At 65.6% G+C, this 56,265-nt stretch carries 56 protein-coding genes, 1 tRNA gene, 1 other RNA gene and 1 pseudogene (1 of these 59 only partly in view); 24 read left to right on the top strand and 35 right to left on the bottom strand.

Annotated elements, in window-relative coordinates:
• Together map and ppgK are read left to right on the top strand one after the other, a co-directional pair.
• Positions 1–268, top strand: the end of a protein-coding gene (gene map, locus E3T28_RS06885) for a type I methionyl aminopeptidase (protein WP_134429192.1). The gene continues 599 nt to the left of window position 1, outside the view; only the last 268 of its 867 coding nucleotides appear in the window; its start codon lies off the left edge, out of view; the stop codon is at positions 266–268.
• A 19-nt stretch (positions 269–287) separates the two neighbouring features.
• A complete protein-coding gene (gene ppgK, locus E3T28_RS06880) occupies positions 288–1,052 on the top strand; it encodes a polyphosphate--glucose phosphotransferase (RefSeq protein WP_134429190.1) in 765 nt (254 codons plus the stop codon).
• A 50-nt stretch (positions 1,053–1,102) separates the two neighbouring features.
• On the opposite strand, the gene rnpB is transcribed toward ppgK, so the two are convergent.
• The 7 genes from rnpB to E3T28_RS06845 all read right to left on the bottom strand — a co-directional run bounded on the left by rnpB (position 1,103) and on the right by E3T28_RS06845 (position 6,532).
• An RNA gene (gene rnpB / locus E3T28_RS06875) (RNase P RNA component class A) lies at positions 1,103–1,480 on the bottom strand.
• 44 nt (positions 1,481–1,524) lie between these two features.
• The gene (locus E3T28_RS06870; protein WP_134429188.1) at positions 1,525–2,262 is read right to left on the bottom strand and encodes a zinc ribbon domain-containing protein; all 738 of its coding nucleotides are present in this window, start codon (positions 2,260–2,262) and stop codon (positions 1,525–1,527) included.
• A gap of 68 nt (positions 2,263–2,330) precedes the next feature.
• Entirely contained in the window at positions 2,331–3,152 is an 822-nt protein-coding gene (locus E3T28_RS06865; RefSeq protein ID WP_134429186.1) for a Nif3-like dinuclear metal center hexameric protein, read from the bottom strand.
• 44 nt (positions 3,153–3,196) lie between these two features.
• Positions 3,197–4,111 (bottom strand): DMT family transporter, encoded by a 915-nt coding sequence (locus E3T28_RS06860; protein WP_241979211.1) that lies wholly within the window; start codon positions 4,109–4,111, stop codon positions 3,197–3,199.
• On the bottom strand, positions 4,108–4,611 hold the full coding sequence (locus E3T28_RS06855; RefSeq protein WP_134429184.1) for a DUF427 domain-containing protein: 504 nt from the start codon (positions 4,609–4,611) through the stop codon (positions 4,108–4,110). The genes E3T28_RS06860 and E3T28_RS06855 overlap by 4 nt, the downstream gene beginning before the upstream one ends.
• A complete protein-coding gene (locus E3T28_RS06850) occupies positions 4,608–5,291 on the bottom strand; it encodes a response regulator (protein WP_134429182.1) in 684 nt (227 codons plus the stop codon). Before E3T28_RS06850 ends, E3T28_RS06855 begins: the two co-directional genes overlap by 4 nt.
• Positions 5,288–6,532, bottom strand: a complete 1,245-nt coding sequence (locus tag E3T28_RS06845) for a sensor histidine kinase (protein WP_134429180.1) — start codon at positions 6,530–6,532, stop codon at positions 5,288–5,290. Before E3T28_RS06845 ends, E3T28_RS06850 begins: the two co-directional genes overlap by 4 nt.
• Before the next feature lie 141 nt (positions 6,533–6,673).
• Here E3T28_RS06845 and E3T28_RS06840 point away from each other — a divergent pair, with 141 nt between their 5' ends.
• Entirely contained in the window at positions 6,674–7,588 is a 915-nt protein-coding gene (locus E3T28_RS06840; protein ID WP_134429178.1) for a universal stress protein, read from the top strand.
• Here E3T28_RS06840 and E3T28_RS06835 read toward each other — a convergent pair.
• The 8 genes from E3T28_RS06835 to E3T28_RS06800 all read right to left on the bottom strand — a co-directional run bounded on the left by E3T28_RS06835 (position 7,566) and on the right by E3T28_RS06800 (position 12,116).
• Complete coding sequence (locus E3T28_RS06835) at positions 7,566–8,084, bottom strand: adenine nucleotide alpha hydrolase family protein (RefSeq protein WP_134429176.1); 519 nt, start codon at positions 8,082–8,084, stop codon at positions 7,566–7,568. The two genes, E3T28_RS06840 and E3T28_RS06835, sit on opposite strands and share 23 nt — an antisense overlap.
• A 41-nt stretch (positions 8,085–8,125) precedes the next feature.
• Complete coding sequence (locus E3T28_RS06830) at positions 8,126–8,518, bottom strand: hypothetical protein (RefSeq protein ID WP_134429174.1); 393 nt, start codon at positions 8,516–8,518, stop codon at positions 8,126–8,128.
• 25 nt (positions 8,519–8,543) lie between these two features.
• Positions 8,544–9,260 carry a GAF and ANTAR domain-containing protein gene (locus E3T28_RS06825; protein ID WP_134429172.1) on the bottom strand — a complete coding sequence of 239 codons (717 nt, stop codon included), beginning with the start codon at positions 9,258–9,260 and terminating at the stop codon, positions 8,544–8,546.
• A gap of 9 nt (positions 9,261–9,269) precedes the next feature.
• On the bottom strand, positions 9,270–9,980 hold the full coding sequence (locus E3T28_RS06820) for a GAF and ANTAR domain-containing protein (protein ID WP_134429170.1): 711 nt from the start codon (positions 9,978–9,980) through the stop codon (positions 9,270–9,272).
• A 249-nt stretch (positions 9,981–10,229) separates the two neighbouring features.
• Complete coding sequence (gene mtnN, locus E3T28_RS06815) at positions 10,230–10,964, bottom strand: 5'-methylthioadenosine/S-adenosylhomocysteine nucleosidase (protein WP_134429168.1); 735 nt, start codon at positions 10,962–10,964, stop codon at positions 10,230–10,232.
• Positions 10,961–11,413 carry an S-ribosylhomocysteine lyase gene (locus E3T28_RS06810; RefSeq protein ID WP_134429273.1) on the bottom strand — a complete coding sequence of 151 codons (453 nt, stop codon included), beginning with the start codon at positions 11,411–11,413 and terminating at the stop codon, positions 10,961–10,963. The genes mtnN and E3T28_RS06810 overlap by 4 nt, the downstream gene beginning before the upstream one ends.
• Positions 11,414–11,504: 91 nt before the next feature.
• A tRNA-Val gene (locus tag E3T28_RS06805) sits at positions 11,505–11,577 on the bottom strand.
• Positions 11,578–11,648: 71 nt separating this feature from the next.
• A complete protein-coding gene (locus tag E3T28_RS06800) occupies positions 11,649–12,116 on the bottom strand; it encodes a peroxiredoxin (RefSeq protein ID WP_134429166.1) in 468 nt (155 codons plus the stop codon).
• 255 nt (positions 12,117–12,371) lie between these two features.
• Between E3T28_RS06800 and aceE the strand changes: the two genes are divergently transcribed.
• The 6 genes from aceE to E3T28_RS06770 all read left to right on the top strand — a co-directional run bounded on the left by aceE (position 12,372) and on the right by E3T28_RS06770 (position 19,999).
• Positions 12,372–15,098, top strand: coding sequence for a pyruvate dehydrogenase (acetyl-transferring), homodimeric type (gene aceE, locus E3T28_RS06795; protein WP_134429164.1), 2,727 nt, complete (start codon positions 12,372–12,374; stop codon positions 15,096–15,098).
• 8 nt (positions 15,099–15,106) lie between these two features.
• Positions 15,107–16,312: a PucR family transcriptional regulator gene (locus tag E3T28_RS06790; RefSeq protein ID WP_134429162.1), complete on the top strand. Its 1,206-nt coding sequence runs from the start codon at positions 15,107–15,109 to the stop codon at positions 16,310–16,312.
• A gap of 105 nt (positions 16,313–16,417) precedes the next feature.
• Positions 16,418–17,344, top strand: coding sequence for an ACP S-malonyltransferase (locus E3T28_RS06785; RefSeq protein ID WP_134429160.1), 927 nt, complete (start codon positions 16,418–16,420; stop codon positions 17,342–17,344).
• Between the two features lie 12 nt (positions 17,345–17,356).
• Positions 17,357–18,361 carry a beta-ketoacyl-ACP synthase III gene (locus E3T28_RS06780; protein ID WP_134429158.1) on the top strand — a complete coding sequence of 335 codons (1,005 nt, stop codon included), beginning with the start codon at positions 17,357–17,359 and terminating at the stop codon, positions 18,359–18,361.
• A gap of 63 nt (positions 18,362–18,424) precedes the next feature.
• The gene (locus E3T28_RS06775; RefSeq protein WP_134429156.1) at positions 18,425–18,673 is read left to right on the top strand and encodes an acyl carrier protein; all 249 of its coding nucleotides are present in this window, start codon (positions 18,425–18,427) and stop codon (positions 18,671–18,673) included.
• Positions 18,674–18,763: 90 nt separating this feature from the next.
• A complete protein-coding gene (locus tag E3T28_RS06770) occupies positions 18,764–19,999 on the top strand; it encodes a beta-ketoacyl-[acyl-carrier-protein] synthase family protein (protein WP_134429154.1) in 1,236 nt (411 codons plus the stop codon).
• 86 nt (positions 20,000–20,085) lie between these two features.
• Here E3T28_RS06770 and E3T28_RS06765 read toward each other — a convergent pair whose 3' ends face one another.
• The gene (locus tag E3T28_RS06765; RefSeq protein ID WP_134429152.1) at positions 20,086–20,607 is read right to left on the bottom strand and encodes a DUF3145 domain-containing protein; all 522 of its coding nucleotides are present in this window, start codon (positions 20,605–20,607) and stop codon (positions 20,086–20,088) included.
• Positions 20,608–20,836: 229 nt separating this feature from the next.
• On the opposite strand from E3T28_RS06765, the gene E3T28_RS06760 reads away from it, so the two are divergent.
• Positions 20,837–21,451, top strand: coding sequence for a PadR family transcriptional regulator (locus E3T28_RS06760; protein WP_134429150.1), 615 nt, complete (start codon positions 20,837–20,839; stop codon positions 21,449–21,451).
• A gap of 42 nt (positions 21,452–21,493) precedes the next feature.
• Here the strand turns inward: E3T28_RS06760 and E3T28_RS06755 are convergent, their stop codons facing one another.
• The 3 genes from E3T28_RS06755 to E3T28_RS06745 all read right to left on the bottom strand — a co-directional run bounded on the left by E3T28_RS06755 (position 21,494) and on the right by E3T28_RS06745 (position 25,585).
• A complete protein-coding gene (locus E3T28_RS06755) occupies positions 21,494–23,233 on the bottom strand; it encodes a bifunctional 3'-5' exonuclease/DNA polymerase (RefSeq protein ID WP_134429148.1) in 1,740 nt (579 codons plus the stop codon).
• Positions 23,234–23,291: 58 nt separating this feature from the next.
• A complete protein-coding gene (locus tag E3T28_RS06750; protein WP_134429146.1) occupies positions 23,292–23,981 on the bottom strand; it encodes a phosphoribosyltransferase in 690 nt (229 codons plus the stop codon).
• Between the two features lie 668 nt (positions 23,982–24,649).
• The gene (locus tag E3T28_RS06745; protein WP_134429144.1) at positions 24,650–25,585 is read right to left on the bottom strand and encodes an aggregation-promoting factor C-terminal-like domain-containing protein; all 936 of its coding nucleotides are present in this window, start codon (positions 25,583–25,585) and stop codon (positions 24,650–24,652) included.
• 292 nt (positions 25,586–25,877) lie between these two features.
• On the opposite strand from E3T28_RS06745, the gene E3T28_RS06740 reads away from it, so the two are divergent.
• Positions 25,878–26,813 carry a 5'-3' exonuclease gene (locus tag E3T28_RS06740; protein WP_134429271.1) on the top strand — a complete coding sequence of 312 codons (936 nt, stop codon included), beginning with the start codon at positions 25,878–25,880 and terminating at the stop codon, positions 26,811–26,813.
• Positions 26,814–26,869: 56 nt separating this feature from the next.
• Here the strand turns inward: E3T28_RS06740 and E3T28_RS06735 are convergent.
• Positions 26,870–27,321: pseudogene (locus E3T28_RS06735) on the bottom strand (DUF2252 family protein); the annotation flags it as partial.
• Between the two features lie 363 nt (positions 27,322–27,684).
• On the opposite strand from E3T28_RS06735, the gene E3T28_RS06730 reads away from it, so the two are divergent.
• Positions 27,685–28,443 carry a hypothetical protein gene (locus tag E3T28_RS06730; protein WP_134429142.1) on the top strand — a complete coding sequence of 253 codons (759 nt, stop codon included), beginning with the start codon at positions 27,685–27,687 and terminating at the stop codon, positions 28,441–28,443.
• Positions 28,444–28,647: 204 nt separating this feature from the next.
• Here E3T28_RS06730 and E3T28_RS06725 read toward each other — a convergent pair whose 3' ends face one another.
• The 4 genes from E3T28_RS06725 to E3T28_RS06710 form a co-directional block, all read right to left on the bottom strand.
• Complete coding sequence (locus tag E3T28_RS06725) at positions 28,648–28,794, bottom strand: sigma-70 domain-containing protein (protein ID WP_206750457.1); 147 nt, start codon at positions 28,792–28,794, stop codon at positions 28,648–28,650.
• An 11-nt stretch (positions 28,795–28,805) separates the two neighbouring features.
• Entirely contained in the window at positions 28,806–29,000 is a 195-nt protein-coding gene (locus E3T28_RS06720; RefSeq protein ID WP_241979209.1) for a three-helix bundle dimerization domain-containing protein, read from the bottom strand.
• 149 nt (positions 29,001–29,149) lie between these two features.
• Positions 29,150–30,574, bottom strand: coding sequence for a putative bifunctional diguanylate cyclase/phosphodiesterase (locus E3T28_RS06715; RefSeq protein WP_166786950.1), 1,425 nt, complete (start codon positions 30,572–30,574; stop codon positions 29,150–29,152).
• A gap of 536 nt (positions 30,575–31,110) precedes the next feature.
• A complete protein-coding gene (locus E3T28_RS06710; RefSeq protein ID WP_134429134.1) occupies positions 31,111–31,308 on the bottom strand; it encodes a hypothetical protein in 198 nt (65 codons plus the stop codon).
• Positions 31,309–31,868: 560 nt separating this feature from the next.
• Here E3T28_RS06710 and E3T28_RS06705 point away from each other — a divergent pair.
• Positions 31,869–32,420, top strand: coding sequence for a cysteine hydrolase family protein (locus E3T28_RS06705; protein ID WP_134429132.1), 552 nt, complete (start codon positions 31,869–31,871; stop codon positions 32,418–32,420).
• Positions 32,421–32,776: 356 nt separating this feature from the next.
• Here E3T28_RS06705 and E3T28_RS06700 read toward each other — a convergent pair whose 3' ends face one another.
• Positions 32,777–33,553 carry a trypsin-like serine peptidase gene (locus E3T28_RS06700; RefSeq protein WP_338145390.1) on the bottom strand — a complete coding sequence of 259 codons (777 nt, stop codon included), beginning with the start codon at positions 33,551–33,553 and terminating at the stop codon, positions 32,777–32,779.
• 505 nt (positions 33,554–34,058) lie between these two features.
• Positions 34,059–34,760 (bottom strand): GNAT family N-acetyltransferase, encoded by a 702-nt coding sequence (locus E3T28_RS06695; protein WP_134429129.1) that lies wholly within the window; start codon positions 34,758–34,760, stop codon positions 34,059–34,061.
• 707 nt (positions 34,761–35,467) lie between these two features.
• Here E3T28_RS06695 and E3T28_RS06690 point away from each other — a divergent pair.
• On the top strand, positions 35,468–35,812 hold the full coding sequence (locus tag E3T28_RS06690) for a hypothetical protein (protein WP_134429127.1): 345 nt from the start codon (positions 35,468–35,470) through the stop codon (positions 35,810–35,812).
• Between the two features lie 450 nt (positions 35,813–36,262).
• Entirely contained in the window at positions 36,263–36,730 is a 468-nt protein-coding gene (locus E3T28_RS06685; RefSeq protein WP_198417166.1) for a nitroreductase family deazaflavin-dependent oxidoreductase, read from the top strand.
• Here E3T28_RS06685 and E3T28_RS17730 read toward each other — a convergent pair.
• A complete protein-coding gene (locus E3T28_RS17730; RefSeq protein WP_134429125.1) occupies positions 36,708–36,938 on the bottom strand; it encodes a three-helix bundle dimerization domain-containing protein in 231 nt (76 codons plus the stop codon). The genes E3T28_RS06685 and E3T28_RS17730 overlap by 23 nt on opposite strands.
• 192 nt (positions 36,939–37,130) lie before the next feature.
• Between E3T28_RS17730 and E3T28_RS06675 the strand changes: the two genes are divergently transcribed.
• Both E3T28_RS06675 and E3T28_RS06670 read left to right on the top strand, forming a co-directional pair.
• Positions 37,131–37,988 carry a hypothetical protein gene (locus E3T28_RS06675; protein ID WP_134429123.1) on the top strand — a complete coding sequence of 286 codons (858 nt, stop codon included), beginning with the start codon at positions 37,131–37,133 and terminating at the stop codon, positions 37,986–37,988.
• Between the two features lie 85 nt (positions 37,989–38,073).
• Positions 38,074–39,288, top strand: a complete 1,215-nt coding sequence (locus tag E3T28_RS06670; RefSeq protein WP_134429121.1) for an Acg family FMN-binding oxidoreductase — start codon at positions 38,074–38,076, stop codon at positions 39,286–39,288.
• A gap of 51 nt (positions 39,289–39,339) precedes the next feature.
• Here E3T28_RS06670 and E3T28_RS06665 read toward each other — a convergent pair whose 3' ends face one another.
• Positions 39,340–41,160 (bottom strand): APC family permease, encoded by a 1,821-nt coding sequence (locus E3T28_RS06665; RefSeq protein WP_241979208.1) that lies wholly within the window; start codon positions 41,158–41,160, stop codon positions 39,340–39,342.
• Between the two features lie 669 nt (positions 41,161–41,829).
• Between E3T28_RS06665 and kdpF the strand changes: the two genes are divergently transcribed.
• Genes kdpF through E3T28_RS06635 form a run of 6 tightly spaced genes read left to right on the top strand, consistent with a single transcriptional unit; the run spans position 41,830 to position 49,622 of the window.
• Positions 41,830–41,919: a K(+)-transporting ATPase subunit F gene (gene kdpF / locus E3T28_RS06660; RefSeq protein WP_134429117.1), complete on the top strand. Its 90-nt coding sequence runs from the start codon at positions 41,830–41,832 to the stop codon at positions 41,917–41,919.
• Positions 41,919–43,592: a potassium-transporting ATPase subunit KdpA gene (gene kdpA / locus E3T28_RS06655; RefSeq protein WP_134429115.1), complete on the top strand. Its 1,674-nt coding sequence runs from the start codon at positions 41,919–41,921 to the stop codon at positions 43,590–43,592. Before kdpF ends, kdpA begins: the two co-directional genes overlap by 1 nt.
• Before the next feature lie 5 nt (positions 43,593–43,597).
• A complete protein-coding gene (gene kdpB, locus E3T28_RS06650) occupies positions 43,598–45,760 on the top strand; it encodes a potassium-transporting ATPase subunit KdpB (RefSeq protein ID WP_134429113.1) in 2,163 nt (720 codons plus the stop codon).
• A gap of 41 nt (positions 45,761–45,801) precedes the next feature.
• On the top strand, positions 45,802–46,425 hold the full coding sequence (kdpC, locus tag E3T28_RS06645) for a potassium-transporting ATPase subunit KdpC (protein WP_134429111.1): 624 nt from the start codon (positions 45,802–45,804) through the stop codon (positions 46,423–46,425).
• Between the two features lie 3 nt (positions 46,426–46,428).
• Positions 46,429–48,927, top strand: a complete 2,499-nt coding sequence (locus E3T28_RS06640; protein WP_134429109.1) for a DUF4118 domain-containing protein — start codon at positions 46,429–46,431, stop codon at positions 48,925–48,927.
• Complete coding sequence (locus E3T28_RS06635) at positions 48,924–49,622, top strand: response regulator (RefSeq protein ID WP_134429107.1); 699 nt, start codon at positions 48,924–48,926, stop codon at positions 49,620–49,622. The genes E3T28_RS06640 and E3T28_RS06635 overlap by 4 nt, the downstream gene beginning before the upstream one ends.
• Positions 49,623–49,694: 72 nt before the next feature.
• Here E3T28_RS06635 and E3T28_RS17315 read toward each other — a convergent pair whose 3' ends face one another.
• The 5 genes from E3T28_RS17315 to E3T28_RS17310 form a co-directional block, all read right to left on the bottom strand.
• Complete coding sequence (locus tag E3T28_RS17315) at positions 49,695–49,913, bottom strand: ATP-binding protein (protein ID WP_241979207.1); 219 nt, start codon at positions 49,911–49,913, stop codon at positions 49,695–49,697.
• 152 nt (positions 49,914–50,065) lie between these two features.
• Positions 50,066–51,301: an MFS transporter gene (locus E3T28_RS06625; protein ID WP_134429105.1), complete on the bottom strand. Its 1,236-nt coding sequence runs from the start codon at positions 51,299–51,301 to the stop codon at positions 50,066–50,068.
• A 178-nt stretch (positions 51,302–51,479) separates the two neighbouring features.
• Positions 51,480–51,917, bottom strand: a complete 438-nt coding sequence (locus E3T28_RS06620) for a MarR family winged helix-turn-helix transcriptional regulator (protein WP_166786949.1) — start codon at positions 51,915–51,917, stop codon at positions 51,480–51,482.
• A gap of 14 nt (positions 51,918–51,931) precedes the next feature.
• Complete coding sequence (locus E3T28_RS06615) at positions 51,932–52,564, bottom strand: NAD(P)-dependent oxidoreductase (RefSeq protein ID WP_134429101.1); 633 nt, start codon at positions 52,562–52,564, stop codon at positions 51,932–51,934.
• Positions 52,565–52,748: 184 nt separating this feature from the next.
• On the bottom strand, positions 52,749–53,516 hold the full coding sequence (locus E3T28_RS17310) for a MerR family transcriptional regulator (RefSeq protein ID WP_241979206.1): 768 nt from the start codon (positions 53,514–53,516) through the stop codon (positions 52,749–52,751).
• Positions 53,517–53,570: 54 nt separating this feature from the next.
• Between E3T28_RS17310 and E3T28_RS06605 the strand changes: the two genes are divergently transcribed.
• Entirely contained in the window at positions 53,571–53,870 is a 300-nt protein-coding gene (locus E3T28_RS06605) for a thioredoxin family protein (protein ID WP_134429099.1), read from the top strand.
• A 59-nt stretch (positions 53,871–53,929) separates the two neighbouring features.
• Here E3T28_RS06605 and E3T28_RS06600 read toward each other — a convergent pair whose 3' ends face one another.
• Positions 53,930–54,493, bottom strand: a complete 564-nt coding sequence (locus E3T28_RS06600) for a DUF6036 family nucleotidyltransferase (protein ID WP_134429097.1) — start codon at positions 54,491–54,493, stop codon at positions 53,930–53,932.
• Positions 54,490–55,104, bottom strand: coding sequence for a hypothetical protein (locus E3T28_RS06595; protein WP_166786948.1), 615 nt, complete (start codon positions 55,102–55,104; stop codon positions 54,490–54,492). Before E3T28_RS06595 ends, E3T28_RS06600 begins: the two co-directional genes overlap by 4 nt.
• Between the last annotated feature and the right edge of the window lie 1,161 nt (positions 55,105–56,265).

Here is a 56,265-nt window from a genome sequence, read left to right as displayed (position 1 = left end):
CGTGCGCGACTTCACCGGCCACGGCGTCGGTGACGCCTTCCACTCCGGCCTGATCATCCCGCACTACGACTCGGCGCCCGTCTACGACACCGTGATGGAGGTGGGCATGGTCTTCACGATCGAACCGATGCTCACCCTGGGCGGAACCGACTGGGATATGTGGGCGGATGACTGGACGGTGACGACCAGGGACAAAAGCATCACGGCCCAGTTCGAACACACCCTCGTGGTGACCGAGCGGGGCGCCGAGATCCTCACCCTCTCCTGACTACCGGTAGGTTTTGACTATGAGTTCAACCATGGCCATCGGCATTGACATTGGCGGCACCGGGATCAAGGGAGCGGTGGTCGACCTGTCGACCGGCAAGCTCCTGTCGGATCGCGTGAAGCTGCCCACGCCCAAGGGCGGCCGCCCGGCCGACATTATTGAAACGACCAGGACCCTTCTGGAGACGGTGTCCGCTGTGGACGGAGCCGGTGCGCTGCCGGTGGGCATCTGCTTCCCTGCCGTCGTGAAGAACGGCCACACCATGTCGGCCGCAAACGTCTCGGACAAGTGGATCGGCCTCGCTGCCGAGAAGCTCTTCGAGAAGGGCCTCGGCCAGCCCATTCACTTCGTGAACGACGCGGATGCCGCCGGCTACGCGGAGTCGCAGTTCGGCGCGGCGAAGGGGGTGAGCGGAGTGGTCATCATGACCACCCTCGGCACCGGCATCGGGACCGCGCTGCTCAATGACGGAGTGCTGGTCCCGAACACCGAACTGGGGCACCTGCAGATCGACGGCGTCGACTACGAGACCAAGGCCGCATACTCAGCCAAGGAGCGGGAGAACCTGAGCTGGGAGAAATGGGCCGGTCGTCTGCAGAGGTACTACTCGACCGTGGAGGCCCTGTTCTCGCCGGACCTTTTCATCGTCGGCGGCGGAGTGTCCAAGCACCACCAGGAATTCTTGCCCCTGCTGCGGCTGAAGACAGCCATCATCCCGGCCGTGCACCGCAACAATGCGGGAATCCTCGGGGCCGCCGCTCTCGCCGTCAAGCATCAGGTCTGACCTGCCCGGGGCGCCCGTGCGCCCCGGCGCCGGCCGCTGAGACGGAAGGTGGAATGGGCCGGCTATTACGCCGGGTTCTGTCCCGGTGCCGAAGCACCCTGGACGGCCATCTATCTCGGGACTACGTTGCCGCAGCCCTCTAGCGGTCTACCCGGAAACTCGGCGAGCCGCCTTGACGTTTCCTGTCTGACCTTGCTCCGGACGAGGTTTACCTAGCCGACCAGGTCGCCCTGGCCGCTGGTGGTCTCTTACACCACCGTTTCACCCTTACCGCCGGCCGAAACCGGAGGCGGTCTACTTTCTGTGGCACTGTCTCGCGGGTTACCCCGGGTGGGTGTTACCCACCATCCTGCTCTGCGGAGCCCGGACGTTCCTCGGCATCCGCCGACCCGAAGGACAACGAATGACGCGACCGTCTTGCCGACCCATTCCACTGACCAGAATACAGGCAGCGGGACGGGGCGGGCTCCACCTAGATCCCGGACTCCTCCGTGCGAACCAGGATCGCCCCGCAGTCAGGGCAGAACAGGACCTCGTCGGCTGGCGAGGAACGCACGGCGTCGAGATCGCTGCCAGTGAGCGTCATGGTGCAGCCGCTGCAGGTGCGCGCGCGCAACAGGGCTGCGGCGTTGCCCCGGCCCGTCACGAAACGCTTCTCATAGAGGGCGGAGAGTTCCTCGGTGACACTGCCGGCGACGGCGGCCCGGTCCCGGCGGAGTTCGCCGAGCTGCCGGTTCAGATCGGCCAAGCTCTCGTCGCGGGACTGCTCGGCCTCATGGATCCGGACCGCGATCCCATCCCGCTCCGCCTCCACCGCGGCGACGGCAGCGTCGCTCTCCTCGAGCCGCTCCATGACCGCAATCTCGATCTCTTCGAGTGCTAGGAGGCGCTTGCGCAGCGCCGCGAGCTCCGTCTCCAGGGCCTGCACGTCTTTCACCGAGGAGGTGTGCTGCACCCGGTCGGTGTCCCGCGCGATGCGCTTCTCGACCACGTCGACGTCGGATTCGATCCGTGCCAGCTCGGTACGCACGTCATCGCGTTCCCCGGAACGGGTGCTCAGGGCCATCCGGGTGCCGTCGAACATCGTGGTGAGTTCCCGGAGCTCGGTGTGCTGCGGAAGAGCCTTCGTCTGGTGCTCGACCTGCTGCAGCCTGATGTCGAGGGCCTGAAGCCGGAGAAGCTCCTTCTGTTCTACTGGAGATGCCTTCACGATGTCCTGACCTTTGCGAGTAGTGAAAATGAGCGAGCGTTGGAGGTGGGTCCGCGTCCTTCGGCAGGTTACTGCACGATCGCGAAGTCCCAGGGATCCGTGCGCAGGGAACTGCTGGTGATGCGCACACCGGGCAGGAGCGCGCGTAACTGGTCGGCGGCCGGCTCGATCCAGAGCCATTCGCTGGCCCAGTGCGACACGTCTATCAGGGCAGGTGCGCCGCCCGTCAGCCCGGCCTGCTCACGGGCCTCCGACGCCGGGTGGTGGCGCAGATCGGAGGTGATGTACACATCGGAGTCCAGGACGGCGGGGTGTCCGAGGAGAGAATCGCCGGCGCCGCCGCAGAGTGAGACAGTCTCGACGACAGCGCCGTACTCCCCCGACACCCGCACGCCGACGGCCGTTGCCGGCAAGAGTTCGGCGAGACGGTGGGCCAATTGCCCCAGGGTGCTCGGGTGAGCCAGCCGCCCGACCCGGCCGATCCCTGTTCCCGGCACGGAGCCCGCCGTGATGGGGGCCGCGTCGACGAGGCCGAGGCGGGTGGCGAGGATGTCTGAGATGCCGTCCACGACGACATCCGCGTTGGTGTGCGCCGCGATGAGAGCACAGTCAGCTCGGATCAGACGACCGAGCAGGGCACCCTTGTAACGGTCTTCGGCGACCGACGTGACGCCGCGCAGGAGCAACGGATGGTGGACTAGGAGCAGGTCTGCGCCGTGTCCGATCGCCTCGTCCACGGTCGCGGAAACCGCGTCCACGGCGAGGTGGATGGATTCGACCGGTCGGCCGGGGTTGCCGCAGACCAGTCCGGGGGCGTCCCAGGCTTCGGCACCGGACAACGGCCACAATCCATGGATGATCCGAGTTACATCGGCGAGCGAGACTGACACCTCGCCAGCCTACCGGTGACGAAGCGGCTCGGGCGCGGGCCGCTCTAGCGATGCAGCTTCGCCCGTGCCCCGGGAATGCTCACCAGCGCCGTCACCGCCACCAGAACCAGTCCGAGCCCGGCCCAGCCCGACGGGGGCAGCCGCTCGCCGACGATCAGGACCGCCAGCAGAGTCGCAACGAGCGGTTCGACCAGGGTGATGCTGGTCGCCGTGCTGCCGCGAACCGTGCGCAGGCCACGGCCGAAAAGCAGATAGGCGACGAACATGGGTCCGAGGGCGAGATAAGCGGTGATGCCCAGGCTGCCGCCGCTCTGGAGCAGCGGCGCCCCCGTGGCCCCGAGCACCGGGACCAGGCACAGCGCGCCGAGGCCGAAAAGTGCCCCCATCGTGGCCCGTGGAGCGTGCCCGGCCGCGATCACCCGGTGGGACGCGTGGGTGTAGAGCGCGTAGCTGAGTCCGGCCGACAGCCCGAGCAGAACGCCTAGTGGAGCGGGCCCGGCGGCCGGGTCGGACTGCTGGCCGGCGACCATCAGACCCGTACCGACCAGAGCGACCAGGGTGCACAGAGCCCAGAGCCGCGTGATCGCCCGACGCTCCGCCAGGAACTCGATCCCCGCGGCGAAGACCGGCGCGGACCCGAGCGACACGACCGTGCCGACGGCCACGCCGGCCAGGTTCATGGCGCTGTAGAACGCAAGCGGATAGACGACGATGCCGGCAACCCCGGCCAGCAACCAGCGGCGAACGGAGCGGTCCCGGAGGGTTGCCCGGGCGCTCCGGGCGGAGACGGTGAAAAGCAGCGCTCCGCCGACGGCCATCGTGGCGGCTCCGGTCGCCAGCGGGCTGACGTTGCCGGGCAGGAAGTGCGCCGCCGTGCCCGTCGTGCCCCAGAGCAGAGCGGCGAGAAGGATGGGGACCATCCCCGTCCGGTGCGCGGCGGCCCGCGGCAGCGCCGTCACCAGCCGAGACTGCCGGGAGCCCCCTTGAACGGTCCGACCACCCGGGAGGTGATCCAACCGCCGTAGAAGTCGCCCGGCTGCGGCAGAACCGTTTCCCCGTTCACGGTGACGAGGTCCATCCGTCCGGGGTACAGCGCGACGCGATCGCGGAGCTCCTCGAAGCCGCGGGCCGGCGACGGGTAGTACCACCCGGCCGACTGAGCCCGGCGCCCCGGGGCGACCACGCTCAGATACGACGCCTCACCCTTGTACTCGCAGGAGGAGCGTCCGGCGGCCGGTTCGAGGCTCCCCTCCCGGAACGCGGAGCGCGGCAGATAGTAGACCGGCGGATGGCTGGTCTCGAGCACCCGGATGGCGTCGTCGGTGTCGACGATGACCAGACCGCCGAGGGTGACGACGACCCGGTCGGCACTCTTTTCCACGCGCGGCGGGCGCGGGTAGTCCCAGACCGATTCCTGGCCGGATTCGGGCACGACCTTGTTGATGCGATGCGGATTCATCCGGCCAGCGTACCGGCTGAGCCCGGAGGACTTCGAATGGCGGACTCCCCCTCCCGGCGGTGCAGCTCCGCCCCGAAGACGGCAGCCTGGGTTCGGCGCTCCATGCCGAGCTTGCCGAGCACCCCCGACACGTAGTTCTTCACCGTCTTCTCCGCCAGGTCGAGGTGCTCGCCGATCTGCCGGTTGGTGAGCCCCCGGGAGATCAGATCGAGGACTTGGCGTTCCCTCGTCGTCAGAGCCCGGGCGGCAGGGTCGCCACGGTCCAGCCCGACTGCGGTTGTCAGCCGGCCGGCCCGCAGCGGGGTGAGCAGTGAATCTCCGCGTGCCACCCGCCGGATTCCATCGACCAAGCGGTCACCGCGCAGGTTCTTCAGCACATACCCGGACGCGCCGGCCAGGACGGCGGCGCGGACGGCGGCGTCGTCGTCGTACGCCGAGAGCATGAGGCACCGGATGTCGGGATCCCTCGAGCGGATGTCCCGGCAGGCGTCGATGCCGCTCCCATCGGGCAGCCGTACATCCAGGACCACGACGTCCGGCCGGGTGGCGGCGACCCTGTCCACGGCCTGACGCCTCGTCGCTGCCTCTCCCACCACCTCGAGGTCCACTTCGGCGTTGATCAGGCCGGCCAGTCCGAGGCGGACGACCTCGTGGTCGTCGACGACGAAAACGCGCGTCATCGGTGCGCCCCCTCGGGGGCGTCGGTCAGGCACGCCGTCCAGTGCAGCAGTGTGCCGCGGTGCTCCCGGTCGGTGAGCGACAGCATCCCCTGCCAGCGCTGTGACCGGGCCGAGAGGTTGGCGATTCCGCTGCGCCGCCCGGAACCGGACAGGCCGACGCCGTCGTCGCTGATCTCGATCGTGAGCGCGTCCGCAAGGACGGCCACCCTCACCTCCGTGTCCCGGGGGCGCGCGTGCCGGACGACGTTGGTCAGCCCCTCCCTTACGACGGCCACGACATCGTCGGCCAGTGCGGCGCTCACGAGCAGATCGATCGCACCGGAGAAGACCACCCGCGGCGGGTGCGGGAAGAGAGGGCCGAGCTCGTCGAGCAGGTCGAGTAGGCGGCGACAGACGCCGGGCCGGTCAGGGTGCGACTGCGTCAACGCGAAGATCGCGGTGCGCAGATCCGCGATGACCGCGTCGAGGGCTCCCACCTCGTCGACCAGGCGCCGCCCGAGCACGGGGTCTGTGGTCATCCCGCCGAGTGCCTGCATGGTGAGCCCGGCGGCGAAGATCCGCTGGATCACCCGGTCGTGCAGTTCACGCGCGATCCGGCCACGATCGGTGAGCACCGCCAGCCGCACCCGGTCCCGGCTGCTCCGCTCGAGGTCCAGGCCCGCGCGCGCCAGCCAGGCGAAATCCTGGGCCGCCTCGAGGTCCGCGGCCGTGAAGGGAGGTCCCTCGGCGGGCCGGGAGGCAGTGAGGACCAATACGGGCCGGCCGGATTGTCCGGTTCCCGCCACCGGGACGACCAGGGTTCGCCCAGGCATCAGGAGCGACTCGGGGCCCGCAGCCGGTCGGTCTCCCCCGCCGACGAGGGCAGGCCGGCCGGAGGCGACCGCCCGGCCGCACACGCTCCCCGTCGCACGGAAGGCCAGGCCGACCAGCCGCCGGGCGCATCCGTCGTGCGCCGCGTGGACGACGAACGACTCTTCGGCGCCCGCGTCGCCGCCCGCAACCTCACCGGGCGGCCCGACGACACAGCCCAGTTCTGCGTCCGCCGCCATCGCAACGGCCTCTGCCAGCAGTACCAGCGGGTCACCGGCCCGCACGCTCCGCAGAGCGTCGATGAAGTCGGCGGATGCGGCCGCCCACCGCGGTCGTCCGTGCCTGGGCAGGTCGGCCAGGGCACTGCGCACCGTCTCCGGGGAGGCCTCGGGGTGTTCGGTCGGGGTGAGCGGGATACGTTCGTGGGGCATGGCCGGGGACCGCCTCTCATCTGGTAGCGGGGATACTACCCGCACGGGACCTTCGGCCCTGTCCCGGCACTGCCGACGCTGCGACCCTGACGAGGATCGGACTGTCCGGTGCGATTCCACCCCAGAGCAGGAGTCACATCCATGGTTGAAAAAGTGATCGTCGCCATTGACGGCGGGGCGGCCAGCAAGGTGGCCCTCGAGTGGGCCCTCGACCGGGTCGTGATGCTCGAACGGATGCAGGGCACTCCGGTACAACTCGAACTCACCACGGTGGTGGAACTGGGCTGGTACCCCGCCGAGGGATCGGATTACTCCAGTCAGCCTGCCTACGAGCGCGCGCTCGCGGAAGCCATTCGACGGGTCGAAAAGGTAGCTCCGTCCTGTCGGAAAACGAGCTACATCCGTCACGGCGTCCCGGTGCAGGAGCTGACCCGGGCGTCGGCGACCGCAGACCTCCTCGTCGTCGGCACGCAGAAGACGGGTGTCCTCGCGGGAACGGTCTTCGGCACCCTCCCCCTCCGGCTCGCAGCCCACTCCCGGAGCCCTGTCGTCGTCGTCCCCGTCAACTGGCAGGGGGGTGGCAGCAGCATCGTCGTGGGCATGGAGGACGACGTCACGGCCCTGGTCGCCGTGGACTTCGCGGCCCGCGAAGCCGAGCGTATCAAACTCCCTCTCGAGATCGTCCACGCCTGGATGATCCCGGCGACGGTGGCCGTCGAGTACGGCGCCACCCTGCCCTACGAGGAGATGCGAGACGCTCACGCACGCATCCTGGCGGGGGCCACGAGGAGGGTCCGCGATGCGCATCCGTCGCTGCATATCACCGAGGTCCTGAAGCAGGGCACGGCGGCATCAGTCCTCGTTGCCGCATCCCGGGCGGCGTCCCTCGTCGTCGTCGGCACGCACGGCCGAGGTGCCGTCGGCAGCCTCTTCCTTGGTTCGGTCAGCCACGACGTGCTGCTGAATCTGCCCTGCCCGGTGGCCGTGGTCCCCCGCCCGGCCGGTGAACGTGCCGAGTCCCGACCGGACTCCACTACAGAAACGGAGAAGCGGTGAGCACCTGCCTCGGCGGATTCGACGGCCCCGACCCGAGCCGCAGGTCGAGCTCCAGGTCCGGGTAGCGTTCGGCCAGGCCGGCCACCGCCTCGGCGGGAACCAGACCGGCCGCCTCGTCGGGCTCCATCGGCCAGTCGATCATGGTGCGGTCCTCGGTCCAGGGCGCCGGTGCACTCCAGCAGTACCGGGACGTCAAGCGCTCACCCAGGCGATCCGACTGCTCTGCGGCGAGGTGCACGGCGGCGAGGGATGCCTCGGAACCGTCTACCCCGACGACGACACCGGTCCCGCACTGTTCCTCCCGCTCAATCACGACAGCGTCCGGTCCGGCGGCGTGAGCCGCGATCTGTGCGGCGTTGATGCTGACGACTAAGTCCTGAAACCAGGCCAGGGTATGCGAACCCACAACCAGGAGTTCCTCACCCACGGCCCCGTCGGTGAGCGCCTTGATGGGCGAGCCGTCGAAAACCGTCGTGCGAAGGGTCAGGCGCAACACCGCGCGCCTCCTCAGCCTCACGGGCGAGCAGCAGTTCGGAGTCAGTAGTCGAACTCGTCGAACTGAGGCGAGTCCAGGCCGTCGCCCGTCCACGAGGCCCGGCCCGAGGCCGTTCCGGCCAGAGCCTTGTGGCGGAGGGTGTCCACCGTCTCCGGCTCCAGTAACTCCGACTGTGCCGAAATGTCGGTGACGCAGACTAGTTGGCCGGATCCACCGATCAGGATCTGGATGCGTCCCAGCAGGCCGGTTTCTTCAACGATCGGAATGTCGACGACATCGACCTGAGGGCGGAGACTGAGCGCCTCCGCGTAGTGCATAACGGCATCCGCCAGGTCATCTCCGGTGATGACCGATCCGCCGGGGTGAAAAATGCGCTTCATGGTAGACCCCTGATTGTTCACGAGAAGGACAGGTGCAGCCAGGGTCTGGGGCATTCGATCATTATAGACCTTGTGGGGTCTAAAGGGCGAGGGTACGATTCACCACATTTTGGGCCACCTCGACCAGCGGCTGGCCGTTGTTGCGGGCATACTGACGCAGCAACGCGAAGGCCTCCTCCATGTCGAGGGTGTGGGTGAAAGCGACAACGCCCTTGGCCTGCTCGATCAGAACGCGGCCACTGAGCGCACGCTGCAACTGCGCCCGAGCCACGTCGCTCTCCCGGATGGCGCGCTCCTGCAGGATGCCGATCGTCGCGGTGTCGGCCAACGCCTGAACGGTGCGCAGGTCTTCCGCACTCAAACCGCCGAGGCGATCCCAGAAGAGGTTAAGCGACCCGATCGTCGTCGCGCGCAACCGCAGTGGAACGGAGTGCATCGACTTGAAGCCGAGTTCGAGTGCTCCCGCCCGAAACCTGGGCCACGCCGGGGCGAGGACGTCGAGATCGGGGATGGCCACCGGTTTGCCCGTCGTGTAGCACTCGACGCACGGCCCGTTGCCGGCCCGCAACTGCAGGATCTCGATCAGCCGGCTGCGTTCGTTCGTCGAGGCCACGACCTCGAGGTCATTGTCGTTGCCGGCAGAGAGGATGATCCCGACCGCGGACGCCCCAAAGAGGGTCGCGCACGTTTCAACGAGCGTGTGCAGCAGATCGACGACGTCGTACCCGACGACAAGCGTGTCTGCCAGCGTGACAAAGGTCTCAACCAACTGACCTTCACGTGTTCTGGTCACCATATTTCCATCCTAAGACCCGTCCAATTCTGAAGCGAAATCAAGTTCGCGCGCCACCACGTCTTCCGCCACCTCGCGGACGGTGCGCGCGTGAGAGAACGCATAGCCCTGCAGGATCAGCAGGGCATCCGAGGCTCCCACGTCCAGCTGGGCGAGCACCATGCCGGTCGCCTGGTGCACGACGCGTCGAGAATAGCCTTCGTCGGCGTCAGGGTCAGGCTTTATCGTGTGCGTGAGCAGGACGCGCCGAAGCACCTGCCGAGCGGCGATCCCGACCAGCATCGTGGCATCGGCGATCTGCAGCCCGGTCAGGGTGCGGGGGCGGCGGGAATACAGATCGACGGCACCGATGTCCAGCGACCCGACGACCATCGGGAACGCGAACAGCCCACCCACATCGGTGTCGTCGATCGTCTGCGAGAAAACGGGCCAGGCCGAGTTGCCGTGGTGACGGATGTCGCTGTTCAGCACCGGGCGACGCGTCGTCAGGGCATCCCAACACGGACCTTCACCGAGGTCGAACTGCAGTTCGTCGATCCGGGCAGCGGACGCGTCGCTCGCGCACACGGTTTCGGTGCCGAAGGGGGCGCCGAGAGTGGAGATCGACACACCCGTGACGGGCAGCACCCGCAGGAACGGAGAGCACAGGTCGGTACTGTTCAGGTGTGCGGTGGACAATTCCTCGACGGCGAGGCCGAAGGATCGACGGTCAGACCGGGACATGACGACGTTCTCCCCCCGTGGCATCCGCGACGCCGGTCGAAGTCGCTCGCGCATCCGTCTGCACCGTGACTTCACGACCTCTCGGCTCCGCGGAAGAGCCACACGTCTCCGCGGTGGGCAACGACTTCCGAAACCGCGCCACTTTTAGCGTATCGCGCGGAACGTCGATCCGTGCAGCGACCGGCGCTCCCACGCCGGTCGCGCCGCTTCTCCGAAAGCGTGATCACGGCCGGATCGGTGCCGGCCGAGTCAGCCGAGGCCGTCGGTGAGCCTGCCCAACATTGCCAGCACGACTGCGGCGGAGCGGTCGGCCGCGTCGTCGACATGGGCGAGGTGATCGTCGATCGGCCCGCACAGGTCAGAGATGCCGCGGATCGCCAGGAACGGCACATCGTGCGCGAAACAGGTCTGGGCTGCGCCGACGGATTCCATGTCGGTGGAGAGAACGCCGGGGAACAGAACGCGGAGGTTCTCGGCGCGTTCCACACTCACGAAGGTGTCGTTGGAGACCATCAGGCCGCGGTGCACGACCAGCGCCGAACCGTCAGCCATCCAGGCCGGGGACCCGGCGATCCGTAGCGCCGTGGGAGCACCCTCATAGCGGGCCGGCATGCCGGGCACCTGGCCGAGAGCGTACCCGAATGCACGTGCATCGGCGTCGCTGTTCAGGTACTCGCTGCCGATGACGACCTCGCCCACCTGCACCTGCGCACCGACCCCGCCGGCCGAACCCGCACTGATCACCAGCGGCGTCGCCTGGGGGTCATCGGCCCGCACTGACAGGAGAGCGGATGTCGTCGCACCGGCCGCGTTGACCAGCCCGATGCCGCTTTGCACGAGTAGCACTTCGTGGCCGGCCAGCGTGAGACGGTGGCGGCGGGCCTTGCCGACGGTGATCGGCGCGGCGGACGCGGTGGCCGCAGCCAAGAACGGAGCGGCTTCTTCCTCCATCGCGACGAGGATGATCGCGCCGAAGGGTGTCATTCGGTGACAGTGGCCCAGTCGGCGCGGGCGGTCAGGAAGACCTTCACCGCGTCCTGGGCGGCCGTCAGCGAGTGGTTGGCTCCCCAGCCGCACTGCACCTCGTTGGCAGCGGGCACCGCCGTGGCGCTGAGGATGTCGGTCATGGTGCCCTCGATCAGCTCGAGAACCTCGGCGTAATCCGGCTGCCCCTGCAGGATGAGGTAGAAGCCGGTCTGGCAGCCCATCGGCGAGAAGTCGATCACGCGGGTGGAGTGGTTGCGGGAATGCTCGGCGAAAAGGTGCTCGATCGAGTGCACCGCCGGCATCTCCAGGTGCGCCAGGTTGGGCTGGGTGAAGCGCACGTCGTACTTCACGATGGTGTCGCCCTGCGGCAACACCTTGGTGTCGGCCAGACGCACGTAGGGTGCGACGACCGTGCGGTGGTCGAGGTTGAACGATTCGACGTTCATGCGTGGCTGGTTCACGTGGTCTCCCTGAAAGCTGTCTTGGCGCTCGGCTTTGGGCTCATCGCACGGACGTGATCAGGGGGTGATGATTATGTGGGCCCTACCGGGCTCGAACCGATGACATCCACGGTGTAAACGTGGCGCTCTACCAACTGAGCTAAAGGCCCCTGACACAACGGCCGGTGAAGGCCGAGCACCATCATACAGATTCTGTGGCACCGGTGAAGCGCCGCAGGGTTCATACCGGCTGGAGCTCGCCGATCGCGGCCCGGTAGGCATCCAGTGACCGAGGCTCTCCCGGCGCGGTGATGAAACTGGCCCGGATGATCCCCTCGGGGTCGATCACAAACGTGGCGCGGTTGGCGAAGCCCTTCTGCTCAAGGAAGACCCCGTATTCCTTCGCGACCGCGCCGTGCGGCCAGAAATCGGCGAGGAGGTCGAAAGTGTACTTTTCCTGTTCTCCCCAGGCGCGCAGGGCGTGACGGGAATCGACGGAGATACCGAGCACTTCCACCTCGTTCGCGGTGAACAACGACAGGTTGTCCCGCAACTCGCACAGCTCGCCGCTGCAGATCCCGGAGAAGGCGAGGGGGAAGAAGACCAGGGCGACCGACTTCTCCCCACGGAACTCGCTGAGCTGCACCCGCTCGCCGAACTGGTTGAACAGCTCGAAATCCGGAGCCTGGGTGTCATTTTCCAACGCCATGGAGCGCTTCCTCTCGTGCGCCCACTGGAGCCGTGCAAGGCGACGCCACAGCCTAGCCCTGCCGCCTGCGGGACGCCAAGATGAGCGTCCCGAGGACCAGGAATACTGGCCCGACCGGCGCTCACCGGTCGTGCACATACCCAAGGCATAATCTGTAGGCTTGCGTGGTGCCACCGGTCGTGACCCGACCGTCAACCGGCACCGCTAACCCGGCAGATTCGTTCTTATGGTCTGCCCAAGAGAGAGAGGTCGAGTGTGACTGTCAACGACCAGGACCCGTATTCGGTTAACAGCACGGATGCCGACCCGGAGGAAACCGCCGAATGGTCGGAATCGCTGGACGCGCTCGTCTCGGCCCACGGCCACCAGCGTGGCCGGGAGATCATGCTGACCCTCCTGAAACGCTCCAAGGAGCTGCACCTCGGCGTGCCCATGGTGCCGACCACGGACTACATCAACACCATCGCCGCCGGCAATGAGCCCGACTTCCCCGGCGACGAAGACATCGAGCGCCGCTACCGCGCCTGGATCCGCTGGAACGCCGCCGTTCTCGTGCACCGGGCCCAGCGCCCCGGGATCTCCGTCGGTGGCCACATCTCGACCTACGCATCGTCCGCCGCTCTCTACGAGGTCGGCTTCAACCACTTCTTCCGCGGCCAGGACCACCCGGGCGGCGGAGACCAGATCTTCATCCAGGGTCACGCCTCCCCCGGCACCTACGCGCGCGCTTTCCTCGAGGGCCGGCTGACCGCCGACCAGCTCGACGGATTCCGCCAGGAGAAGTCCCACGGCCCCAACGGGCTGTCCTCCTACCCGCACCCGCGCCTGATGCCCGAATTCTGGCAGTTCCCGACCGTGTCAATGGGACTCGGCCCGATCAACGCCATCTACCAGGCGCAGACCAATCGGTACCTCACCAACCGCGGGATCAAGGACGCCAGCGACCAGCAGGTCTGGGCATTCCTCGGCGACGGCGAGATGGACGAGGTCGAGAGCCGCGGGCAGCTGCAGGTTGCCGCCAACGAGGGCCTCGACAACCTCAACTTCATCGTCAACTGCAACCTCCAGCGCCTAGACGGCCCGGTGCGCGGCAACGGCAAGATCATCCAGGAGCTGGAGAGCTTCTTCCGAGGCGCCGGCTGGAACGTCATCAAGGTCGTCTGGGGCCGCGAGTGGGACGAGCTGCTCGCCCGCGACACCGACGGCGCACTCCGTGACCTGATGAACGCCACCCCCGACGGCGATTATCAGACGTACAAGGCCGAAAGCGGAGCTTACGTGCGGGAGCACTTCTTCGGCCGGGACCCCCGCGCTCTCAAGCTCGTCGAGGGCTACACCGATGACGACATCTGGAACCTCAAGCGCGGCGGCCATGACTACCGCAAGGTGTACGCGGCGTTCAAGGCGGCATCCGAGCACAAGGGTCAGCCCACCGTCATCCTGGCGAAGACGGTCAAGGGCTACGCCCTCGGCCCGAGTTTCGAGGGCCGCAACGCGACCCACCAGATGAAGAAGTTCACCCTCGACAACCTCAAGACCTTCCGCGACAGCACGCACATGCCGATCACGGATGCCCAGCTCGAGGAGAACCCCTACCTTCCGCCGTACTTCAAGCCCGACGAGAACGATGAGGCGATCCAGTACCTGCACGAGCGTCGCCGCGCGCTGGGCGGATACGTGCCGGAGCGTCGCAGCAAGTACACCCAGATCAACCTGCCCGACGACGCGACCTACGCCCCCACCAAGAAGGGGTCCGGCACGCAGGAGATCGCGACCACGATGGCGTTCGTGCGACTGCTCAAGGAGCTGTTGCGCGCCAAGGACTTCGGAAACCGCATTGTGCCGATCATCCCGGACGAGGCCCGCACCTTCGGCATTGACGCGTTCTTCCCGAACGCCAAGATCTACAACCCCAGCGGCCAGCAGTACACCTCGGTCGACCACGCACAGCTCCTGGCGTACAAGGAGAGCCCGCAGGGCCAGATCCTGCACGTGGGGATCAACGAGGCCGGCGCGATGGCCGCCTTCACCAACGTGGGCACCTCCTACGCCACGCAGGGTGAGCCGCTCATCCCGATCTACGTGTTCTACTCCATGTTCGGCTTCCAGCGCACGGGCGACGCCATGTGGGCCGCGGGCGATCAGATGACTCGCGGGTTCATGATCGGCGCCACCGCCGGCCGAACCACCCTCACCGGTGAAGGCCTGCAGCACGCCGACGGCCACTCGCCGCTGCTGGCCTCGACGAACCCTGCCGTGGTGTCGTACGACCCGGCCTACGGCTACGAGATCGGGCACATCGTACGCTCGGGTCTCGAGCGGATGTACGGCGGAACGCACAGCGACCCCAACGTCATGTACTACATCACCGTTTACAACGAGCCGCAGGTGCAGCCGCGCGAACCCGATGACGTGGACGTGGACGGCATCGTGCGCGGCATCCACCGCGTGAGCGTGTCCGATGTGGCCGGTCCGAAGGCGCAGCTCCTGGCCTCCGGCGTTTCCGTACCGTGGGCGCTCGAGGCCCAGGCCCTGCTGGCCGAGGACTGGGGGGTGTCCGCCGACGTCTGGTCGGTCACCTCGTGGGCCGAGCTGCGTCGTGACGGCATCGCCGTCGAGGAACACAACTTCCTGTACCCGGACGACGCACCGCGCATCCCGTATGTGACGGAGAAGCTGGCCGGCACCGCCGGGCCGTTCATCGCCGTCACCGACTTCATGCACGCGGTGCCGGACCAGATCCGGCAGTTCGTGCCCGGCGACTTCGCGACCCTCGGTGCCGACGGGTTCGGTTTCTCCGACACCCGCCCGGCAGCCCGCCGCTTCTTCAAGATCGACGGACCGTCGATGGCGGTGCGCGCACTCGAATTGCTCGCCCGCCGCGGTGAGGTCGACCGCAGCGTCGTCGGCCAGGCCATCACCAAGTACCGGTTGCATGACGTGACGGCGGGAACCACCGGTTCCGCCGGGGGCGAGAGCTAGCCGCCCCCGTGGCACCCACACCGAAGACGAAAGAACAGACGCTCAGCTGGCTGCGAACGATTTCCGGCGAGCTGTCCACGGCGACGCTGAAACGTCTCGAGGACACGCTGCCCTGGTACGGCGACATGCCGCCCGGGCGGCGGTCCGCCGTGGGTCTGGTCGCCCAGGCCGGCATCACGTCGTTCATCTCATGGTTCGACGATCCCCGGTCCACGCCCTGGATCGCGGCCGACGTCTTCGGTGCAGCCCCGCGTGAACTCCTGCGCTCGATCAGCCTGCAACAGACCCTGCAGCTGATCCGCGTCACCGTCGAGGTGGTGGAGGAGCGGGTCAAGGACGGCGGGGAGATGCTGCGGGAGGCCATCCTGCTGTACTCGCGCGAAATCGCCTTCGGTGCGGCGGATGTCTATGCCCGGGCGGCCGAGGCGCGCGGCCTCTGGGACGTGCGCCTCGAGGCTCTCGTCGTCGACTCGATCCTGAGCGGCGAATACGACGATGAATTGCCCAGCCGGATCGCCGCCCTCGGCTGGCACGGGCACGGCGAGGTTTGCGTGCTCGTGGGCACGACGCCGAAGATGCTCGACGTCGATCAACTGCGTCGCTCGGCCCGCCACATGGCCGCCGACGTGCTGATCGGGGTACAGGGCAACCGGCTGGTCCTGGTCATCGGCCGGGCTCACCCCACCCCGACAGACCCGGATGACGCGATCGGCACGGCCTCCGCCCTCAGCTTCATGGAGATCGCCGTGCAGCTCGAGCCGAGCTTCGGCGCCGGCCACCTGGTGCTCGGCCACGAGGTGCCGAATCTGGTCGACGCGTCCAAGAGCGCCAAGGCCGCCCTGGCCGGCTTCGCCGTGGCCCGGTCCTGGCGCAATGCCCCCCGTCCGGTGCAGGCCGATGACCTGCTCCCCGAGCGGGCCCTGGCCGGCGATCCGCTCGCTCGCGCCACACTGATCCACCGGATCTACCGACCGCTGCAGGCGCATTCGACCGAACTGCTCACCACGCTCTGGTGCTACCTGGACAACGGCCGCTCCCTGGAAGCCACCGCGCGGGAACTCTTCGTACATCCGAACACCGTGCGCTACCGCCTGAAGCGGGTGTCGGAGGTCATCGGCTACGACGCCACCGGCGCCCGCGAGGCGCTCATCCTGCAGGCCGCCCTCATCATCGGGTCGATCAGCGACCACGACGGCTCCGCACGCCGGCGGTAGCGTCGCCAGCGAGGGCGCCGAACTAGCGTGATTCGACAAACACTCCCCGAATAGTTGGTGGATCATCGACACGCCCGCGGCAATCGAGCTTGGGAGACTAGACCAATGATTGTTGTCGTCTGCCCCGGTCAGGGCTCACAAACCCCCGGTTTCCTCGAGCCCTGGCTTCGGGATCCCACCTTCACCGCCGGCCTGGATGAGATCTCCGAGGCCTGTGGAATCGACCTTCTGCGCCACGGAACCGTGAGTGACGCCGACACCATCCGGGACACCCGGATCGCCCAGCCGCTGATCGTGGCCGCCGGGCTCCTCACCCTGGGTGTGCTCCTGGCCGACGGTCGACGTGAGCGCATCGCCGGCATTGCCGGCCACTCGGTGGGCGAGATCACGGCCGCCGCCGGCGCCGGCATCCTCAGCGCTGCGGACGCCGTTCGATTCGTGCGCGAGCGCGGCAACGCCATGGCGGAGGCGGCGGCGCTGGAGCCGTCCGGCATGAGCGCGGTGCTGGGCGGGGACGAAGCCGAACTCCTGGCTCGCCTCGACGAGCTCGACCTTGCACCGGCCAACTTCAACGGCGGCGGTCAGGTCGTCGTCGCCGGCTCCCTCGCGGCCCTGGCCGTTCTCGGGGAGAACCCCACCCCGCGCACGCGGGTGATCCCACTGCAAGTGGCCGGAGCATTCCACACGCGGTATATGCAGCCGGCCGTGCAGCACCTCGCCCAGGTTGCCGCACAGGTACTGCCAGCCGATCCCTCGATTCCGATCTGGACGAACCGTGACGGCAACCGGGTCACCAGCGGGACCCGCTTCATGGAGTTACTGGTTGATCAAGTGTCCTCGCCGGTACGGTGGGACCTGTGCATGCGTTCATTCGCGGAGGCCGGCGTGACCGGAATCATCGAGGTCGCACCGGCTGGGGCCCTTGTCGGCCTCGCCAAACGTGCCCTCAAGGGTGTGCCCAGTGTCGCGATCAAGACACCGGACGACCTGCCCGCTGCGTTCGACCTGATCGACCAGCAGAACCTAGTCTGACCGAAAGAGAATATGTCCAAGCCAACACTCCAGCAGTCGCACGGTCCCCAGTACACCCGGATCCTCTCGATCGGTGCCGCCCGCGGCGATCTCGTCGTACCCAACGACGACCTGGTCGGACCGATCGACTCGTCCGATGAATGGATCCAGCAGCGCACCGGCATCATCACCCGGACCCGGGCGAGCGCGGACATCCAGGCCGTCGACCTTGCAACGGATGCTGCACGGGAGGCCATCGAGCGGTCCGGCATCGAGCCGCACCTGATCGACGCCGTCATCGTGGCCACCATCAGCAACAGCCGTCAGACCCCGTCCATCGCCGCCGTGGTGGCCGACCGGGTCGGCGCCAACCCCGCGGCCGCCTATGACGTCAACGCCGCCTGCGCCGGCTACACCTACGCCGTCGCGCAGGCCGACTCACTGATCCGCACGGGCACAGCCCACTATGCGCTGGTGATCGGCGCGGAGAAGCTGTCCGACCTCGTCGACCCCACGGACCGCAGCATCTCGTTCCTGCTCGGCGACGGCGCGGGCGCCGTCGTCATCGGCCCAAGCGACTACCCGGGGATCGCACCCACCGTCTGGGGATCCGACGGGTCCAAGGCCGATGCCATCACCATGAACCACACCCTGCAGGAGTACCGCCGCGGCGAATCCGAATGGCCCACCCTCCGCCAGGAAGGCCAGACGGTCTTCCGCTGGGCGGTCTGGAACATGGCGAAGGTGGCCAAGGAAGCTCTCCAGGTCGCGGGAATCGAGAGCGACCAGCTTGCCGCCTTCATCCCGCACCAGGCCAATATGCGCATCATCGACGAATTCGCCAAGCAGCTGAAGCTTCCTGAATCCGTCGTGATCGCCCGCGACGTGGCCACCACCGGTAACACCTCTTCGGCGTCGATCCCCTTGGCCACCCACCGACTGCTCGAAGATCACCCCGAGCTCAGCGGAGGCCTCGCCCTCCAGATCGGCTTCGGCGCCGGGCTCGTGTTCGGCGCGCAGGTCGTCGTGCTTCCCTAGATTTCACTCAACCCCCTCTAAACTGAGTCTCGGTCATACGAGACACCCCCAAGGAGAAATAACATGGCACTGTCCACCGAAGAAGTTCTGACCGGCCTGGCCGAGCTCATCAACGACGAGACCGGCATCTCGGCCGACACGGTTGAGATGGGGAAGTCATTCACCGATGATCTGGACATCGATTCCATCTCGATGATGACCATCGTCGTCAACGCCGAAGAGAAGTTCGACGTCAAGATCCCCGACGAAGAGGTCAAGAACCTCAAGTCCGTCGGCGACGCCGTCGATTTCATCGTCAAGGCTCAGGTCTAATCCACAACTGAACAGGCCGGTCGGCATCTGCCGACCGGCCTGATCTGTGGGTGACGCCCACGTTTGCACGCCTCACGGAGAGTTAACGTCATGACCAAAAAAATCGTTATCACCGGCATCGGTGCGACCTCCCCTCTCGGCGGCACGGCCGCCGACAGCTGGTCTGCCCTGCTCGCCGGCGAATCGGGGACGAGCCCGCTCGACCACGAATGGGTGGCCCGGACTCAGCTTCCGGTGACCTTCGCCGCTCAGGCCAGGGTTCCGTCCATCGACGTCCTAACCCGCCACGAGACGAAGCGCCTCGACCCGTCCAGTCAATTCGCGCTGATCGCCGGGCGTGAAGCCTGGGCGGATGCCGGCTCCCCCGAGGCAGACCCCGAGCGCCTGGCCGTCGATTGGGCGACCGGCATCGGCGGAGTCTGGACCCTCCTCGACGCGTGGGATACCCTCCGCGAACGCGGTCCGCGCCGCGTCCTGCCGATGACCGTGCCCATGCTCATGCCGAACGGTCCGGGAGCGGCCATCGGAATGGACCTTCACGCCCGTGCCGGCATCACCACGGTCGTGTCCGCGTGCGCCTCGAGCACCGAATCGCTCGTGAACGCCTACAACCGGCTGCAGGCCGGGCTCGCCGACATCGTCATCGCCGGCGGTTCGGAGGCCGCGATCCACCCGCTGCCGATCGCATCCTTCGCTGCCATGCAGGCTTTGTCCAAGCGCAACGACGACCCGGCAACGGCGTCACGGCCCTACGACATCACCCGGGACGGCTTCGTGCTCGGGGAGGGCGCCGCGGCGCTCGTCGTCGAGACGGAAGAACACGCCAAGGCCCGTGGTGCGCGCATCTACGCCGAGCTCCTCGGCGGCGCCGTGACCAGCGACGCTTACCACATCACCGCGCCGGACCCTGAGGGGACGGCGGCGGCCCGCGCGATGATCACCGCGATCAAGAACGCCGGCGCGAGCCTCGCGGATGTCTCGCACATCAACGCTCATGCGACCAGCACACCGGTCGGCGACATCGCCGAGTACAACGCCCTGCGCCGGGTGTTCGGCGACCTGCTCGACGGTATCCCGGTGTCGGCGACCAAGGCGTCCACCGGTCATCTCCTCGGTGGTGCCGGGGCGATCGAGGCCCTGTTCACGGTTCTCGCTTTGGCCGAGCGCATGGCCCCGCCGACCATCAACCTGCTGAACCAGGATCCGAGCATCCCGCTCGACGTCGTGACCATGCCGCGCACGTTGCCGTCCGGCGACCTGCTGGCCATCAGCAACTCGTTCGGGTTCGGCGGCCACAACGCCGTCGTCGCCTTCCGGTCGATTTAGCTCCACCCTGCGGGACCAGCGCCATACGCGGAAGACCCCGGCCGCCATCGGTCAGGGTCTTCCGCGTTCGGAGGAATAGTCACCCGTCACCCCACCTGGTGCAGCCAGACCACGGCATTGAAATCGCCGGCGTGCCGGAACGGCTCGAGTTCATCGTCCCAGGACTGCCCGAGCGCACAGCGCAGCTGCCGGTGAAGCTCCAGGGCGTTCGTCCCGGCCATTTCCATTGCGTGGCGCAGCCGGTCCTCCGGGATCACGACGTTGCCAGCCGTATCCGTTTGGGCGAAGAAGACCCCCAAATCGGGAGTGTGCAGCCAACGCCCCCCATCGGTGCCGAGACTGGCGTCCTCGGTGACCTCGAAGCGAAGGTGCTCCCAGCCACGGAGAGCCGACGCGATCTGTGCGCCTGTGCCGCGGGCACCCTCCCAGTAATACTCGGCACGCTGCGCACCGCGGAGCACGGGCTGCTCCGACCAGTCGAAACTGACGGGCTCGCCTACGACGCGACCCACGGCCCATTCCACATGGGCACTCAACGCCCGAGGCGAAGAATGCACGTAAATTACACCTCGCGCAGTCGCTGCCTGCCGAGCTTGTGTAGCCACCATCGTTTCTCCCGTTCTGTGAGGTGCGTCTTCCCCAACGACCTCTGAACGAAACAATGCGGCGTGCTGTGAACTTGTGAAGGGTGGTGATCTTTTCCCGTAGTGTCAAGGCACAGCGTCAGGCGCCGCCCCACTGAATTATGCCTCAGTGACCCGTGCGATCACAAGGCGCGATCCCGGTCCTCCCGTTGGCTATACTCAGTATGGTTTTACTCTCACCACCGGAGGTCCCATGTCTGTGCGCAGCTGCTTGTTGGCGATTCTCACGATCGGTCCCGCGTACGGTTTCCAGCTGCACGGAGAGTTGGAGTCCAGAACCGCCGGCCGGCGAGCTGTCAACGTCGGGCAGATCTACGGCACACTCGAGCGCCTGGTGAAGCAGGAGGCCGTCGAGTCGGCCGGTAGAACCCCGGACGGGCTGCCGCTGTACCGGATCACGGCGCTCGGTCGGGCCGAGGCGCTGCAGTGGCTGTCCGGCGCCGAGAGCACCCCCGACGACGAGTGGAACGACCTGGTCGACCGGGTCCTGATCGCAGCCTCCCTACCTGACCCCCACGCTCTGGGCATCGACGCGCGCGAGGTCGTTGCCGGCTATCGGCAGCGGTGGCAGTCGGTCGCCGAGCTCGCAGCCGTGGTCGCCGCAGGCACGGACTTTGAGAGTGTGGACACCGCGGGCACGGGCGCGGAGCGGCTGGCGGGCGCCGCCCGGGTGACACTGGCCGCCGCCGCCCTGGCCTGGCTCCGGGACGTCGATACGCTGCTCGCCGACGGCCCCACAGAGGCCTTCCAACACGGACTGAACGACGTGCGGCCGAAGCGCGGGCGACGGCCGGCATCCGTCGCCTGACCGGCAGGCGCCGGCACCCCCTCGCCCTCCCCGACGGCGCCGCTATTTCGCCTGCGCGTAGCTGTCGACCGTCGCGACGGTGAGCAGGAAGTCCACCGGGAAATCGGCGAACAGGTGTCGGCCGGCGGTGTCCGCCGCGCGCCGGATGATCCCCTCGACGGTGGCGGCCAGCGCGGCCGGTGTGTGCACCATGACCTCGTCGTGCAGGAAGAAGACTAGGTGCGGGGCCTGATCGAATTCCGACCCGGAAGCGGCCGGGGTGCACGGCGGCAGCATCCGCAGTTCCCGGCGCACCTCCGCCATCCAGCACAGCGCCCATTCCGCGGCACTGCCCTGCACGATGAAATTACGGGTGAAACGGCCCCAGTCGCGTGCCTGGCTGCGGGCGCGGCGCTCGTCGGCATCCGTTGCCCCGGGGTCGTAGGCCTGCGCCTGGGTCGCCAGCCAGCGTTCCCCGGGTCGCGGGGAGGAGCGCCCGAGCCGCGTCGTCACGCTCTCTCCGCGCTCCCCGGCCCGCGCCGCCGTCTCGGTGAGGGCCAAGGCGCGCGGGAAGGCCTTCGCGAGCCGCGGCAGCAGTCGCCCGCTCTCCCCGCTGGTGGCGCCGTACATCGCCCCGAGCATGGCGACCTTGGCGTGTTCACGGGTCTCCACGACACCCCCGGCGACGATCCCGGCGTACAGGTCCGTCCCCCGGCCGGCCTGAGCCATGGCAGTGTCGCCCGAGAGGGCGGCCAGGATGCGCGGCTCCAACTGTGCGGCATCCGCGACCACCAGCTTCCAGTCGGCATCGGCGACGACGGCCCCGCGCACCTGTTTGGGCAGCTGCAGGGCTCCCCCGCCCCGGGTGGCCCAGCGTCCGGTCACCACCCCGCCGGGGATGTACTCGGGATGGAACCGGCCATTCACGATCCAGGTGTCCATCCAGTACCAGCCGTTCGCGCTGAGCAGCCGGGACAACTTCTTGTACTCGAGCAACGGCTCGATCACGGGGTGGGTGAATTCCTTGAGCTCCCAGGCACGGGTGGACGTCACCCTCAGGCCGGCCTTCTGCAGGGCCCGCATCAGGTCGGGTTGCGAGTCCGGATTGAGACCGGGCTCGCCAAGGGCGTCTCGGATGCGCCGGGCGAGGTTCTCGAGGCGCTCGGGCCGGATGCCTGGGGCCACGCGGGCGCCGAGCTCGCGGGTCAGCAGGGCGTCATGCACGTCGGTGCGCCACGGCAGTCCGGCGAATTGCATCTCGGCGGCGATCAGGGCACCGGCGGATTCCGCGGCGAGCAGCAGCCGAAGCCGGCCGGGCTCCGTGGAGGCGCGGACCGCGTCGAGTTGACGCCGGAATTCCGCCTGCGGGCCGGCACCGGCAGCGGTGTCGGTGCCGCCCTCGGCGGGGCCCTCAGCACCAGCACCAGTGTCACCGTCGAACAGGTCGAAGAGCGTCACCCCGGATGCAGCCGCGTCCGGTTGGAGAGCCGGCGCCCGATCCCACTGACTCGGCTCGGCCCGGGCCAATGAGCTCGCCTGAGTGAGGGACGACAGGCGCAGAATCGTATGGCACAGGCGCAGGTCGTGCGCGCGGTGCACCCGGACCCCGGCTTTCAGCAGCAGCGGGTAGATGCGGGCCGTGTCCTCCCACACCCACCGAGGCCGGTCAGCCTCCTGATCGCACACATAGCCAGGGAAGTCGCGGGAAGTCAAACGGAGTGCGGGCCCCGAAACCTCGCCCTCCGGGCCGAGCGGCAGAACGAGGAGCTCCCCGTTATTCGTTCGACTCACCAGAAGATACACCTCACCATTCTGCCGGTTCGGCACCGGGCCGGAGAAACGGGCAGCCGTCGCGACACCGTCAGGTCGTCACGCCGTCGGTCGGCGGGGAGGCGTCGGCCGCAACCCACGCGTCCTGGAGCAGGGTCACCGTCTCATCGTCGGACAGCTGGTGGAAGTCGGTGTAGCACGGACCGATCGCCCAGAATTCCTGCAGGGCGTTCAGCACAACGACGACATCCGCGTACTGCCTCATATCTTCGATCAGGTCCGTAGGTGCGACCGGGACAGCGAGCACCGTGAGGGCGGCACCCAGCCGTCTCAGGGCCGTGAGGGCCGCCTTGGCCGAGGCTCCCGTGGCGAGACCGTCGTCCACGATCACGGCGACTCGGCCCCGCGGACTGATCGGCTGCCGATCACCGAGATAGAGGATGCGACGTCGTTCGATTTCGGACAGCTCGCGACGGCGGGCCCTAGCCAGACCCACCGAGTCGCCACCGGTCGCGGCGAACACATCCTCGTTGACGATCGTCTGCGGACTTGGGCCGTTGACGACCGCCCCCAGCGCGACCTCCGGATAGCCCGGCGCCCCGATCTTGCGCACCAGGATGAGGTCCAGCGGTGCGTGCAGGCACCGGGCGACCTCGACCGCCACCGGCACGCCGCCTCGTGGGAGGGCGTAGACCACCGGGTCGTGTGCCTCCAGCTCGGTCAGGCGTTCGGCCAGTCGCGCGGCCAGCTGCACACCGGCATCACTCCGATTCGTGAACATGCGGCTCCCGCCCGGCGGATACCTCGTGCGGGAACCGCCTCGCCCGATTCTGCCGCCGGGCCTTGCCTTTGTCGAGAGCCGTCCGGGATTCAGGCGCGGCGGCCCGATTCGAGCCGACGCGCGCAGGAGACGCAGAGTTCGGATGCCGGGCGCGCATCCAGCCGTTCCTCGCCGAGGCGTCCGCGTCGGGTTTGCTCGCCGCGATCGTCGCCTTCCCCTTGGTGTCGGTTCGGCCGTTCTTCCTCGCCCGACGGCGGCCGTCCGCCCTCGGCTGATCCGCACGGGCACGACGAATATGAAGACCATGACCGCCACCGGAGGCTTCCGCACCTCCACGTCGCCAGCACCTACTCAACCCACGACGGGATGACCATGCCGGACACTCTCGGCGACCAGGCCGCCGCGCAGGTCTGTACGGGGCGGTCGAAGAGTTCCGGCCGCTGTCGGGCGAGGCCATCGACCTCGACCGGATCCCGCCTGCTCGAGGTTGCACGTCGAAGTCAGGCTGGCCGAAGTCAGTCGAGTACGGGCGGCTCCGGCGCCACGCAGCTCGGTACGCTTCTCGCGTCCGCCCCCGTGCTTACCCGGTTCGAGATCGCCGCCGACATCTGATGGAAGTCGACGTCCGCACCCGGTGACCGGGCGGGTCTACTCAAGTCCCAATCCGGTCAGTACCAGTTATTCGACTCGGAGTGCGCCCAGGCGCCGCACGGGCTACCGTACCCGGCCTGGATGTAACCGAGGCCCCAGGAAATCTGGGTGGTCGCGTTCGTGGCCCAGTCCGATCCCGCGGTCGCCATCTTGCTTCCGGGCAGAGCCTGCGGGATGCCGGTTGCTCCGCTGGAGTTGTAGGCCGAGTACGACCAGCCGGATTCCTTGGTCCAGAGCTGCACGAGGCAGGAAAACTCCGACTCGCCCCAACCGTACGTCGAAGCGGCCATCGCTCGGGCCGTCGCTTTCGCCTCCGCGGGCGAGTTGCCGCCGGCGGCGGCCTGAGGTGCAGCTGGCGCAGCGGAATCCCGTGCGGCCTCGGCCTCGGCCGCAGCCGCAGCCTCGGCAGCAGCCGCAGCCTGGGCGGAAGCCTCAGCTTGGGCGCGGGCCGCTTCCGCGGCGGCCGCCGCTGCGGCCTCGGCGGCAACGCGGTCGACCTCGGCCACGGCTGACCGTGCCGCGGCAGCCGCCTCCTGAGTCTGTCCGGTCAACGCGATCACGGTGTCCGTCTCCAGCGTCTTGTAGTCCCCGAGCGCGGCAACGGATGACGCCAGCGGGGTCGAATCCACCTTGTTCGCCATTGCCGTAATCACCGTTCCGGCGTCGCTGAGGGTGCTCTCCGCGCGATCATGGGCTGTCTTCGTCGCGATGGCGGAGTAGACGCTGAGCTGCTCGTGTCGGAGTCCGGTGCTCTCGGAAAGCTCGGTCGTCGCGGCAATGCTGGCGGTACTTGCTGCGGATGCCTGTGACACCGCGCCGATCCCGGTGATCAAGGCGATGAGGCCGAGCGACGCTCCGGCCCCGAGAGCGACGGACCGAGTGCGTGAACGCTTACGTTTGGCGTTGATTTCACGGCGGGCGGACACAGGTGAACTGGGTGAAGCAAAGCGCATGACTTCCAAAAGCGGTACGGCCGGGCTACACGATCCTCGGCGCACCTTGATCGGTGGACTCACGGCCAGATGCGGCCGCGCGGGCGAAGTTTCCATCATGCACGTGCATTCTGGACAGATGCTCAGTTGTAGCTGGCAAAGTCATCCGTACTCACGGTGCCCACGCCCGAACCGAAAGCGACAGAGTCCTCCCCGACCCCCGACCGATGCGGATGCGGATTGGCGCTGAGCGTCGCGGCCTGACTGGCCCGTGTGGGAGGATGCCGCCGTGACCGAACCACGTGAATGCCTGATGCTCCTCGATACGGCCGGCCTCTACTTCCGAGCCTTCCACGCGGTTCCGGACACCATTCGCGCGTCCAACGGGATACCCGTGAACGCCGTCCGCGGGCTGCTTGACATGATCGCGCGGCTCGTCGCCGAGTTCCAGCCGAGCGAGATCGTGGCCTGCTGGGACGATGACTGGCGGCCGCAGTGGCGCGTGGACCTGATCCCCACCTACAAGTCCCACCGGGTCGCCGCTGACCAGCCGAGGGTGAGCAACTTTCCGGTCGAGGCGATGCCAGCCCTGCTCAGCGCACAGGTCCCGCTCATCCGCGAGGTGCTCGGCGCGCTCGGCATCCCGGTGATCGGCGCCCCACAACACGAGGCAGACGATGTCATCGGCACCCTGGCCTCGCACGCGACGATCCCCGTGGATGTCGTCACCGGCGACCGTGACCTCTTCCAACTCATCGACGACACCCGCGGGGTGCGGGTCGTCTACACCGGGCGAGGCATGGCTCGGCTTGAGATTCTGACGGATGCCGCACTCGAGGCCAAATACGGAGTGCTCCCGGTTCAGTACGCGGACTTCGCAGTGCTTCGCGGCGACGCCTCAGACGGCCTGCCCGGAGTGCCCGGGGTGGGCGAGAAGACGTCGGCCACGCTGCTCCGCACCTACGGTGACCTTGCCGGGATCGTCGCAGCGGCCGCACACCCCGAATCCGCGCTGGCATTGAGCGCGCGGGCCAGGCTCCTCGCCGCCACCGATTACCTGAAGGTGGCCCCGGCGGTGGTGAGGGTAGTGCGCGACCTGGCGCTGCCCGGCTACGACGCCCGAATCCGAGTGAGCACTCGCGGCCAAGCGGTGCACCTGGATCGCCTGGCCGTTGAATGGGGACTGGGGGCCTCATTGGAACGTGCGCGCCGGGCCTTGCATGCGCCGGACTCCCCCGGCTGGTTGTAACGCCTCTTCGGCAGGTGGTCTTCCAGAACGGATGACGTGGCCTCCTTGACCTGGAGGAACACCGGGTCATGCTCGTCTCGTCCCTCGAGCAGGGCGATGCAGGCGCGGGTTCCGACGCTGCCGACCCGACGACTTTGCGGGCCACGTCGACGACCCGGACGCGCTCGAGAAGGAAACGACGGTCCTCTTGCAAGTGTGTCCCGATACGAGCCCAACTGTGCGTTGAGCGCGTCCCAGATCTCGTCGGCAGACAGCCCGAACGTGTCATAGGGTTCACGGACGGGAACAAGACCGGCGGCTGGCTGACGATCCGGTAGTGCCCGTCCACGTACTCGGCCAGCTTGGAGAGCGCCTGCATGCTGTTGCGGGTTCGGGCTTTCTCGGCCCACCGCTGTGCTTTCCTACCGACGACCTTCGCGACCTTCCGCTGCCTTTGAGCCGCTCGAGTTGCTCGGCTTAGTCCTTCAGCTGGCCAGCATCTGGAGTAATGGCACGCCCTTGTCCACAGCGCTGGCCCCTAGATATTCCCGCGCCCAGCGTAGGCAGCTGGTCGTGGATGCCGTCGCGGCCCTCGTAGAGTAAATCGGCCCCCTGTCGGCTGAGGCTGACGTAGGACTCTCAACCGTCCCGGCGCCCCGAGTAAACGGAACGTTCGCTCGTAGAAGTCCAGATTGGCCGGCCGCCTACTGGTTCTGTCCGGACTGGCCTAGCGTCGCGAGACCGCGGTTCACCTAGCAGGAACGCTACGGAGGGGATCAATCGTCGCCCGTCGAACGCATTTCGCTCAGCCGCCCTTGCGAGTACCATTCTGTGCATCTCTGAACCGTGACCGGTTCGCCCTAACTGCCAGCGCCCCACAAGGGAGTGCATCATGAGTGCAATCAGCGAACATGACCGCAGAACCGCGTCGGCGAAGGCGTCGGCCGAGACCACCAATCGGGCAGCGTTACGTGCCGGTGGAACAGCGGCCGTCGTTGCCGGGCTCGGAGGCATCACATGGTTCACGCTTGAGCTCCTGCCGCCAGTTCTCGGTTTCGACGACACAGACGACCCCGCAGCGAGCCTCGACTATCTGCGCCAGTATCCGCAGTTGTACCCTGTCGCAGGGGTTGCGCTTTTCACCATGGCCATCGCTTTCGTCGTGGCGAGTTTCGCCGTCTCCGATGTGCTTGCACCACGCACAAGCAGCATCACTCGCCGGAGCCTGAGCGCACTCGGTCTCATGTCGGCCACATTCCTGTTCATGCACGGGGTCTTGCGCTCGTCCGTGGGACCGTTGCTCTACATCGACGGGATCAACAGCAGATGGGGCGAGTCCGCATACGTCAGCATTCAAATGCTGGGAACCCACGGTTTTGCCCAAGCGAGCCTCCTCACGCTCTCCGTTTGGGTCGTGGGCATCAGTGTCGCCGGGGCACGCTCCCACGCCCTGCCGATCTGGATATGCGTTCTCGGAGTCGTCACAGGCCTCCGGCTCGTGATGCTGATCGCTGGCCCCCTCCTGACGGCGACCAATATCGATTTGCCCGAGGTGATCTGGCTGTCCTCAGTGGCACTGATCCCGCTGGGTATGCTGTGGTGGCTCGGACTCGGCATTGTGTTGCTGGTCAAGTCCCACCGCGACGGTTAGTCGCCGTTGAGCCCGAACCGTGCCTCCTNTCCGCTCCCGTGTGGGCAGCGCGTCGAGATGAAAGGTGATGTCAGAGCGGCGCAGGGCAAGCGCCGCGTACTCCTCCGGCTGGGGCAGATCATCGTCCATGATCAGCTCGGAGATGTCGGCCAAGCCCTCGCCGAGTGGGGTCTGATACGAGATCGGTTCGACGTCCCAATCAAGCTAGGTCCGCACGTCGGCCATCGGAGCCCCGCAGGCCTCGGCCAGCTCCGCCAGAGTGGGTTCGCGGTACAGGCTGGCGGTGAGGTCGCGGCGGATGCGCTTGACCTTGTTGAGCTTCCCCACTGGCGGTCGAGCGCGCAAACTCACTGAACCGTCGCTCACTGTTTGCGCAAGCGCTCCTTCACCCCGTGTTCGACGAGCACGGGAACGAAGTCACGGATCGGGCGGCCGGAGAACGCTTCGTGCTCCTCACGAACAGCCCTTTCAACACGTGACCGTGGCACATCGGGGAATCGTTCCGTGAGACGATCCACTACTTTTTCGACGGCCTGCAGTTCATCGTTGAGGTTCACAAATCTCAGTCTTCCACCGTTGGGAGCTTGGTATCAAGGCGGGCGCATAGTTCTCGTCTGCATCGGCACAACAACGACCGAGAACCCGGTGTCGAGGAGGCGCGATGTCGCTTCCCTCCTCCGCACACCCTGATTCAACCGGCATCAGGTCAGCTACTTTCAATTCGTCCCTTGGGATCAAGGGGGACTGCGCGGAGGGTCGTCGAGGATGAGACCGAGCACCGTTGCGGAAGGTCCTCCGGGGCGACGGGCCGCGAAATGAGATAGCCCTGCACGGTGTCGCAGCGCAAATCACGCAGGAGCTGGAGTTGGCTCTGGCGTTCAACACCTTCGGCGGTGACCGTCAGCCCGATGGCATGAGCGGTGTCGATAATGCCGCCCACGAGCAGGGCGTCCGAGGGTGAGGAATCGATGTTGTCGACGAAGGTCTTGTCGATCTTCACCGTGGTCAGCGGCAGACTGCGCAGCAGGGCAAGGGAAGAGAAACCGGTGCCATAGTCGTCCAGGGCGATACTGATTCCGGCCTCCCGGAGCTGTTGGAGCTGGCCGATCGCCCGCGGCAGATCGGTGATCGCGGCACCCTCGGTGATTTCCACCTCGATGAGGTGTGCGGGCACCGCGTGTCGGTGGAGCGCGGACACTAGCTCGGGAACGATGGTGCGAGCCGCGAGTTGGAGTGGAGACACATTGACTGCGATCCGACGCGGTGTTCCCGCATCCAACCAAACCCTGGCCTGGGCGCAGGCCTCGTTGATGACCCGTTGCCCAATCCGGTGGATGTCGCCGGAGAGTTCCATGATCGGAATGAACTCCGCGGGCGACACGGCGCCTAACACCGGGTCGGTCCAGCGCAGCAGCGCCTCCACCGCCGAGCAGTCACCGCTGGACAGGTCCATCTGCGGTTGGTAGTGCAGGGTGAACGAGAGGGTTTCGAACGCCTTCGGCAGGCGCCGCCGAATGAGCGCATTTCGCACGATCGGGGCGGCCTCGCCGTGCCCGTCGAGACGGGCGACCTGGCGCTTCCCTGCCTGCTTTGCCTTGAGCATCGCTCCGTCGGCGTGGCGGAGAAGCACGTCAAGCCTGCTCAGTTCTCGTTCCGCTGCGACATCACCGGCCATGGCAATACCGACAGACGCCGAAACATGCAGCAGATGGCCGTCGCAGACAAACGGCACCGACGCGCCGAGCACGACCCGATCCGCGATGGCGAGGAGCTGCGCTTCATCCACGTCGACCAGCAACACCGCGAACTCGTCGCCGCCGAGGCGGGCGAGGAGATCGGTGGGTCGGACAAGGTGACGCAGCCGGTCGGCGAAGCCGATCAGAATCTCATCCCCGGCCTGATGACCGAAGGTGTCGTTGATCGCTTTGAAACCGTCGAGGTCGATGTAGAGCACCGCAATGCGGGTTATGTCCACGCTGCCCTCGATGGACGTGGCTCCGCTCTCCTCCAATTGCCGACGATTGGGTAGGCCGGTCAGGGGATCGTGCAGAGCGGCGTAACGAAATTCAGCCGACAACCGTTCAAAGATCTGTGAGACCGACACGACACGGGGACCCTCATCGGTCAGCACGAGAACGTCCCGGTACCGGTTGCCCTCCGGCAGCTCCAGGACGCGCTGCGCCGCGTTCGCCAAGCTCATCTGACCGGGTAGCGCGAAAGAGTTCTCCGGCACCATCTGGATGGCCGTCGATCGGGCATGCAGGCCACGACCGTAACCCAATCGGCCGGTCAGAGTGAACTCCACCTGTTCTCGAGTCAGCAGAAAGCAGATACCGTCCTCGTGCACGACGAGCGAACGAAGCTGCTGGTCCGCACGGAATACACGGTCGATCTCCGTCACTGGCGTCGTAGCGGACACCTGTTGGACGCTGGTTGCAAGGTCAGTCAGACACCCGACCGGGTCGGCGCGGCCAAGATCGGTGTCACGGATGGAGCTCATCCTTCATGAGTACCCGCCCCTGGCCTCTGACCCAACTGGACCCGCCGTCGTTTGCCGACTATTCAGCCGCCCGACGGATTGAACCCCTCAGCCGAACAGGCCTCCCTCGTCGAGGCGGGGAATCGCCGGGGTCACTACGGCTCGCTCACTGACTAGAAGTTGACCCTTCAAGCCGCCTCGTACAGACCTTGCAGTGCGCTCGTGATGGAGTCGAAGCTACCGATCTGCTGCCTCTGGTCGTTGCGGACGACGAAGCCCCGTGGTGTGCGCTGGATGATGCCGGCCAATTCATCAGTGATCTCATGACGGACTTCCCAGACCGCAGGACCAGCCTTGACAATTGAGAACAGTTGACTGCAGTTCATCGAATTCCCTCACGATTCCAAGGACCCCGCGGATCTTTTCCGTGACACCAGCTTGCCGCCGGTTCAGGGTTGAGCCGGGTGTCCGATAGGAGAACAAAACATGACGATTGCCCACGCAGCGACGCCGGTGTTGCGGCGGACCTCCGGATTCCCGGCATCCGTCGCGCCACTCTCCTGGAGTCGCTACTCCGAATTCGTCCGGGACCCACCGCACTGCACCTGAACTGGCTCTGCGCCTATGACCTTGACCGACATGGCTCGGCCTCCTCCGGATCGCACCGAGACTTCGCCGACATGCAATTCGTCGTCGAGGACATCACCAGACTGCGCGCGGCTGAGACGGCGTTCTTTGCACGCGCCCGACATCCATGAATCGCCGATTGGTCAGGCGAGCGCGATCCGTAACCTCAGGCGACGGGCCCGATAGCGGCACCGTCGACAGTGCCGGCGGCCTCGGCCGCAGGTCGCCGTGATGCTGACGTCCTGGGATGCTAGATGGTGAATGAAGATCCGGCAGTGAAACAATAAAGGAGCCCCGAATCGTGATCCAACTACCCTCGATGGATGATCGCACCGCGCTGATCGTCGTCGACGCTCAGCAAGGATTTGACCAGGCCGCCTGGTGGGGACCGCGAGACAACGCTGACTGTGATCAGAACATCGCAGCGTTAGTGAACGAGTGGTACAGGCTTTCGCGACCGATCGTCTTCGTGCAGCACAGCTCCACTAATCCGCTCTCCCCGCTGCACCCCAGCAATCCCGGTCACGCGCTGAAAAGCTATGTGTCCGGCACCCCAGATCTATTAGTCGAAAAAACCGTCAACTCAAGTTTTCACGGCACACCCGATCTTGACCACTGGCTTCGAGAAAACGCCATCTCTACCATCGTGATCTGCGGCATCACCACCAACCACTGCTGCGAAACAACCGCACGCATTGGCGGAAACCTGGGCTACACCGTCTACTTTGCGGTGGACGCCACTCACACATTCGATAGGGCGGACCTCGAAGGCGGCACAATCAGCGCGGAGGAGCTTTCCCGAATATCCGCCATCAATCTCAACGACGAATTCGCAACCATCGTCCGCTCGCGCGACCTTCTCAACCACTGAAAACGTTCCGCAGGGGGTTCGCCCGCGGTCTCCGATTCATCGCCACCAATCAACCAGCCACCGGGCTGTAGTTTGCGATGGACTCCTCGGCTGTCCAAACGGGACCGCCACATACCGGAGGTATGCGGCGGTCCCCCGCCCCGCAGGTCATGTCCCGCGGATGGATCTACTGCCCTTCTGGCGGTTCCGATTGCCACGGTGCGTCGTCTGGAACACGCGTGCCGTCTGGATTGAGACGAATGGCTCGTGGTCGCGCCGCGCGCATCCGGTGTTCGTCCCACTCGACGTCCAACGAGTCCGACGTGAGCCTCTCGCGCGCGACGGCCGCGGCACCGGATTCGTCGGCCGAATCAGGGTCAGGCGGCCGCGGCGTCATAGGCGCTCTCGATGACGGACCCCCAGTACGGCCCGAACATGGTGTTCGCGACGTTGTTGTATCCGAAACTGTTGACCGAGTTTTGATAGCCGGCCGAACCGCTGCCGATGAACCAGGGGCCGCCGGAGGATCCACCGGTCATGTCGCAGGGGATGCCCTGCGATTCCGACTGTGCGTACGGGTCGTCCGTGGCCGTGCCGGAGCAGGACTGCAGGGTGTTGCCGGTGAACGGTGCTGCCGCCGGGTAGCCGAAGGCGGCGTAAGTGAGGCCTCTGCCGTCATTGAAGGCCACGCCTGAGGCGCCGACGGTGTCACTCAAGGACGCATCCGTGGGAGAAGATACGATCGCGAATCCGGTGTCATAGGTGATGTCGCCGCCCGACGTCCATTGGGTCGGAGCATAGAGCTCCGTCGCGTTCCACTGTCCGAACGGTGCGGTGCCGTTCTCGTAGGCCGGAACGAAGACCAGGCGGGAGGCGAACGCCCCAGGGCCCTCGTTCACGCAGTGGCCGGCTGTAGCGACGGTGCTCTCGTTGGCCGCGGAGATGGCGTTGCCCGAGCAGACGTAGTCGCTCCCGCCGAGCGTGAAGAACACCTTGCCGATGTGGTCCACGGGTGTCTGCTGAGTCGCCGTTGGTGTGACCTTCGGATTGCGGGACTGCTTCGTGACCTTCTTCTCTTGCCCCACCTCGACCTCACTTCGGCCCACGGATGTTACGTTGTCGCCGACCAGAACGTCACCTGGAGTCGCGGCCATCATTCGCTCCGCTGTCCAGTATTCGCCCCCCTGTCGGGTCTCAGGAACGACCCACCTCTCGACATCCGTGGATTGCGTCGCGGCAAATGCACCGGCTGATCCGGACGCAACGAGCCCGCCCGTCACGAAGAGACCGCTGATGGCCAGGGCCGCGAGGGCACCGGACCTGATTCTGCTTCTGTTCATAGTCTTCACTCCAGTTATCGATGGAATCCGCCGGACCTATCGCCGGTGGTATCGCGAGTGAACAGGACGATGTGAAAACGCCGTCGATCCCGAAGACCTCTGTGAATTGCGCATTGCACCCCCCGTTCAAGCGTGATTCAACACTGGCCCTCTCCTGGAGCCGACCACCAGTCGGCCCTTGAGGGGACACGGTTTCGTGGCGGCAGGACGACGTTCGTGCGCCGATCCGCAGCCTCGGGAGGACGGGGCTGCCACCCGGCCCCCGAGCCGGAGCCGAACTGGACCCGACTCGCGGATCACACTGTCGAATTCAGAGGTTCTACCGGATGTCAACAGCAGCGCTAACTTCTCGCCTGTTTCTACGACCCTGTGTCAGCGGTTCAATACCTTCAGGCTGCGAGTGTCGTGCCCTCGGGCCAGCCTGATGTCCTCTACCCGTATCCAGGGTGTATCGAAGACCCATGCGCACAGCCGGCCACTCGCTCGCAATGATAGAAAAGACGACGGTGTCTCGGAGTGCACCGTCTGGTCCGACGGAGTGATTGCGGAGCACCCCATCTTCCTTCGCACCCAATGCTGCTATCGCTTTCCTTGATTGGCGGTTGTGCCAGTGAGTGCGAAACTCCACCGCGATGCAATGCAAGACATCGAAGGCATAAGCGAGCTGCAGCAGCTTGGTCTCCCGATTCGCCCCGGTTCCCTGAGCGCTTGTGGCCAGCCAAGTCGAGCCGATTTCCAGCCGCAACTCAGTGTCGCTCGGGTTCATGAAGGTCGTCATTCCGACCACCTGTCCCGTTGATACAAGTCGGATGGCCCATGGCAGCATGTGCCCCAGCGATTGGACGCCGAGTCGGCGTTCAACCTCCTCAGCCATCGCGTCGGGGTGCGGCACCGAGGTGTACCACGAACGCCATAGGTCGTCCTCGCCCGCCGCTACACGGAGCTCAGCCACGTGATTCAGGGAGAGGGGCTCAAGGGCCACGAGCGATCCAGTGAGCGTGGGCGTTGCCGAGAGTTCCATGCCTCGACCCTAGGGCACCATACACTCCAAACAGATTCGGCGAGTTCAACGGCAGTGTCGTCGCGCGGGTGTCCGGGTAGCGGCAACAAACCGCACCTCCCGGCGGTTTGCTTGACAGGGCTCAGACCACAGGCATACCCGCGAATAGGTTGGTCAGATGCTATTTCTTCCGCAAAATCCATGCACCCAGGCGATTCTTGAGATCCTGCAGCGGCTACCAACGTGGAGGGAAAACAATCATGCGTGCACCCAGTCCCCGTGCCCGTGCTCGTCGAATCACTACATCAGCGTGGCCCCGATCGCCATTGTGGCGGCCGGCCTGATGGTCGGGCAAGGCTCGAATGCCGCCTTCTCATCGTCGACCCGTAACCCCGGCAACAGTTGGAGCACCGGCAGCGGCTTCGCACCCGACACAAGCGGGCCGCCCACCCACGGTGTGTGAACTCGTGTTGCCCCCGGCACCCTCGCATCGAACGCGTGATGCGTCGACAGTCAGGGGTGTCCCCCTTTGGGCCGACAGCGGAGAATGACGCTCACCTGCTACCTTGACCCATGAACACCCGGTTCCCGAGCGGAACCGCATCCGTTCATGATGGCCGTGACCGATGAAACACCTCCTGCCGAACCCACGCCGTTCGTAGAGTCAGCGCCAGGTCGCCGTCCCTCTGGACGGATTCGCGTCGACAAGACAGGGAATCATTAAGTCCATGAAGAGAATTTCATTTTGCGGAGAATCCTTCCTGACCACAGACGGGGCCGCGGATGCACTCCTGAGGTTGGTCATCGCTCTTCCAAGCGGCCACGACTCCGAATTGCTCAGACTACCCGCGGTCAACAACGACGGCGAGGAGATGGTCGTGCAAATAATCGTCGGCCCAGGCAGCGAGCTGATCAGCGTCCCGGAAGAATCCACGTGGAGAGAACCGGACACCCTCGAGGCGGTCGCCTATCTCCACCGTCGCATACAGACGCTCAGGACCTCCAGCGAGCTGACCTTCTCAGAGGCGCCTTCATTCATGGAATACGAATGGGACACCGAGTACTTGCTGTAGGCCGCTGGGAGGCTGTCCCTCGCATGCTCACTTCTTCAGCGCAGCAGACCGTGACCTGTAGTGCATCCACGATGCTGACGCTCGCGGCAACTCTTGAGCAAGGGGTCGGCTCTCTCGTCGTGGGGGGGGGTCCGGCCCACCACCACCAAAAACCGTCACGAATGGAGCAGCGATGTCATTCCAGGCCTACCTCGACAACCCCGACGACATGAACGGACTGCCCCCACGCCACAATTCACGAACGCGGCGGTGCAGGTTACGGCGCACCGTTCCCTTCGGGGTGTCGCCGCGGTTGTCCAACGGAAATCACTGCGCAATGACGCAATGGTACTGTCGATCCGCCCGATCGAGCCGCCGCAGCCGCACTGGCGTCCATCGGAAAACCGGAGAGGCACTAGTCATGCCCGAATTCGTGTACATCACCCGCTTCTGTTCCAGGGGCAACCGACCATGATTCGAGACGACTCGCTGAGGCGCATGTACGCCGGCGGGCGCCCGAACCGGTGGGCGCGTTTCCTGAACCGGATCAGCGCGATCGTGTTCTCGCTCGGTGTCGTCGGCCACGGCGCCGTGACCCTCGAGACCGTCAATCCGCAGTCGCGCACCCTGCTCACCCTGCCGCTCGTGATCGCCAGCTACGAGGGCAACGAATACGCGGTCTCGATGCTGGGCCAAGGCTCGCGGTGGGTGCGCAATGTGCGGGCCGCGAGGGGAAAAGCCGTCATCCACGCGGGGCGCAGACGTTCAGTCGTCCTCGAAGAAGTTCAGGCGGATGCCCGTGCGCCGATTCTCAAGGCGTACCTGGCGCAAGCGCCCGGTGCCAGACCGCACATTCCGGTCGAGCAGTCCGAGCCGGTCGACGCCTTCGCGGCCATCGCAGCTGACTTCCCGGTGTTCAAAATTCGGGATGCCCAGTGAGGAGCATCTGACGCCACTGGAGCTCGCGCGCACAATCGCACGGAAACGGCGCACACTGTTTGCGCATTCGCTCTGTGACCCCGTGTTCGACCAGCGCGGGAATGAAGTCACGGATCGGTCGGCCGGAGAGCGCCTCGTGCTCTTCACGGACATCCCCTTCAACACGTGACCGTGGCACAGCGGGGAATCGTTCCGTGAGCCGATCCACTGCCTTTCGCCGGCGTGCGGTTCATCGTAGAGGTACGGCGCCCCACCGTCCGAAGCTTCGTGTCAAGGCGGTCTCGGCCATGCGCGCGTCGAACTCCAGCCCCCTCTCGACAGCGTCCGGCGACGGGTGGGGATTATGCATCTCACGGTCGCGGGTGCACGATGACGTCATGGGATCTTCAGCAGATGAACCATGAATGCGGCCCGTTCATCCATCACGGCCGACCAGCAACGAGCGAACACCGGGGCAAACACTTGGCTGGGCCTGTCGATCGTCGCAGCCGCCCTGGCCTTCACCGGCAGCGCGATCGGGCTCGCAGTTGACGGGCTCTACGACAGCCTGACACCCGCTTTCCTGTTCCAGGCGCTGACACAGGACATCGTGAATGCGGTCGTGGTCGCGCCGCTGGTCGTGATCTGCGCCGTCCTGGCTTTGCGCGGATCGTATCGCGCGGGTCTGCTTTGCCTGGGGGCGGTCGCGTTCACCGTGTATAGCTACGTGATCTACACCTTCTCCATTCCGTTCGGACCGTTGTTTCCGTTGTGGATCGTGGTCTTCGGCCTGAGCCTTTTCGCCCTGATTGCCGGGTTGACATCCATCGACCCGAAGACGGCGGCTGAGAACTTCACAAACGGTCGTGCTCTTTCGGTTTCGGCTTGGATGCTTCTGGTCGTGGCGGGCCTGTTCGGCCTGCTCTGGCTTTCCGAAGACGTGCCCGCTCTGCTCAATGGCGTCAGGCCCCAGAGCGTCGTGGACATGGCCCTGCCAACCAATCCCGTGCACATCCTTGACTATGCGTTCTTCCTCCCGGCGGCACTGTGGGCCGGCATTGGGCAACTGCGACTGCGGACGTTCACCTACCCCATTACCGCCGCCTTTCTCTTTTTCCTTCTCCTGACGTGCCTGCCGATTCTGACCACACCCTTCGTGCAGCTAGCCCTCAAGGAACCGGCATCTTGGGTGGTCATGATTCCGATCGGTCTCGTTGCGGCCTGCATCGCCGGAGTACTGAGTTGGCTGCTGGTGACACTTCGAACGAGGCGATCATGAAGCCCGTGATCTCCCCCCTGAAGCGTCCTCACGGGTCGGATACTCACTCAGCACTCGTCAACACCGCGCAAAGGGATCCTCATCGATGAACGACAATATTGCCAAGGCGCACCGGGCCCGACGGACGGTGTTCATCACAATCGGGGCGGTGGCCTGCGTGCTCGCGCTGAGTCTCGGCGCGATCCTGACCGTGGGCGGTATCTTCGTCCCCGCGACGTACCTCCAACCCTGGAAGGCGACCTACTACCAGCAGTCGACCGATATTCGAGTGCAGGTCGTCGCCCATGCCTTGCTGGCGCCGAGCGGACACAACATGCAGCCGTGGACCGTTGTGCTCGACACGGCCGATGCCAACGTTCTCCACCTGTACGCTGACTCGAGCCGTCTGACCCCGGCAGTCGATCCGGATTCGCGGCAGACCGTGGTTTCTCAGGGAGCATTTCTCGCCTACCTCCGGGTTGCCGCCGAGCAGCTCGGGTATTCCGCCTCGTTCGAGTTGTTCCCCGACGGGAGCTATGACGAGACAGACCTAAGGACGTCGATGAGCCAGCGGCCGGTCGCGCGGATCAGTCTGGCGAAGGACGCATCCGTGACCACGAAGGACTACTCGTCGCTGTTCCGGGCCGACACGAACCGCGCTCCGTACACGGTGGCACCCCTCACGACACCGCAAACGGAAGCGCTGACAGCCCTCGCCGACAACTCGGCCGCGCGTCTCACGCTCCTCAGCGATGAAAAGAATCTGATCACACTCGGAGCCTTCGGAGTCCAAGGAACCCTCATCGAAACTGAGTACCTCGCTGCGACCAGGGAGAGTGCCGCAGTGTTCCATGGCACAGAGCAATCCAAGAACGAGGCACGGTCGGGATTCGCCGTTGAGGGCCAGGGCACCACCGGATTCAAGAAGTATCTCCTCCAAGGACTCCTCACCATCTTCCCTGCGCTGAATAACGATACGGCCACAGCCAAGAATGCGATCACGATGACCGCTGCCGGCGTGGACAACACGGCCGCATACGGACTCATCAGCACGCCCGGCAACACCCGGACGGAACAGGTCGAAGCCGGCATCCTGTACGCGCAGCTATCCCTCCACGCCCGAACCCTCGGCCTGGTCATGCAACCGCTGAGCCAGGTCCTGCAGGAATACCCGACTATGGCTGCTCCCTACGCGGCAATCCATGCTCAATACGCGCCCGAAGGGCAGACGATCCAGATGCTCGTTCGTGTCGGCACCCCAACGACCGAGTACCCGGTGTCGATGAGGCGGGACGTGGCTGACCTCCTGCGCACGCCGTGAGGCCGCAGACCCTGTCGGAACCATCCTAAATACCCGAGTCCCGGGATGCCGTCACCCGCCACCGACGTGGATGCCAGGCCGCCGCACGGGATCGGCTTCGTTTTGGCGAAGAATTTCGCGCACGACGGGTGCGGTATCGCCTTGGCCGAGGAGGAGGTAGCGCAGCAGGTGCCCGAGGGGGTTACCCTCTGACCATTCGAAGTAGGCGTGGGGTCGCACTCCGGAAGCGTCGCGCAGTGCCAGGAGGATGGCGGCGATGGCGTTCGGTGCCGCGGGACTCTGGGCGCGCAGCACCCGAAGCCCGTTGACTACTTCACCGCGAACATGGAGCACTTCGCTGAAACTGGACGGATCAACGACCTCGATCTCCAGGAACAGCACGTCAGCGCGACCCGGCACGGGATTCATTCCCCGCTGCGCTGTCTCTTTACCGGCATAGTCGGTTTGTTTGCCCGGCTTGGGTTTGGTCGCAATCAGGTTCAAGGCACCATCGAATACGAGCGAGTCGGTGATGAAGCGTCGCGCCTGTTCGTCCAGTTCGACGGCTTCAACTCGCAGTTCTGTGGTGCGCGAAACCCGGGACACGAGCGAGACAACGATGATTCCTAGAATGAAGAACGCCGAGATGGATATGCCGTCGGGCTTTTCCAGGATGTTCTCGCCGAGCGCGTAGAGAAGGATCAGGGTCAGGATGGTGAAGGCGACACTGGCACGGCGCTGGTGTCGCCGGATCGCGGAAATCGTGACGGCGATGGCGCCGGACACCATCATCGCCAGGATGCCGGTGGCGTAGGCGCCGGCCTGCGCGTTGACATCGGCGTTGAACCCGATCGTGATCAGGATGCTGATGCCGGTATAGACGAGAACCACGGGGCGCACGGCGCGGCTCCACTCGGGGGCCATGCCGTACGACGGCAGGTAGCGCGGGACGATGTTGATCAGGCCAGCCATGGCGGATGCCCCCGCGAACCACAGGATGAGGATGCTGCTGACGTCGTAGACGGTGCCGAAGGTGTTGCCGACGAGTTCATGGGCCAGGTAGGCCAGTGCACGGCCGCTGGCTTCGCCGCCGTCCTCGAAAGCCTCCTCGGGAATGAGGAGGGTGGTGACGAAGGTGCTGGAGAGGAGGTAGGCGCTCATGATGAGGGCTGCCGCGGTCAGGAGCTTGCGGGTGTTGCGGATGCGTGAGGCCAGGCGCTCCTCGCTGGTTTTCCCTTCCGAGGCAACCAGGGGCATCATGCTCACCCCGGTCTCGAATCCGGACAGGCCCAGAACCAGCAGCGGGAAAGCGATGATGGCGGGACCGAGTAGGTCACCGAAACCCCCGCCGCGAGACAGGAGGGCGTCGGTCCATCCGGCGAGAGCGGCGGGTTCCGTGACCACGTTGTAGAGGCCCACGCCGATCACGACGGCGTTCAGGGCGAGATATACCGCTACCAGTGGGATGGCGACCGCGACGGCTTCGCTGAACCCGAGGAGGAAAACCCCGCCGAGAGTCAGGAGCAGGACGATCGTGATCGTCACGGCATGCCCCTCGAGGAAGCTGGGCGCGTACGGGTTTTCAAGAAGGTGGACCGTGGCATCCGCCGATGACAGGGTGATCGTGATGATCCACGACGTTGCGACGAAGCCCAGGAGTACCAGGACGAAGAACTTGCCCTTCCAGAACGGGAGGAGCCGCTCGAGCATCGCCACCGATCCCTGACCGTGCGGGCTCTCCTTCGCCACCCGCCGGTACATCGGCAGCATCCCCAAAAGGGTCAGCGCAACGATCAGCAGGGTCGCCAACGGCGCGACCGACCCGGCAGCCAGCACGGCGATGCTCGGCAGGTAAGACAGCGTCGAGAAGTAGTCGACGCCCGTCAGGCACATGACCATCCACCAGGGACGCTTCGTCGCGGTGTCTGCGGGGCTCTCTGGCCCGAGGGGCTGCACGCGGTTCCGAAGGAGCCACCGCGCGAGGGTACTGGGGGGCGCCCCGGGACGGACCGGACGGGCAACGCTCGCCGGGATGACCGGAACGCCAGATGAATCCACTGTGTTCTTCCATCCCGTCCACGCCGGTCACAAGACCGAGCGAACAGTTCTGCTCAAATCCGAACCCCGACTCTATTGTGAGCCACGGGCGAGCGCGCGCCGCACGCTCAGAGCGACGATCTGAGCTCGGAACCGGGGTGGCCCCGAGCACAGGTCACAGCCACTTCTTTTTCCTGCAGCCCAAATAGAGCGCGACGCCGAAAAGGATCACTTCTCGGGTGGTCGCTTGGCGTTAGTTCACCAGGGCGGCGTTCACGGTCAGGTCCCTGATCAGGAGGAAACCGTTAGGGTTCCGGTCCGCAGCGTTAGGGAATCGTTTGTTTGGGCCCAGCGGCCTTCGGTTGGGGTGTCTACTCAGTCCGTACTTCCCTCGGGGAACACCGCGCTGACCGGATGAATTGTCGGCTTATGGATGGAGTTTTTTGTGTTGGACATTGTCTATATTCTCGGCGTCGTCGCCGTTTTTGCTCTGATCGGCGTCGTGGCGTGGGGGGTGGAAAAGCTGTGATCGTGTTCGACATCGTGGCTGCGGTCCTGGCCGTCGCCTCGGTCGGCTACCTGGTGCTCGCCCTCGTGAAGCCGGAGCGGTTCTGATGGACGTTTGGCTTGCGATTCTTCAGGTCCTGACCCTCGTGGCCATTCTGGCCGCGTTGCACCGGCCGCTGGGTGACTACATGGCGACGATTTACACCACCACGCGTGACCTCCAGGTCGAGCGGGAGTTCTACCGGCTGATCGGGGTGGATGCCCGGTCCGATCAGTCGTGGCAGTCCTACCTGCACAGCGTGCTCGCATCCTCGGCAGTCGGGGTGTTCTTCGTCTACGCGATCCAGCGCGCCCAAACTGTGCTGCCATACTCGCTCGGCTTCCCCGCGATCCCCGAAGGGCTGTCCTTCAACACGGCCGTGTCTTTTGTGACCAACACGAACTGGCAGTCCTACTCCCCCGACGTCACGATGGGTTACTCGGTTCAGATCGCCGGCCTAGCCGTGCAGAACTTCGTCTCGGCCGCCGTGGGCATTGCCGTCGCGATCGCCCTCGTGCGCGGATTCGTCCTGCGCCGCACGGGTACGATCGGCAATTTCTGGGTCGACCTCACCCGCGGTGTCCTTCGCCTGTTGCTGCCGCTGGCCATTGTTGCGGCGGTCGTCCTGCTCACCGGCGGCGTGATCCAGAACTTCAATGGTTTCACTGACGTGACCACTCTGAGCGGAGGGACGCAGTCCATCCCGGGCGGCCCGACGGCCTCACAGGAGGCCATCAAGGAGCTCGGAACCAACGGTGGCGGTTTCTTCAACGCGAACTCCGCGCACCCGTTCGAGAACCCGAGCGCCTGGACGAACCTGTTCGAGATCCTCCTCCTGCTCGTCATCCCTTTCAGCCTGCCCCGCACCTTCGGCACGTTGGTCGGTGACAAGAAGCAGGGCTACGCGATCCTCGCCACCATGGCTACCATCTTCGTGGTCTCGCTGACCGCGGTTACGATCTTCGAACTGAACGGTGCCGGAACTGCGCCCGGCCTGGCGGGCGGGGCGATGGAGGGCAAGGAAACCCGGTTCGGCATCGCCGGTTCGACCCTGTTCGCCTCGGCGACGACCCTGACCTCGACCGGAGCCGTCAACTCCATGCACGATTCGTACACGGCGCTGGGAGGAATGATGCCGATGCTGAACATGATGCTCGGCGAAGTCGCCCCCGGCGGCACCGGTTCCGGTCTCTACGGGATGCTCATCCTCGCCGTGATCGCCGTGTTCGTCGCCGGGCTCCTCGTCGGGCGCACCCCGGAATATTTGGGCAAAAAGATCGGCCCGAGGGAGATCAAGCTCGCGAGCATCTACATCCTGATCACGCCGACACTGGTGCTCACCGGCACCGCACTGAGTTTCGCGATCCCGCCGGTACGAGCGGACGTGGAAGCCACATCGATCTGGAACCCCGGATTGCACGGCCTCTCCGAAGTGCTCTACGCCTTCACCTCCGCAGCCAACAACAACGGGTCCGCCTTTGCCGGGCTCACTGCGAATACCCCGTGGTTCAACACGGCGCTCGGCGTTGCCATGCTCCTCGGCCGATTCCTGCCGATCGTGTTCGTGCTCGCCTTGGCCGGCTCGCTCGCCGCGCAGGACAAGGTTCCGGCTACCGCCGGCACGCTGCCGACGAACCGGCCGCAATTCGTCGGCCTGCTGATCGGAGTCACGATCATCATCACCGCACTGACCTATTTCCCCGTACTCGCGCTAGGACCCCTGGCGGAAGGACTGCAGTAAACATCATGACCACTCTCACCGAGACACCCGCCGCAGAGCGGCCGCCCGCACGCGGGCACCACCGACCCACAGCCAAGGGCGCCATCAGCGTCGGGCAACTCGTCGCCGCCCTTCCCGGTGCCTTCCGGAAGCTCGACCCCCGGCAGATGTGGCGCAACCCGGTCATGTTCATCGTCGAAGTCGGTGCGGTCCTGACGACCGTGATGGCCATCGTCGAACCGTTCCTGGGCGGCCCGGCCGAGTCCGGCGGTGCGGCGGTCCCCTCCTCCTTCACTGGGGGGATCGCGTTCTGGTTGTGGCTGACCGTCGTGTTCGCCAACCTGGCGGAGTCGGTAGCCGAGGGCCGAGGCAAGGCTCAGGCTGACAGTCTGCGTCAGACCCGCACCAGCACCACCGCGCACCGGGTCGAGGGCTACGACCCCACCGGGGACGCCGCCGCCGAACGGGCAGTCGTGACAGAACTCTCCTCCGCCGAGCTCACTCTCGGGGACACCGTCATCGTCGTCGCCGGCGAACTCGTCCCGGGAGACGGAGACATCGTGTCGGGCATCGCCTCGATCGACGAATCCGCCATCACCGGTGAGTCCGCACCGGTGATCCGCGAATCCGGCGGCGACCGCAGCGCCGTCACGGGCGGCACCCGCGTGCTCTCCGACCGCATCGTGATGCGGATCACGAGCAAACCAGGTGAAACCTTCGTCGACCGGATGATCGCCCTGGTCGAAGGCGCGGCCCGCCAGAAGACACCCAACGAACTCGCGTTGAACATCCTCCTGGCCAGCCTCTCGATCATCTTCGTCGTCGTCACCTTGACGATCAATCCCATTGCCTCCTACTCGGCTGCAGCCGTGAGCGTGCCCGTCCTCGTCGCACTCCTGGTCTGTCTCATCCCCACGACCATCGGTGCGTTGCTTTCCGCGATCGGCATCGCCGGAATGGACCGCCTCGTGCAGCGCAATGTGCTGGCCATGTCCGGACGTGCCGTCGAGGCCGCCGGGGACGTGACCATCCTGCTGCTCGACAAGACCGGCACGATCACCTACGGCAATCGGCAGGCACGAGAATTCACACCCCTGACCGGGGTCACCCGAGAAGAACTGGTCAGGGCGGCCGCGCTGTCGTCGCTGAGCGACCCGACCCCTGAAGGCAAATCGATCGTCGACCTCGCCTCGGAGGGCGGTTTCCACAACGAAGGAACACTGGCCGGCGAGATTGTTCCGTTCACTGCCCAAACCCGGATGAGCGGTATCGACCTCCCCGACGGGACCTACATCAGAAAGGGCGCCGGATCAGCCGTGATCGCATGGGTCGAGGAATCCGCGCGCGCCGCAGGCACCGTCCTGACCGACCTCGACGACCAGGTCGAGCGGATCTCACGCTTAGGCGGCACCCCGCTCGTCGTCGCAGCTGGCGACGCCGACGGTGCCCGCCGCATCCTTGGTGTGGTCTACCTCAAAGACATCGTCAAGGAGGGAATCGCCGAACGATTCGCTGAACTGCGCTCCATGGGCATCCGCACCATCATGGTCACGGGCGACAACCCCCTCACCGCGAAAACCATCGCCGCGGAGGCCGGCGTGGACGACTTCCTCGCCGAAGCCACCCCGGAAGACAAACTCGCCCTCATCCGCCGCGAACAGCAAGGCGGCAACCTGGTCGCGATGACCGGCGACGGCACGAACGATGCCCCAGCGCTGGCCCAAGCGGACGTCGGAGTGGCCATGAACACCGGGACGAGCGCGGCGAAGGAAGCTGGGAACATGGTCGACCTCGACTCAGACCCGACCAAGCTCATCGACATCGTGCGGATCGGCAAGCAGCTCCTCATCACACGCGGGGCCCTCACCACGTTTTCGATCGCCAACGACGTCGCCAAATACTTCGCGATCATCCCCGCGATGTTCGCGGGCGTGTTCCCCGGCCTCGCCGTGCTGAACATCATGCAGCTGCACTCGCCGGCGTCGGCGATCATGTCCGCGATCATCTTCAACGCGATCATCATCATCGTGCTGATCCCCCTCGCTCTGCGCGGGGTCAAGTACCGCCGGGCTTCCGCGTCGAGCATCCTCAGCCGCAACCTGCTCATTTACGGCCTCGGCGGCGTCATCGCCCCCTTTATCGGCATCAAACTGGTCGACCTTGTGGTCGCGTTGATTTCCGGTTTCTGAGTAACCCCTGACCTGACAACAATGAAAACGGAAACCACACCATGAGCTCACCACGCACAACCACCCGACGCTACTGGGTCGCCTTCCGCGCCATGCTCGTCTTCACGGCGGTTCTCGGTCTTGCCTACCCGCTGACAATCACCCTGATCGGGCAGCTCGTCCTGCCTGCCCAGGCGAACGGCTCACTCGTCACAATCGAGACCGATACGGCCGGGACGGAAACGGTCGGGTCGGCCCTGATCGGCCAGTCGTTCACCGATGCGAAGGGCACCCCACTACCGGAATGGTTCCAACCTCGTCCCTCCGCAGCCGGCGACGGCTATGACGCCGCCACGTCCAGCGGCAGCAACTGGGGTCCGGAGAATCCCGATCTCATCCAAGCCGTCATCGAGCGCACGCAGGCCATCGAAGAGTCAGACGGTGTTAGGGCCGAACAGATCCCCGCTGACGCGCTCACCGCGTCCGCGTCGGGGCTCGATCCCCACATCAGCCCGGCATACGCCAGGCTGCAGGTGAGCCGAGTCGCCCAGGAACGAGGGATCCCGGAAGCCTCCGTCGGCGCCCTGGTCGAAAGCAACATGCAGGGACGTGTCCTGGGATACTTGGGAGACCCGACGGTCAACGTGCTCGAACTGAACATCGCGCTTGCCGGGCTGAAGGGCTGAACAGTGAAACGGGGACGACTACGGGTGCTGCTCGGTGCCGCACCGGGCGTCGGCAAGACCTACACCATGCTGGAAGAGGGCCGTCGTCTCCGCGATGAGGGCAAAGATGTGGTCGTCGCCGTCGTGGAAACCCATGGACGGGCGGCGACCGCGGTGATGCTCGATGGCCTTGAGGTGGTTCCCCGGGTGTCGGTCGAACACCGTGGTGTCGAGTTGACCGAAATGGACCTGGCGGGCGTGCTCGCTCGGCATCCGCACATCGCCCTGGTCGACGAACTCGCGCACACCAATGCGCCCGGGTCGCTGTGCGAAAAGCGCTTTCAGGATGTCGAAGCACTCCTCCATGCCGGGATTGATGTGATCTCGACGGTGAACATTCAACACATCGAGTCCCTCAACGACGTTGTGCAGCAGATCACGGGGGTGCCCCAACGGGAAACCCTGCCGGATTCCGTGCTCCGAAAAGCCGATCAGGTCGAGGTGGTCGACCTGGCGCCCCAGGCCCTGCGCGACAGACTCGCCGAAGGGCACATCTACCCGTCTGCCCGGATCGACGCGGCCCTGTCGAACTATTTCCGGCTGGGAAACCTCACGGCCCTCCGCGAACTCGCCCTGCTCTGGCTCGCCGACGAGGTCGACACGGCGCTGAAAACGTATCGGACCGAACACGGCATAGACAGCAAATGGGCGGCACGCGAACGCGTCGTCGTCGCGTTGACCGGCGGGCCGGAGGGCGAGACCCTGATCAGGCGCGGCGCCCGGATCGCGGCACGGTCAGCCGGCGGTGAACTCATTGCCGCCCACGTGATCAACCAGGACGGGCTCAGCGCCCCTCACCCCGGAGCCCTCGCGACGCAACGCGCCCTGGTCGAGGAACTCGGCGGCAGCTACCACCAAGTCGTCGGCAACGACACCTCCCGCGCCCTGGTCGACTTCGCCAGGGCAACGAACGCCACCCAACTCGTGATTGGGGTCAGCCGCCGCAACCGCCTCACCGCAGCCCTGTCCGGACCCGGAATCGGGGCGACCATCGTGCGGGAATCCGGCGACATCGACGTGCACATCGTCACCCACTCCGCAGCCGGAGGCAAGTTCACGCTCCCACCACTTGGCGGCGCCCTCACGGCACGACGCCGCCTAGTCGGCCTCTCGCTGGCACTCATCGGCGGGCCCATCCTGACCTGGCTACTCGTCTCCATCCGCACGCCGGCATCCATCACCAGCGACGTCCTCAGCTACCAACTCCTCGTCGTCGTCGTCGCCCTTGTCGGCGGCTTGTGGCCGGCACTGTTCGCCGCACTGCTGTCCGGGCTGACCCTGGACTTCTTCTTCGTCGATCCCACCAACACCATCACCATCGCCGACCCCCTCCACGCCATCGCTCTTGCCCTTTACCTCGTCAACGCGGTTCTCGTCAGTTACGTCGTCGACCAGGCGGCTCGCCGCACTCGCACTGCGCAGCGCTCGGCGGCGGAATCGGAACTCCTTGCCACGGTTGCCGGCAGCGTCGTTCGCGGCGAAGACGCCCTGCAAGCCCTGGTAACCCGGACCCAGGAAGCTTTCGGGCTCACCGCCGTTCGATTAATGGCCGGACAGCAGCTCCTGGCCGAAGCCGGTGAAACAACAGATGAGGCTCCCGCCACGACGGTGCCCGTCGGAAGCCGCGCGGTGCTCGAACTCTACGGGCCCGATTTGGAAGCCTCGGAGCGCCGCTTGCTGACCGTCATCGCGATCCAGATCGATGCCGCGCTCGAACACACCGACCTCGCCCAGACCGCCAGCAAGATCGGGCCGCTCGCCGAAGCCGACCGAATGCGCAGCGCCCTACTTGCGGCCGTCGGCCACGATCTCCGCAGACCGTTGGCCGCGGCCACCACCGCCATCAGCGGGCTGCGCGCCACCGACGTCGACTTCTCAGAGTCCGACCGCATCGAACTCCTCGCGACCGCCGGGGAGAGTCTCGACTCGCTCGCAGCACTTGTCACCAATCTCCTCGACGTCAGCCGGCTCCAGGCCGGCGCGCTGGCCGTCTCCCTCAGCTCCGTGGACGTGCCGGATGTCGTGCTGCCCGCACTCGACGAGTTGGGGCTGGGGCCCGCAACAGTCGAACTTGACCTACCATCCGAGCTCCCGCCCGTCCTCGCCGACTCCGGACTTCTCCAGCGAGCCATCGTCAATCTTCTCGCCAACGCTACCCGCTTCTCCCCACCCGGCACCCCCACCCGGATCGCCGGGAGCGAGTTCGCCGGCGCCGTGCAGATTCGAGTCGCGGATCAAGGACCGGGCATCCCTGCTGACCGTTGGGACGACGTGTTCATACCCTTCCAACGGCTCGGAGACACCGACAACCTGACCGGGCTCGGGCTCGGACTTGCTCTGTCAAAAGGCTTCGTCGAAGGCATGGGGGGCACCCTGGAAGCTGAGGACACTCCCGGCGGAGGCCTCACCATGGTCATCACTCTCCCCGCCGGCCCCCACCCACAGATCGAAGAACCCGTATGAAAATCCTGATCGCCGACGATGACCCCCAAATCCTCCGCGCCCTCCGCATCACCCTCCGCGCCCGCGGCTACGACATTGTCACCGCCGAAGACGGCCAAGCCGCCATCAACTCTGCAATCGACCAGCACCCCGACCTGGTCATGCTCGACCTGGGCATGCCCGGCCTCGATGGGCTTGCGGTCATCGACGCCCTCCGCGGCTGGAGCAGCGTCCCCATCCTGGTCGTCTCCGGCCGGACCGGAGCAGCAGACAAAGTCGAGGCGCTCGACAGAGGAGCCGACGACTACGTCACAAAACCATTCTCCATCGACGAACTCCTCGCCCGAATCCGCGCTCTGACCCGCCGGGTCCCCGCCGCGGACGAAGAACCCGTCATCGTTTTCGGCTCTATCACCGTCGACCTTTCCGCGAAACAAGTCATCCGATCCAAGGACGGAACCCACGAACCCGTTCGGCTCACACCCACCGAATGGCACATCCTCGAGGTGCTCCTCCGCAACCCCGGCAAACTCGTCAGCAAACACACCCTCTCGACCGCAGTGTGGGGACCTCACCCGACAAGCGACACCGGATATCTTCGCCTTTACGTCGCCCAACTCCGGAAGAAGCTGGAACCACACCCGTCCGAACCCCGGTACCTTCTCACCGAAGCCGGCATGGGCTACCGATTCAACCCCGACCCAGGAGCGTCCTAGAGGGGCCGTACCGCGGCAAACGAACACTCGACACCCCACTCTCGTGATTTAGAGCAACGAACCCACCCGCACCTACCCCGAAAGCACAGCGAAGGTGACCCTGGACGCTCGAGGCCACTCCGACCCGCCGAACCGCGTCGAACACCGGCTCGAGAGGGTGGCGCCGGTGGGGAGGTTCGCGAACCGGAACCGGCCGGAGAGCCGGCGGGTGTCCGTCGCGGTGACCTCGATGGAGAGCAGACGCTCGAGGGTGCGGGTAAGGCTCCAGCCCTCGGCTTGAGCCTGGTCCAAGACGTTCGGTAGCGCGTCGGCGGCGTCGGCGGGCTTGGGCTCGGCGAAGTGTCCGGGCAGCTGGCCATAGACGCTCGCCGGCGTCGTGGCGGCACTACGCTCGGTGCGCGTCGCTCAAGGTTTTCGTCTGACGGCGTCACGGTCGGGCAGCGCTAATCGTTGCGCGCGGCTTCTAGCGCCATGTCCGAGTCCGATCCTGACTGCAGATCAGATCGAAACAGCCACCAAACGATTGCGCCGCAGCAGATGAACAGGATGCCGCTCGCCAGGAACGGCACGCACAGAGACAGCGACGAGGCGAGGACCCCGCCGAGGGCTGCTCCCACGGTGAGACCGATGAGGCCAAGAACCTTGGACGATGCGTTGACCCGCCCTCGGAGGTTCTCGGGGACCAGGCGCTGCCGAAGCGAGTTCACGCAGATTCCCCACACAACGGAGTGAAGGATGTACGCGGCCAGGAGAGCCGCGGCCAGCCAAGGAATCCGGACGAAGGCGAGCGCGAACATGGACGCGGCACCGAGGAAGAGACTGCCCACGATCGTCCATCCGTACCCCACACATGATCGAAGTGGTGCCGTAATGATCGAGCCGACAAGGCCGCCGAGTGCTGACACCGCCAGAATCAGGCCATACCCCGCTGGACCAAGACCGAGAGTTTGCTGCGCGTATAGCACCAGGACGGAAAACGGCATCATGTATGCAACGCTCGCGAGCCCGCCGACTACAGCCAGGCCGCTCAACAACCGGTGTCCGTGAAGCCACCTGGCACCGTCTGCGGCTTCCCGGAACACGGATCGGCGAGGCGAGAGAAGGCCGTGGACGACGCCCGGACGCGGGAGCGCAAGGAAGAAGAACCCGGCCGCTGCATAGAAGCCGCCGGCAGCCAAGACTGGAACCGCAGCCCCGAGGGCGAACAGGAGGCCGCCCAGTGGCGGACCTGCGAATTCATCGGCAAGGAGTTGAGCTGCCGAGATGCGGCTGTTCGCCTGGTCTAGTTGGTTCGCTGGAACGACCGACGGCAGGATCGACAATGCCGCGTTGTCCGCGGCGGTCTCCAGGATTCCGACGCCCGCGAGAACGACATACAGAAGCAAAACGGAGCCAAAGCCGATCGCGAACAAGACCGCCATCATGATCACAAGCGACGCTCGACTGAGATTCGTGATCCACAAGATCGTTCGACGGTCGAATCGATCGACGTAGACCCCGACCGGAACCACCACCAACAAACGCACAGCCGAGTACACGACGGCAAGGCCGGCGATGAGAATGGCATCCGTCGTCAACGATGTTGCCAGCAGCGGTATCGCCACGAACATCAAGCCGTCGCTCAGGTTGCCGACCGCGTTGCCCGCCCAAAGCCGCCTGAACCCTTCACCTAACGACACGAGCAAACCCTAGCCGCCCCGAGCCATCAAGGCGCCGAGATACGTCCCGGGTGTGGGATCCGTGCGGAATCGAGTTGATGATGGATGCCTACGATCACGGGTTGCCCGAGCCGGAGCAGGTGTTCCACCACGGCCGAGCCGACCGTTCCAGTCGCGCGGGTCAGAAAGGCCGCACCCATCAGGACCCGCCTTTCACCTGTGCGAGCAGTCCAGCGAGGTTGGTCAGTGCGTCGTCTGTCAGAGTGTCAAACCATGGCGCGGAGCGTTGAATGGCGACGGCCTCGAAGGCCTCCACCTGGGAGCGCGCGGAGCTGGTGAGCCGAAGGAGCCGCACCCGTCCGTCCTGGTCAGAAGCGAACTGCTCCACCAGGTCATGCTCACGTAGCTGGTCTACCAGCTGAGTGACGGCACCCGGGGTGACCTGCAACAGTGCGGCGAGCTTACCTGGTGTTACAGAGTCCGGCGCGTGAGCGAGGACGAAGAGAACATCCAGCTGGGTGCGGGTAAGGACCGTGCTGCCGAACGGAGTTGACCGCGGGTTCGCCAGCGATCGTGACAGCCGAACGACGGCCGCCAACACCTCCCCCACCTGACTCGCCCGGTGAGATGAAAGCACGGGTCGTGATTGAGTCACGCGCTGATGAACGGCATCTGCCCGATGAAGGTGCGGTCCTTGACCTGGGTGAGGATGAAGTCTGCGAGATCATCTCGACTGATCTGGGTGCTGGCATCAACACCCACCCACCCCACCCGATACGTGACTGTGCCCGGTTTCTCGGTCAGCCGCGGACCACGAACCACCGTCCACTCCAGCCTGGACGCCTTGAGCACCCGCAGGTGCTGCTCTGCGTCGGCGAGGACATGCCCGGACAGGGTCTTTAGCAAGAACCTGATGATGCGGTCGGAGGGACCAGGTCGGTCTAGTGGAGCGGATAGGCCGCCGCCGGACAGGGTGACGATCCGTTTCACGTCGTGCCGCCCCATGGCGTCCACGATCAGCTGCGTGCCCTCGGCCTGGAGCGTCGGCGGCGAACCTTTCACCTGCCCGAACAGGCTGAGCACGGAGTCTGAGCCCGCCACCGTCTGATCCACAGCAGACAAATCCAACACGTCACCGCGAATAACCGTCAGAGCCGGCGACGTCGTTGCGAGCTTGGCCGGATCACGCACCAGAGCCCGCACATCAAATCCCGCGGCTAGAGCGCGCGTCAGCACGCGACGCCCGGTCCTGCCGGTCGCGCCAAATATAGCAATTACTGTCATGCCAAGTAGTTTAGTCGCTAAACGTTACAACGGCTAGTACGCCTACGAACCGGAACCACCACGGCTGACGTTTGACGACGCGTGTTGCGATGGCCGGTGACGGGGTCAACGACGCTGCGGCTTCGGCACAGGCGGACCTGCGCGTCGCCACTTCCATGCCCCATATCCAGCGTCAGCGTCGCCATCAACGCACTGTGCGCACGCGCCTTCTCGCGGGCGGCCGGGTTGGGCGTGACCTGGATCCTGCGGAGCAGCGGTGCTGTCCTGGCACGATTGAACCGCGCGAAGCCACGCTCTGTGTCTTTCTCGGCCAGGCCCACTCCCGTGTCGACCACGACGGCCTCACCAAGACCCCCGGAGTTGCGAGCTGTGATCGTAACTGTATCGCCCGCCGGGGTAGCGAGCCGAGCATTGACCTCGACCCCCCTAGGCCGATCTCGACACAATAGACGGTGCATAAACGCGCGCACCAAGTCCGAGCGCTCCGCCGAACCGGCCTCGTCGGATGGAGAGCGTCACATTCGATCCACGCCATGCCGGCGCGAATTCTCGGACTGACCCTGCGCGATGATGTGGCAGACGCTGCCTGCTTCGCAGTCGGCCGGGTCGAGATCCTTGCTTGCGCTGAGCAAGTGGTGCAGCTCTGTCTAGAGGAGCACGAGTTCTCTTTGCCGACGGTGCACGTCCTCAAGTTTGGTGACGAGGAGGCTGGAGACGTGCTCACAGGGCACGTCACCTGCTTGTCGAACGTGATGATGCTGCTAATTTCGGTCAGCGTCAGGGCGGCCGTCTGGGCGGAACGGATGAACTGCAGGCGAGAGAGCGCCACTTCGTCGTATCGGCGGTAGCCGTTCCGATCACGCGCGGCGGGGGGCAACAGGCCGCGTCGCTTATTAAACCTGATGGTCTGTGCGGTCACGCCGCTCACACTGGCAAGGTCCCTGCTCTGCATCCTTACATTCCACCACTTGACCCTGCAGCGTGGTGCAACGTTTACCGTGAACATATGGAAATCACACTGCAGTACCTCGACGGATGCCCGAACTGGACGATCGCGGCAGAGCTGCTCGCGGTAATCGCAGCAGAAAACCCCGGCCTCATCGTTCACCGGCAGCTGATCAAGAGCGTGGAGGACGCGGAGACGATCGGCTTCCGGGGATCCCCGAGCCTCCTGGTCAACAAACGGGACCTCTTCCCTGACCCGATGGCCGCAGTGGGACTCGCCTGCCGCATCTATGCGACCCCAGCCGGGTTCGCCGGCGCACCGACGCTGGAACAACTGCGCGAAGCGATCACAGCAGCATGAGCGTCATCCGTCCGGAATATGGCTTTTCGTTTTCGGTGGCGGATTGGCCCCTCCTTGCTTCATGACCACGGTCGACGACGAACTATCCACGGAGGAAGGCCTGCGCGCTGGATCGCAATGTTGCGTCGGGTATCGGTGACTGAGAGGTTCTTGCAGATCCGCACGAGAGGGACGGGATCGATGAGCCCGGCTTCGACTAGCGCATCCACAAACTCCAGGTCCTTTTCGTCACCACGAACCAGCGTCGCGGTACACAGGTCGTGTGGATCGAGGCAACGGGCCAGTGCGCCGTTGGGACCGTCTGATGCCAGCTGAACGGTGCGGGTCTCCCAGCCATTCGAGAGCACCGCGGTCGTGACGTTGACACCCTCCACGTAGAAGCCGTGGTCCATGTGAAACTGTGACCACTCCCCCAGCTTGGCGTCGATGAGCGTAGCCAGGGTGTAATCCGCAGCGTCTGCGATCGGTGCAATGTTAACCTCTTCAGAGTGCGTGGCCCGTTCGGGCAGCTGCGCATCATCATAGGAACCGAGGATGGCCTGGCTGCCGACAACGAGTACCTCGCGTCGCTCAGTGGCCCTGGTCGCTTGCCGGATCGTCTCCTCGAGCTCCCTGCGTTTCATTCTTGGTTAACTCGCTCGATTGCTGCGACCCGCTCGCCCTGAGTGAGAGCGCCAGCGAACGGCGAGTTCTGTCGGAGTTCCCGCCCTTCCGGAGTGTCCGCGAGCATGCCCAGGATGAGTAGGTCCACGGGACTATCCACACGCTCGGCCCAACGATCCACCCACTTCTGCCGGATCGGGGAACGGAGCCCAGCCCGAAGGCGATCGAGGTTGTCCGGCACCACATCAAGCACAGCCTTCGGATCGGTCCTGAGCCTGTTGGCGAGAGCGCGATGCAGTTCCATCGTCACCCTTTCTTCACGACGAATGTTGACGACCTCCACGCGGGGACGTCGCCCCATCACAGCCAGGGCACGCTTGAGCATTCCAAGCTGAATCCGGTCGTCCCGGTCGTCCCGCTCGGACTGTTCCATCCGCGTGACTTTGGCAGCAACTAACCAGGTCTCGACCCAATAAACGGTGCATAAACGTGCGCGCATCAAGTCCGAGCGGCAAGCCCCCGCTTCCAGAGTCCAGGTCGGCAAGCGTTGGCCCAGGTCGGCACCCAGGACGCGTTCATCAGCTACGACCGGCCCCGCCGCGGCGACCTCCTCGCCGTCAATCAGCCCCAAATGATCCGGCTCTACACCCCCCCCTTCACTGAACTCGGAGTCGCCCAGCGTCTGAGGACGATCCTGCCTGCCGGGACGGAAGGCCTCGCCACCGGCGTCCGCCGCGCCACCCACACGCACCCGGTATGAAACAGTAAATGTGTCGTCTTCCTCTCACTGGACAACAGGAGAGGGCCGCGCCATTCAACGTGGTGATCTCCTACGACCCTCAATTTCAAATTGAGGCACCCGTGTTCCGCACCCGGTACGCCATCATTCACGGCCGAACCCGGCGCACCGGCCCCCGGGGAATGTCTGCAATCGGCGAGCTCATGAGGGACCTGCTAGACGTGGCAGGGAAGGTCCTGACGCGCCGAGCCGCGGAGCGGGTATGGGTACGGGAGCGAGTTGTGGCTGAGGCAGAGGTTGCGGACAACGTCCCACTTGCGGGACGCCTGAGTTGCGAGGTTTCAACTTCAGCACGTCTGGCAGTTTCAACCAGTCAACGCAACGACGATATTGAACGATGCGTACGTTCCCTGTTTGTTCAGGTTCACCAGAAGTCTCCTCACGACCGGCGGTGGCGGTCCTTGGGACCACGTAGAAATTCGAGAGTGCGACATTCCCTTCGCGTGGTGAACCGATACAGAGCTTCGCAAGCAATCGACCGACGTGTGATCGGGGCTCACCCGTATACATCCACCACCCCGAGCAGGCCGCCGAATCGTTCTTACCCGATCTCGGTCTCACCTAACCGCGACGAGTCCGTATAGCGGCCGATAACAAGGCGGCCCGCGCGAGGCCGCCAGTGTATTCACGGTCGTCACGCACACGGTTGATTGGTGTCTCGTCATTACAACTTCTGCGGGCGACGCGGTCACCCCTACCGGTTGTCGATAATACTCAAGAGGGTCGTTATCTTGTTCAGAACAGCGGCCGTCTGCGTCAAGTGAAGGTTGAGAACCTCCGGCAGTAGGCTTCGAATTCGTTCGATCGCCTCAGCTCGATAACGTTCACCTTCCCCGTCTAGACGCCAAAATCGACTCCCGGCCATTTCCGACTCCAAGATGCTGTGGGGTGACCCGGTCTTTTCGGACGGGGTCCTCGGTTTCATTTTAGGCGGCGAGTGTGAGTTTGATGAGTCGTTCGGTGGGTGTTGAGTAGCCGAGGGTCTGGTGCAGG

This window comes from Cryobacterium sinapicolor, assembly GCF_004403465.1.
Lineage (GTDB): Bacteria > Actinomycetota > Actinomycetes > Actinomycetales > Microbacteriaceae > Cryobacterium > Cryobacterium sinapicolor.
Note: the sequence above shows the minus strand (reverse complement) of the source record. Positions and strands in the feature narration are given on the sequence as shown.

What these genes read in the sequence shown, in the direction of transcription:
- kdpA (WP_134429115.1), top strand. Translation starts at nt 41,919, where the DNA reads ATGGACGTTTGGCTTGCGATTCTTCAGGTCCTGACCCTCGTGGCCATT.
- E3T28_RS06670 (WP_134429121.1), top strand. Translation starts at nt 38,074, where the DNA reads ATGAACGACAATATTGCCAAGGCGCACCGGGCCCGACGGACGGTGTTC.
- E3T28_RS06700 (WP_338145390.1), bottom strand. Translation starts at nt 33,553, where the DNA reads ATGGCCGCGACTCCAGGTGACGTTCTGGTCGGCGACAACGTAACATCC.
- E3T28_RS06705 (WP_134429132.1), top strand. Translation starts at nt 31,869, where the DNA reads ATGGATGATCGCACCGCGCTGATCGTCGTCGACGCTCAGCAAGGATTT.
- kdpC (WP_134429111.1), top strand. Translation starts at nt 45,802, where the DNA reads ATGAGCTCACCACGCACAACCACCCGACGCTACTGGGTCGCCTTCCGC.
- E3T28_RS06745 (WP_134429144.1), bottom strand. Translation starts at nt 25,585, where the DNA reads ATGCGCTTTGCTTCACCCAGTTCACCTGTGTCCGCCCGCCGTGAAATC.
- E3T28_RS06785 (WP_134429160.1), top strand. Translation starts at nt 16,418, where the DNA reads ATGATTGTTGTCGTCTGCCCCGGTCAGGGCTCACAAACCCCCGGTTTC.
- E3T28_RS06810 (WP_134429273.1), bottom strand. Translation starts at nt 11,413, where the DNA reads ATGAACGTCGAATCGTTCAACCTCGACCACCGCACGGTCGTCGCACCC.
- E3T28_RS06675 (WP_134429123.1), top strand. Translation starts at nt 37,131, where the DNA reads ATGAATGCGGCCCGTTCATCCATCACGGCCGACCAGCAACGAGCGAAC.
- E3T28_RS06800 (WP_134429166.1), bottom strand. Translation starts at nt 12,116, where the DNA reads ATGGCGTTGGAAAATGACACCCAGGCTCCGGATTTCGAGCTGTTCAAC.
- E3T28_RS06760 (WP_134429150.1), top strand. Translation starts at nt 20,837, where the DNA reads ATGTCTGTGCGCAGCTGCTTGTTGGCGATTCTCACGATCGGTCCCGCG.
- E3T28_RS17310 (WP_241979206.1), bottom strand. Translation starts at nt 53,516, where the DNA reads ATGCAGAGCAGGGACCTTGCCAGTGTGAGCGGCGTGACCGCACAGACC.
- E3T28_RS06830 (WP_134429174.1), bottom strand. Translation starts at nt 8,518, where the DNA reads ATGCCCCAGACCCTGGCTGCACCTGTCCTTCTCGTGAACAATCAGGGG.
- E3T28_RS06690 (WP_134429127.1), top strand. Translation starts at nt 35,468, where the DNA reads ATGAAGAGAATTTCATTTTGCGGAGAATCCTTCCTGACCACAGACGGG.
- E3T28_RS06600 (WP_134429097.1), bottom strand. Translation starts at nt 54,493, where the DNA reads ATGAAACGCAGGGAGCTCGAGGAGACGATCCGGCAAGCGACCAGGGCC.
- E3T28_RS06820 (WP_134429170.1), bottom strand. Translation starts at nt 9,980, where the DNA reads ATGTCCCGGTCTGACCGTCGATCCTTCGGCCTCGCCGTCGAGGAATTG.
- E3T28_RS06615 (WP_134429101.1), bottom strand. Translation starts at nt 52,564, where the DNA reads ATGACAGTAATTGCTATATTTGGCGCGACCGGCAGGACCGGGCGTCGC.
- E3T28_RS06855 (WP_134429184.1), bottom strand. Translation starts at nt 4,611, where the DNA reads ATGAATCCGCATCGCATCAACAAGGTCGTGCCCGAATCCGGCCAGGAA.
- E3T28_RS06850 (WP_134429182.1), bottom strand. Translation starts at nt 5,291, where the DNA reads ATGACGCGCGTTTTCGTCGTCGACGACCACGAGGTCGTCCGCCTCGGA.
- E3T28_RS06695 (WP_134429129.1), bottom strand. Translation starts at nt 34,760, where the DNA reads ATGGAACTCTCGGCAACGCCCACGCTCACTGGATCGCTCGTGGCCCTT.
- E3T28_RS06825 (WP_134429172.1), bottom strand. Translation starts at nt 9,260, where the DNA reads ATGGTGACCAGAACACGTGAAGGTCAGTTGGTTGAGACCTTTGTCACG.
- mtnN (WP_134429168.1), bottom strand. Translation starts at nt 10,964, where the DNA reads ATGACACCCTTCGGCGCGATCATCCTCGTCGCGATGGAGGAAGAAGCC.
- E3T28_RS06605 (WP_134429099.1), top strand. Translation starts at nt 53,571, where the DNA reads ATGGAAATCACACTGCAGTACCTCGACGGATGCCCGAACTGGACGATC.
- E3T28_RS06750 (WP_134429146.1), bottom strand. Translation starts at nt 23,981, where the DNA reads ATGTTCACGAATCGGAGTGATGCCGGTGTGCAGCTGGCCGCGCGACTG.
- E3T28_RS06710 (WP_134429134.1), bottom strand. Translation starts at nt 31,308, where the DNA reads ATGAACTGCAGTCAACTGTTCTCAATTGTCAAGGCTGGTCCTGCGGTC.
- E3T28_RS06635 (WP_134429107.1), top strand. Translation starts at nt 48,924, where the DNA reads ATGAAAATCCTGATCGCCGACGATGACCCCCAAATCCTCCGCGCCCTC.
- E3T28_RS06740 (WP_134429271.1), top strand. Translation starts at nt 25,878, where the DNA reads ATGCTCCTCGATACGGCCGGCCTCTACTTCCGAGCCTTCCACGCGGTT.
- E3T28_RS06845 (WP_134429180.1), bottom strand. Translation starts at nt 6,532, where the DNA reads ATGCCCCACGAACGTATCCCGCTCACCCCGACCGAACACCCCGAGGCC.
- E3T28_RS06730 (WP_134429142.1), top strand. Translation starts at nt 27,685, where the DNA reads ATGAGTGCAATCAGCGAACATGACCGCAGAACCGCGTCGGCGAAGGCG.
- E3T28_RS06840 (WP_134429178.1), top strand. Translation starts at nt 6,674, where the DNA reads ATGGTTGAAAAAGTGATCGTCGCCATTGACGGCGGGGCGGCCAGCAAG.
- E3T28_RS06765 (WP_134429152.1), bottom strand. Translation starts at nt 20,607, where the DNA reads ATGGTGGCTACACAAGCTCGGCAGGCAGCGACTGCGCGAGGTGTAATT.
- E3T28_RS06780 (WP_134429158.1), top strand. Translation starts at nt 17,357, where the DNA reads ATGTCCAAGCCAACACTCCAGCAGTCGCACGGTCCCCAGTACACCCGG.
- E3T28_RS06685 (WP_198417166.1), top strand. Translation starts at nt 36,263, where the DNA reads ATGATTCGAGACGACTCGCTGAGGCGCATGTACGCCGGCGGGCGCCCG.
- E3T28_RS06775 (WP_134429156.1), top strand. Translation starts at nt 18,425, where the DNA reads ATGGCACTGTCCACCGAAGAAGTTCTGACCGGCCTGGCCGAGCTCATC.
- E3T28_RS06665 (WP_241979208.1), bottom strand. Translation starts at nt 41,160, where the DNA reads ATGTGCCTGACGGGCGTCGACTACTTCTCGACGCTGTCTTACCTGCCG.
- E3T28_RS06770 (WP_134429154.1), top strand. Translation starts at nt 18,764, where the DNA reads ATGACCAAAAAAATCGTTATCACCGGCATCGGTGCGACCTCCCCTCTC.
- kdpB (WP_134429113.1), top strand. Translation starts at nt 43,598, where the DNA reads ATGACCACTCTCACCGAGACACCCGCCGCAGAGCGGCCGCCCGCACGC.
- ppgK (WP_134429190.1), top strand. Translation starts at nt 288, where the DNA reads ATGAGTTCAACCATGGCCATCGGCATTGACATTGGCGGCACCGGGATC.